Source organism: Arthrobacter sulfonylureivorans, from assembly GCF_022637435.1.
Lineage (GTDB): Bacteria > Actinomycetota > Actinomycetes > Actinomycetales > Micrococcaceae > Crystallibacter > Crystallibacter sulfonylureivorans.
This window is the reverse complement of sequence record NZ_CP093326.1, coordinates 2,103,895-2,161,565: the sequence shown is the minus strand read 5'-3', so window position 1 is coordinate 2,161,565 and position 57,671 is coordinate 2,103,895. Positions and strand designations below refer to the sequence as shown.

At 67.7% G+C, this 57,671-nt stretch carries 51 protein-coding genes (2 of these 51 only partly in view); 9 read left to right on the top strand and 42 right to left on the bottom strand.

Translation table 11 applies throughout. The features are described from left to right. Both leuS and glpK read right to left on the bottom strand, forming a co-directional pair. Positions 1-446, bottom strand: the 5' end (the start) of a protein-coding gene (leuS, locus tag MNQ99_RS10085; protein WP_277883535.1) for a leucine--tRNA ligase. Its footprint begins 2,044 nt before the window's first position; the window shows 446 of its 2,490 coding nt (coding positions 1-446); it begins with the start codon at positions 444-446; its stop codon lies beyond the left edge, outside the window. Between the two features lie 165 nt (positions 447-611). Continuing rightward, a complete protein-coding gene (glpK, locus tag MNQ99_RS10080) occupies positions 612-2,126 on the bottom strand; it encodes a glycerol kinase GlpK (protein ID WP_241912866.1) in 1,515 nt (504 codons plus the stop codon). A gap of 210 nt (positions 2,127-2,336) precedes the next feature. Between glpK and MNQ99_RS10075 the strand changes: the two genes are divergently transcribed. Together MNQ99_RS10075 and MNQ99_RS10070 are read left to right on the top strand one after the other, a co-directional pair. Then, the gene (locus MNQ99_RS10075) at positions 2,337-3,215 is read left to right on the top strand and encodes an alpha/beta fold hydrolase (protein ID WP_241912865.1); all 879 of its coding nucleotides are present in this window, start codon (positions 2,337-2,339) and stop codon (positions 3,213-3,215) included. Continuing rightward, positions 3,212-4,294, top strand: a complete 1,083-nt coding sequence (locus MNQ99_RS10070) for a glycosyltransferase family 4 protein (protein WP_241912864.1) — start codon at positions 3,212-3,214, stop codon at positions 4,292-4,294. Before MNQ99_RS10075 ends, MNQ99_RS10070 begins: the two co-directional genes overlap by 4 nt. Positions 4,295-4,406: 112 nt before the next feature. Here MNQ99_RS10070 and MNQ99_RS10065 read toward each other — a convergent pair whose 3' ends face one another. The 26 genes from MNQ99_RS10065 to rpsD all read right to left on the bottom strand — a co-directional run bounded on the left by MNQ99_RS10065 (position 4,407) and on the right by rpsD (position 34,071). Beyond that, positions 4,407-6,344, bottom strand: coding sequence for an HNH endonuclease signature motif containing protein (locus MNQ99_RS10065; protein ID WP_241912863.1), 1,938 nt, complete (start codon positions 6,342-6,344; stop codon positions 4,407-4,409). 171 nt (positions 6,345-6,515) lie between these two features. Then, positions 6,516-8,606: a primosomal protein N' gene (locus MNQ99_RS10060; protein ID WP_241912862.1), complete on the bottom strand. Its 2,091-nt coding sequence runs from the start codon at positions 8,604-8,606 to the stop codon at positions 6,516-6,518. Positions 8,607-8,611: 5 nt separating this feature from the next. Then, positions 8,612-9,817: a methionine adenosyltransferase gene (gene metK, locus MNQ99_RS10055; protein ID WP_422387444.1), complete on the bottom strand. Its 1,206-nt coding sequence runs from the start codon at positions 9,815-9,817 to the stop codon at positions 8,612-8,614. A 231-nt stretch (positions 9,818-10,048) separates the two neighbouring features. Further along, positions 10,049-11,446, bottom strand: coding sequence for a bifunctional phosphopantothenoylcysteine decarboxylase/phosphopantothenate synthase (locus MNQ99_RS10050; RefSeq protein WP_241912860.1), 1,398 nt, complete (start codon positions 11,444-11,446; stop codon positions 10,049-10,051). A 26-nt stretch (positions 11,447-11,472) separates the two neighbouring features. After that, entirely contained in the window at positions 11,473-11,736 is a 264-nt protein-coding gene (gene rpoZ / locus MNQ99_RS10045) for a DNA-directed RNA polymerase subunit omega (protein ID WP_127512652.1), read from the bottom strand. Between the two features lie 43 nt (positions 11,737-11,779). After that, positions 11,780-12,352, bottom strand: coding sequence for a guanylate kinase (gene gmk, locus MNQ99_RS10040; RefSeq protein ID WP_127512653.1), 573 nt, complete (start codon positions 12,350-12,352; stop codon positions 11,780-11,782). Between the two features lie 12 nt (positions 12,353-12,364). Beyond that, entirely contained in the window at positions 12,365-12,682 is a 318-nt protein-coding gene (gene mihF, locus MNQ99_RS10035; protein ID WP_127512654.1) for an integration host factor, actinobacterial type, read from the bottom strand. 218 nt (positions 12,683-12,900) lie between these two features. Next, entirely contained in the window at positions 12,901-13,776 is an 876-nt protein-coding gene (gene pyrF / locus MNQ99_RS10030; protein WP_241912859.1) for an orotidine-5'-phosphate decarboxylase, read from the bottom strand. Continuing rightward, positions 13,769-17,068 (bottom strand): carbamoyl-phosphate synthase large subunit, encoded by a 3,300-nt coding sequence (gene carB, locus MNQ99_RS10025; protein WP_241912858.1) that lies wholly within the window; start codon positions 17,066-17,068, stop codon positions 13,769-13,771. The genes pyrF and carB overlap by 8 nt, the downstream gene beginning before the upstream one ends. Continuing rightward, on the bottom strand, positions 17,068-18,321 hold the full coding sequence (carA, locus tag MNQ99_RS10020; protein WP_241912857.1) for a glutamine-hydrolyzing carbamoyl-phosphate synthase small subunit: 1,254 nt from the start codon (positions 18,319-18,321) through the stop codon (positions 17,068-17,070). Before carA ends, carB begins: the two co-directional genes overlap by 1 nt. A gap of 8 nt (positions 18,322-18,329) precedes the next feature. Further along, positions 18,330-18,830 carry a PH-like domain-containing protein gene (locus MNQ99_RS10015; protein WP_241912856.1) on the bottom strand — a complete coding sequence of 167 codons (501 nt, stop codon included), beginning with the start codon at positions 18,828-18,830 and terminating at the stop codon, positions 18,330-18,332. Position 18,831: 1 nt separating this feature from the next. Next, a complete protein-coding gene (locus MNQ99_RS10010) occupies positions 18,832-20,199 on the bottom strand; it encodes a dihydroorotase (protein WP_241912855.1) in 1,368 nt (455 codons plus the stop codon). Further along, complete coding sequence (locus tag MNQ99_RS10005) at positions 20,196-21,200, bottom strand: aspartate carbamoyltransferase catalytic subunit (RefSeq protein WP_241912854.1); 1,005 nt, start codon at positions 21,198-21,200, stop codon at positions 20,196-20,198. The genes MNQ99_RS10010 and MNQ99_RS10005 overlap by 4 nt, the downstream gene beginning before the upstream one ends. After that, the gene (pyrR, locus tag MNQ99_RS10000; protein ID WP_241912853.1) at positions 21,197-21,793 is read right to left on the bottom strand and encodes a bifunctional pyr operon transcriptional regulator/uracil phosphoribosyltransferase PyrR; all 597 of its coding nucleotides are present in this window, start codon (positions 21,791-21,793) and stop codon (positions 21,197-21,199) included. The genes MNQ99_RS10005 and pyrR overlap by 4 nt, the downstream gene beginning before the upstream one ends. Before the next feature lie 409 nt (positions 21,794-22,202). Continuing rightward, entirely contained in the window at positions 22,203-22,622 is a 420-nt protein-coding gene (gene nusB / locus MNQ99_RS09995; RefSeq protein ID WP_127512662.1) for a transcription antitermination factor NusB, read from the bottom strand. Then, entirely contained in the window at positions 22,622-23,185 is a 564-nt protein-coding gene (gene efp / locus MNQ99_RS09990; protein ID WP_127512663.1) for an elongation factor P, read from the bottom strand. Before efp ends, nusB begins: the two co-directional genes overlap by 1 nt. Before the next feature lie 673 nt (positions 23,186-23,858). Then, the gene (aroB, locus tag MNQ99_RS09985) at positions 23,859-24,956 is read right to left on the bottom strand and encodes a 3-dehydroquinate synthase (protein ID WP_241912852.1); all 1,098 of its coding nucleotides are present in this window, start codon (positions 24,954-24,956) and stop codon (positions 23,859-23,861) included. Beyond that, entirely contained in the window at positions 24,953-25,495 is a 543-nt protein-coding gene (locus MNQ99_RS09980) for a shikimate kinase (RefSeq protein WP_241912851.1), read from the bottom strand. Before MNQ99_RS09980 ends, aroB begins: the two co-directional genes overlap by 4 nt. Beyond that, the gene (aroC, locus tag MNQ99_RS09975; protein WP_127512665.1) at positions 25,495-26,694 is read right to left on the bottom strand and encodes a chorismate synthase; all 1,200 of its coding nucleotides are present in this window, start codon (positions 26,692-26,694) and stop codon (positions 25,495-25,497) included. The genes MNQ99_RS09980 and aroC overlap by 1 nt, the downstream gene beginning before the upstream one ends. A 32-nt stretch (positions 26,695-26,726) precedes the next feature. Continuing rightward, positions 26,727-27,602, bottom strand: coding sequence for a shikimate dehydrogenase (locus MNQ99_RS09970; RefSeq protein WP_422387531.1), 876 nt, complete (start codon positions 27,600-27,602; stop codon positions 26,727-26,729). A 47-nt stretch (positions 27,603-27,649) separates the two neighbouring features. Then, positions 27,650-29,221, bottom strand: coding sequence for an endolytic transglycosylase MltG (gene mltG / locus MNQ99_RS09965; RefSeq protein WP_241912850.1), 1,572 nt, complete (start codon positions 29,219-29,221; stop codon positions 27,650-27,652). Next, complete coding sequence (gene ruvX, locus MNQ99_RS09960) at positions 29,218-29,793, bottom strand: Holliday junction resolvase RuvX (RefSeq protein WP_422387530.1); 576 nt, start codon at positions 29,791-29,793, stop codon at positions 29,218-29,220. The genes mltG and ruvX overlap by 4 nt, the downstream gene beginning before the upstream one ends. Before the next feature lie 9 nt (positions 29,794-29,802). Beyond that, positions 29,803-32,481 carry an alanine--tRNA ligase gene (alaS, locus tag MNQ99_RS09955; protein WP_241912848.1) on the bottom strand — a complete coding sequence of 893 codons (2,679 nt, stop codon included), beginning with the start codon at positions 32,479-32,481 and terminating at the stop codon, positions 29,803-29,805. 76 nt (positions 32,482-32,557) lie between these two features. Further along, complete coding sequence (locus MNQ99_RS09950; protein WP_241912847.1) at positions 32,558-32,791, bottom strand: DUF6167 family protein; 234 nt, start codon at positions 32,789-32,791, stop codon at positions 32,558-32,560. 18 nt (positions 32,792-32,809) lie between these two features. Beyond that, positions 32,810-33,193, bottom strand: a complete 384-nt coding sequence (locus MNQ99_RS09945; RefSeq protein WP_127512668.1) for a DUF948 domain-containing protein — start codon at positions 33,191-33,193, stop codon at positions 32,810-32,812. Positions 33,194-33,444: 251 nt separating this feature from the next. Beyond that, the gene (gene rpsD / locus MNQ99_RS09940) at positions 33,445-34,071 is read right to left on the bottom strand and encodes a 30S ribosomal protein S4 (RefSeq protein ID WP_127512669.1); all 627 of its coding nucleotides are present in this window, start codon (positions 34,069-34,071) and stop codon (positions 33,445-33,447) included. Between the two features lie 216 nt (positions 34,072-34,287). Between rpsD and dtd the strand changes: the two genes are divergently transcribed. Continuing rightward, positions 34,288-34,740: a D-aminoacyl-tRNA deacylase gene (dtd, locus tag MNQ99_RS09935; RefSeq protein WP_241912846.1), complete on the top strand. Its 453-nt coding sequence runs from the start codon at positions 34,288-34,290 to the stop codon at positions 34,738-34,740. 80 nt (positions 34,741-34,820) lie between these two features. On the opposite strand, the gene MNQ99_RS09930 is transcribed toward dtd, so the two are convergent. The 3 genes from MNQ99_RS09930 to aspS all read right to left on the bottom strand — a co-directional run bounded on the left by MNQ99_RS09930 (position 34,821) and on the right by aspS (position 38,882). Further along, entirely contained in the window at positions 34,821-36,251 is a 1,431-nt protein-coding gene (locus MNQ99_RS09930; RefSeq protein ID WP_241912845.1) for a replication-associated recombination protein A, read from the bottom strand. A gap of 116 nt (positions 36,252-36,367) precedes the next feature. After that, positions 36,368-36,985 (bottom strand): GNAT family N-acetyltransferase, encoded by a 618-nt coding sequence (locus tag MNQ99_RS09925; RefSeq protein WP_241912844.1) that lies wholly within the window; start codon positions 36,983-36,985, stop codon positions 36,368-36,370. A 94-nt stretch (positions 36,986-37,079) separates the two neighbouring features. Next, a complete protein-coding gene (gene aspS / locus MNQ99_RS09920) occupies positions 37,080-38,882 on the bottom strand; it encodes an aspartate--tRNA ligase (RefSeq protein ID WP_241912843.1) in 1,803 nt (600 codons plus the stop codon). A gap of 209 nt (positions 38,883-39,091) precedes the next feature. On the opposite strand from aspS, the gene MNQ99_RS09915 reads away from it, so the two are divergent. Continuing rightward, entirely contained in the window at positions 39,092-40,342 is a 1,251-nt protein-coding gene (locus MNQ99_RS09915) for an APC family permease (protein WP_241912842.1), read from the top strand. Between the two features lie 49 nt (positions 40,343-40,391). Here the strand turns inward: MNQ99_RS09915 and hisS are convergent, their stop codons facing one another. Then, on the bottom strand, positions 40,392-41,741 hold the full coding sequence (gene hisS / locus MNQ99_RS09910; RefSeq protein ID WP_241912841.1) for a histidine--tRNA ligase: 1,350 nt from the start codon (positions 41,739-41,741) through the stop codon (positions 40,392-40,394). 193 nt (positions 41,742-41,934) lie between these two features. Between hisS and MNQ99_RS09905 the strand changes: the two genes are divergently transcribed. The 3 genes from MNQ99_RS09905 (at position 41,935) to MNQ99_RS09895 (ending at position 45,207) form a co-directional block, all read left to right on the top strand. Continuing rightward, positions 41,935-42,726, top strand: coding sequence for a peptidylprolyl isomerase (locus MNQ99_RS09905; RefSeq protein ID WP_241912840.1), 792 nt, complete (start codon positions 41,935-41,937; stop codon positions 42,724-42,726). 64 nt (positions 42,727-42,790) lie between these two features. After that, positions 42,791-44,494 carry a DUF349 domain-containing protein gene (locus MNQ99_RS09900; protein WP_241912839.1) on the top strand — a complete coding sequence of 568 codons (1,704 nt, stop codon included), beginning with the start codon at positions 42,791-42,793 and terminating at the stop codon, positions 44,492-44,494. A gap of 98 nt (positions 44,495-44,592) precedes the next feature. Further along, the gene (locus tag MNQ99_RS09895) at positions 44,593-45,207 is read left to right on the top strand and encodes a type IV toxin-antitoxin system AbiEi family antitoxin (RefSeq protein WP_241912838.1); all 615 of its coding nucleotides are present in this window, start codon (positions 44,593-44,595) and stop codon (positions 45,205-45,207) included. A gap of 83 nt (positions 45,208-45,290) precedes the next feature. Here the strand turns inward: MNQ99_RS09895 and MNQ99_RS09890 are convergent, their stop codons facing one another. The 9 genes from MNQ99_RS09890 to pdxT all read right to left on the bottom strand — a co-directional run bounded on the left by MNQ99_RS09890 (position 45,291) and on the right by pdxT (position 55,149). Further along, entirely contained in the window at positions 45,291-47,501 is a 2,211-nt protein-coding gene (locus tag MNQ99_RS09890; RefSeq protein ID WP_127512679.1) for a RelA/SpoT family protein, read from the bottom strand. A 307-nt stretch (positions 47,502-47,808) separates the two neighbouring features. Further along, entirely contained in the window at positions 47,809-48,801 is a 993-nt protein-coding gene (secF, locus tag MNQ99_RS09885; RefSeq protein ID WP_241912836.1) for a protein translocase subunit SecF, read from the bottom strand. After that, positions 48,801-50,528, bottom strand: coding sequence for a protein translocase subunit SecD (secD, locus tag MNQ99_RS09880; RefSeq protein ID WP_127512681.1), 1,728 nt, complete (start codon positions 50,526-50,528; stop codon positions 48,801-48,803). Before secD ends, secF begins: the two co-directional genes overlap by 1 nt. Before the next feature lie 112 nt (positions 50,529-50,640). Then, positions 50,641-51,087, bottom strand: a complete 447-nt coding sequence (gene yajC / locus MNQ99_RS09875) for a preprotein translocase subunit YajC (RefSeq protein ID WP_241912835.1) — start codon at positions 51,085-51,087, stop codon at positions 50,641-50,643. A gap of 140 nt (positions 51,088-51,227) precedes the next feature. Beyond that, complete coding sequence (gene ruvB / locus MNQ99_RS09870) at positions 51,228-52,286, bottom strand: Holliday junction branch migration DNA helicase RuvB (RefSeq protein WP_241915327.1); 1,059 nt, start codon at positions 52,284-52,286, stop codon at positions 51,228-51,230. 28 nt (positions 52,287-52,314) lie between these two features. After that, positions 52,315-52,950 carry a Holliday junction branch migration protein RuvA gene (ruvA, locus tag MNQ99_RS09865; protein WP_241912834.1) on the bottom strand — a complete coding sequence of 212 codons (636 nt, stop codon included), beginning with the start codon at positions 52,948-52,950 and terminating at the stop codon, positions 52,315-52,317. Between the two features lie 170 nt (positions 52,951-53,120). Then, positions 53,121-53,672: a crossover junction endodeoxyribonuclease RuvC gene (gene ruvC / locus MNQ99_RS09860; RefSeq protein WP_422387529.1), complete on the bottom strand. Its 552-nt coding sequence runs from the start codon at positions 53,670-53,672 to the stop codon at positions 53,121-53,123. Between the two features lie 35 nt (positions 53,673-53,707). Continuing rightward, entirely contained in the window at positions 53,708-54,463 is a 756-nt protein-coding gene (locus MNQ99_RS09855) for a YebC/PmpR family DNA-binding transcriptional regulator (RefSeq protein ID WP_241912832.1), read from the bottom strand. Between the two features lie 2 nt (positions 54,464-54,465). After that, positions 54,466-55,149, bottom strand: a complete 684-nt coding sequence (pdxT, locus tag MNQ99_RS09850; protein WP_241915326.1) for a pyridoxal 5'-phosphate synthase glutaminase subunit PdxT — start codon at positions 55,147-55,149, stop codon at positions 54,466-54,468. A gap of 155 nt (positions 55,150-55,304) precedes the next feature. On the opposite strand from pdxT, the gene MNQ99_RS09845 reads away from it, so the two are divergent. Both MNQ99_RS09845 and MNQ99_RS09840 read left to right on the top strand, forming a co-directional pair. Then, a complete protein-coding gene (locus tag MNQ99_RS09845; RefSeq protein WP_241912831.1) occupies positions 55,305-56,615 on the top strand; it encodes a Mur ligase family protein in 1,311 nt (436 codons plus the stop codon). Continuing rightward, positions 56,615-57,337 (top strand): type 1 glutamine amidotransferase, encoded by a 723-nt coding sequence (locus MNQ99_RS09840; RefSeq protein WP_241912830.1) that lies wholly within the window; start codon positions 56,615-56,617, stop codon positions 57,335-57,337. Before MNQ99_RS09845 ends, MNQ99_RS09840 begins: the two co-directional genes overlap by 1 nt. 61 nt (positions 57,338-57,398) lie before the next feature. Here MNQ99_RS09840 and MNQ99_RS09835 read toward each other — a convergent pair whose 3' ends face one another. After that, positions 57,399-57,671: the 3' portion of a CapA family protein gene (locus MNQ99_RS09835; protein WP_241912829.1), read on the bottom strand. Its footprint extends 756 nt past the window's final position; only the last 273 of its 1,029 coding nucleotides appear in the window; its start codon lies beyond the right edge, outside the window — the gene reads right to left on this strand; it ends in the stop codon at positions 57,399-57,401.

Here is a 57,671-nt window from a genome sequence, read left to right as displayed (position 1 = left end):
CGCAGGAACAGCCACTGGGTCCAGCGGTAGTACCCGGGATCCGAGGTGTGCAGCCGGCGGGACCAGTCCGCACTGATGGCGTAGCGCTTGAAGGAGGCCGCCTGGGTATCGATATTGGCGTAGGTCCACTCGCTGGGGTGAGCGTTGCGCTTGATCGCGGCGTTCTCGGCCGGCAGGCCGAAGGAGTCCCAGCCGATCGGATGCAGGACGTCGTAGCCCTTCAGCCGCCAGTAACGGGCCACTACGTCGCCCATGGCGAAGGCCTCGGCGTGGCCCATGTGCAGGTCGCCCGAGGGGTACGGGAACATGTCCAGCACGTAGCGGCGCTCGCGCGACCCGTCGTCGGCGGGTGCGAAGACATCAAGTTCCTCCCACACGGCCGGCCATTTGGCCTCCATGGTGGAGAAACTGTACTCGTGCTGTTCCGTACCCGGCTGCGTACTCACTGTGCTTGCCTCGTCCTCTTGTCTGTACTGCGCACTGGCCTGACTCCCCTAGACACACAAAAGCCCCTCATCATCGGAGGGGCGGGCCGCTGAAGCAGGGCTTGGGACCCCGCGGCAGCGGCTAGCTAAGGAGCAGTGCGAACATGGCACCACTTTACCGTACGTTCAGCGCACATCGTCGTCGATCCAGTCGAAGGTCCGGGTGACCGCCTTCTTCCACAAACGCAGCCTGCGCTCCCGCTCTTCCGCGGGCATCTGCGGCTCCCACACCCTGTCCTGCGCCCAGTTCCCGGCCAATTGTTCCGTTCCTTCCCAGAATCCGACGGCGAGGCCCGCGGCATACGCCGCGCCCAGGGCCGTGGTCTCGGTGACGCGCGGCCGCATCACCGGCACGCCGAGGATGTCCGCCTGGAACTGCATCAGCGCGTCATTGGCGACCATCCCGCCGTCGACCTTGAGGCTTGTCAGCGGCACAGCGGCATCGGCGTTGATGGCATCCAGCACCTCCCGGGTCTGGAACGCCGTGGCTTCCAGCGCCGCGCGGGCTATGTGCGCCTTGGTGACAAACCGGGTCAGGCCCACCAGTGCGCCGCGGGCATCCTGCCGCCAGTAAGGCGCGAAAAGTCCGGAGAACGCGGGCACAAAGTAGCAGCCGCCGGTGTCCTTCACGGTGCCCGCCAGCTGCTCGGCCTCCTGCGCGGACGAGACCAGGCCGAGGTTGTCGCGCAGCCACTGGATCAGGGAGCCGGCGACGGCGATGGACCCCTCCAGCACATATTGCGGCGCTGATGTTCCCAGCTGGTACCCGACGCTGGTCAGCAGTCCGTGCGAGGACCGGACAATCTCCCCGCCCGTGTTGACCAGCACGAAGCACCCGGTGCCGTACGTGTTCTTCGCCTCGCCGGGCTTGAACGCGGCCTGCCCGAACGTGGCGGCCTGCTGATCGCCGAGGATGCCCGCCACCGGCACGTGGCGCAGCAACTGTGACCCGTGGACCTCCGCATAGACCTCCGAGGAGGAGCGGATCTGCGGCAGCATTGCGGGCGGGATGCCGAAGACGTCCAGGATCTCCTCGTCCCACTGCAGGGTGCGGAGGTCCATGAACAAGGTGCGGGACGCGTTGGTGACGTCGGTCGCGTGCGTGCCGCCGTCCGGCCCGCCGGTCAGGTTCCAGAGCACCCAGCTGTCCGTGGTGCCGAACAGCAGCTCGCCCGCCTCGGCCCGTTCGCGGGCGCCGTCGACATTGCGCAGGATCCACGCCAGCTTGGTGCCGGCGAAGTAGGGCGAGAGCGGCAGGCCGGTCTGCTCGCGGAAGCGGTCGGCCCCGCCGTCGGCCGCCAGTTCATCGCAGATCTGCTGCGTCCGCACGTCCTGCCAGACAATCGCGTTGTACACCGGCTTGCCCGTGCTCTTCTCCCACACCACCGTGGTTTCGCGCTGGTTGGTGATGCCGACGGCGGCGACGTCGTGCCGGGTCAGACTGGCCCGGGAAAGCGCCGTGCCCACTACTTCGCGGGTGTTGTCCCAGATCTCCAGAGGGTCGTGTTCTACCCAGCCCGGCTGCGGGAGAATCTGCCGGTGCTCCCGCTGGCCGGTGGAGACCGGCGTACCGCTGTGGTCGAAAATGATCGCGCGCGTAGAGGTGGTGCCCTGGTCGATCGCCAGCACGAACTCGGCCATGTGAGCCCCTCCACGGTTTGTCCGGGCAACTGTGCCCGGCTGCTGTTGAACCTAACCGGCGGCACGCGGCAGCGTCAATTGCGCATGGCCGCGTCAGTTGCGCATCGCCGCGCCCGCGGGGCGGCCCCACGCGCCGACATGGCCGGGCTGCGCATGGCCGCACCGTCGTATCGGTAAAGTCGAAGGCATGGAATCTGCAGGAAGCCGGACGTGACCACGGTGGCTGGACGCGCACTCCGGCGCGACATGCTGCTCGATGGCGCCCGCGTGCGTTATTGGGAGTATCCCGGGTACGACGACGGCGCTCCCACCCTGGTGATGATCCACGGCTTCCGCGGTGATCACCATGGGCTGGAACTGGTGGTTGACCAACTGCCCGGATACCGCGTGATCGCCCCGGATCTGCCCGGCTTCGGCGAGTCCGAACCGCTGGCTTCCGGCAGCCACGACATGGCGGGCTACACCCGGTTCCTGCACAGCTTGGCCGGTGCACTGGAACTGGGCCCGCAGACCTACATCCTGGGGCACTCCTTCGGGTCCATCGTGGTCAGCCACTATCTGGCGGCGCACCCGGGCAGCTTCCGTGCCGCCATCCTGGTCAACCCGATCAGCGAACCCGCGCTGCAGGGACCCAAGGCGATCGCCTCCCGGCTCGCCGGCTTCTACTACTTGGCCGGCGCCAAGCTGCCCGAGCGGCTGGGCCTAGGGCTGCTGCGCAACCGGGTGATTGTCCGGGCGATGAGCATCATGATGGCCAAGACCCGGGATCCGCAGCTGCGCACCTACATCCATGCCCAGCACGATGCCTACTTCAGCGCTTTCGCGAACCGGGGCGTGGTGTTGGAAGCGTTCCGCGCGTCCATCTCCACCGACGTCGCTCAGGTGGCCGGCCGGCTGGACCTGCCGGTGCTCCTGATCGCCGGGGAACGCGACGACATCGGTTCCGTGCCCAGCCAGCACAGACTCGCCGCGGCAATCCCGGGTGCGAGGCTGGAAGTGATCCCCGCCGTCGGGCATTTGATCCACTACGAAACCCCGGCCCCGGCCGCCGCGCACATCCGGGACTTCATCGACGGAATGAGTGCATGAAACTCCTGATTGACGCCCGGTTCACCCGCACCGACCAGCTGGACGGCATCAGCCGCTACGGCGCGAGCCTGATCGAAGCCACCGCCCGGCTGGCCGATGTGGGCATGCTGATTAACGACGAACGTCAGTTGCAGTTTTTGCCGGACGTGCCGTGGACCAAGATCAACAGTCCGCTCTCCCCCGCCGAGCTCTTCGTGGCACGGAGCGTGAACAAGCTGGGCGCCGACGTCGTGGTCTGTCCCATGCAGACGATGGGCAGCTTTGGCCGCGACTACGGGCTCATCCTGACCCTGCACGACCTGATCTACTACTCGCACCCCAAGCCTCCCGGCTTCCTGCCCAAACCGGTGCAGTTGCTCTGGCGGCTCTACCACAAGGCCTACTGGCCGCAGCGTCTGCTGCTGAACCGTGCGGACACCGTGGCCACGATCAGCCACACCACGCAGTCACTGATGGAGCGGCACCGGCTCACCCGCAAGCCCATCCGGATTGTCTCTAACGCCGCCCAGCCCCACGGCGCGCCGCGGGATCCCGCCAGTGGTCGCGACAAGACCCTGCTCTACATGGGCTCGTTCATGCCGTATAAGAACGTGGAAACCATCATCGACGGCATGGCTTTGCTGCCGGACTACCAGCTCCACCTGCTCAGCCCCATCCGCCCGGAGCGGCAGGCCGAACTGGAGTCCCGCGCAGCCGATGCGCGCCACCTGGTCTTCCACAACGGAATTTCCGACGCCGGCTATCAGCAACTGCTGCAGCGCACCACCGCACTGGTCACCCTCTCCCGCGACGAAGGTTTCGGCCTGCCACTGATCGAGGCGATGGCTGCCGGGACGCCGGTGATCGCCAGCGACATCCCCATCTTCCGCGAGGTTGGCGGCGGCGCGGTCACGCTGGTTGATCCCGACCAACCGGCCGACTTTGCTGCCGCCGTGGCAGCATTGGACCAGCCCGGCGCCTTCCGCGCCGCCTCCGAAGCCAGCATCGCGCGGGCCGCCGCCTACGACTGGGACGAATCCGCCCGGCAGCTGGTGGCCGCCGCCGAGGAAGTCATGGAGCGCCGACGCCGGGAGCGTTAGAAATGGAGCGCCGACGGCGGGAGCGTTAGCCGTAGCGTGACCCGGTGTCCTGCGCCGCGGTTCTGTCGCTCGCGGGATCTCCGACCAGGGAAAGAACCCAGCGCTTCCACCCTTAGAAGGGTGGCGGTGTGAGGTCGGTGGCGATTCCGTTGTGGGTGGCATGCGGTGTGGGCGGGTGCGCGGCTTGGCGCTTGCGCCACGCAACTTTGAGCTTGGTGTTGAGTTCGCTGATTTCCTGCCGTTCGAGGATATCGGCGAGCTCCCCCGGCGGTGTGACCGCCAATGGTTCCGCGGTGGTGGAGTAGGTGATCCCCGCGGCGGTGGTCCAGTCTATGGTGCCCGGGACCGGCTGGCCCACCTTCGCGTAGCCGGCTGTCTTCAACGCATGGTGAACCTTGCAGAAGCAACACATGCAGTCGACATCAGTCTTCCCACCCTTCGAATAGGCGTGGACATGATCGATTTCGCAGTGTTCGGCCGCCCGGTTGCAGCCTCCTCGGCACGTCCGATCCCTGGTGCGCAGGAACCGGCGCTGCGCCTTGGTGGGTCGGTACTGTTTGCGGTCGAGCGCGAGCACTGCACCGTTGATCGGATCGGTCAGGATTCGCGTGAAGGACGTCCCGTCGCCGACCAGCCGGCGGGCCACGTCGGGGGCGATGGGACCGTACCCGTCGAGTTCGGCTGGCTCCTGACCCAGTCCCAGAAGGGTCAGCGCCGGGACGGTGAGGCTGGCCTGCGCTGCGATCCTCGGCCCTGACTTACCCATCCGCGGCCCCGGTGAAATGCCGGTCAGCAGCAGGTCCGACAGAACGTCCGCGCGCAACTGGGTCAGCGTGCGTGACTCCTCGGCGCCCTGTAACGCTATGGCGGCGGACTGGATCCGGTTGAACGCCGCGACCGCTTCCTCGGCCGGCAGGTACGCGTTCAGCCACGCCATCCCGTCCTGGTCCGGATGCAGTTCAACCCGCCGGTCCCGGCGCGCCTTGGCATGGCGGACGGCGATCGATTCGGGGTGTTCGCGTTCGCGCCGGGTCCGTGCCCGGGCGGCGAACTTGGGCCGGTTCATCGAGTCCTCAGTCGCGGCAGGCAACATCACAGCCTCGAACCCGGCGCGGGCGTCTTCGGGCAGCGAATCGGCCTGGTTCACAAGAGCCTCGGCGATCACGGCACTGGTATCACCGGCTTCCAGCGCTGCCAGCGTGTTCCGGAAGGTTCCGTTGAGCTTGAGCGCCAGAGCGATCTTTTCCTGCGCCGTCCTCCGTGCCAACCCGAGCGCGCGGGCGGCTTCGTCCACCACCGAGGATTCCGCGTCATGGCCGTTTGGGCGGCGCCCCTCCGGTTCGTACGGCGTGGCCCAAGCCTCTTCCTGTCCGTCCAACGCCTGCTGGTACAGGGCATTGAGCAGGCTGAACTTGTGCGCTTCCAGCCACGCCAGCACCCGCCCGGTCTGGACCAGCGCGCACGCGGCCTCTTCATAAATCATCAAGGCAGGCTCCTGCCGGCCCACTACTTCCAACAGTTCCCGTCCGGACAACCGCAACCCGGCACCCGTCCCGGCCGTGCCGGCGTCGGCCGCGGCACCGGAGGGAAGGCCGGCGCCGCCGGCCGAAACAGGCAAGCCAGCCGAATCGCGGAAGCCAGCACGTTCAGGAAGGTCCGAATCGGCGGGCCTGTCACAGGATTCGTCGTCGAAAAACTCCCTCGGCAGCAACCCGTTCAGCGGATCCACGCATGGCCCATCCAACGAGGCACCCAATGACGCCTCCAGTTCCGCCCAGTACGTCTCCGCTTCGGGGGATTCATCCCACCTACCCGACACCCAGCCTGGATCCGGATCAACAGGGATCCCGTCCCCATCGAACTCCTGCACGGTGGTAAAACGGCGCGCCTGCCCCACCAATTGCGCCCCGCCTGCGGCCCCGCCGAGAGGTTCAGCCTGCGACTGATCAGCCAGCGGCTGGCCGGAGGCGTCCAGCGATTGCGGCCCGAACGGCATGCCACCCTGGCCGGAGGGGTCCGGCTCGTCGGGTTCCACTGGTGCAGATGCCATTCTCCTATTTTACTAGCATGTGAGTTCGAACACAATAGGTATAAGGTAGATCATAAATACGACTACGGACGGAGGTGAAGCTTCGCAGCCAGTACGTAGCCAGATGAAGACGGGATCGACTAGCCCTCGAGCTTCACAGCCCTTAGAGCTAGCCCTCGAACTTCACAGCCCTTAGAGCAGGTCAATACCGTCGCAACGGACCTGCACCGGGTCCGGGACGCGCTTGGCGGCCAGTGCCGCCTTACGGTGGCGCAGCGCAGCAGTAACTTTAGGCCCGTCCTGGTAGCTGAAGAACAGGAGGAGCCGATGCTCACTGCTCTCCCCCGGCCGCTCCTGAACCTCACGCGACGGAAGCTCCACCGGGCCGACGCTGCGCAGGCTGCCGCCGAGTTCGAAGTCGGCCATGAAGGCTTCAATCCCCGATGCCTTCCCGGTCAGGGCCGCAATCCGCACCGCGGGCGGCAACTGGAGCTCGCGCCGCAGCTGCATTTCTCTGGCTGCCGCGCCCGCGGGGTCCCAGCGGACCAGCGGGGCAACCACTGCCTCTTGGTCGGCGGTGACCACCACCAGTCCGCCTTCGGAAGAAGGTTTCACCAGGGAGGCAGCACGAAACCATTTGCGCAGCACATCTTCCGGCGTCCGTAGGGACTCTCTGCTGAGCATGGCGTTTCCGTCCAGCAGCAGGGCCGCTGCATAGCCTTCGGGCGCCACCGGCTCGGCGCCCGGAGTTGCAACCACCAGGGCGTTCTTAGACTCAACCACGGACTTGATGTGGTCCCCCGAGGAGGAGACAACCGTGGCACCGGGGAAAGCGCGCCCCAGTTCCTCGGCCGTCCGCAGGGCACCCGCCACCGAGGCGCGAAGCCGGTGGGACCCGCATTCGGGGCAGGCGTAGTTCGTGGCGAGCCGACCGCACCAACGGCAGGCAGGGGTCGCGGTGCGGCCCGATTGCGCCAATGGACCGTTGCAGTCGGTGCATCTGGCCGGTGTGCGGCAGTCTTGGCAGGACAGCGCCGGCGAGAATCCCGTCCGCGCCACCTGCACCAGCACGGGCCCGCGTTCCAGTCCTTCTTGAGCCGCCCGCCACGCGGCGTGCGGCAACCGTGCATGCCGCAGCATTGGGTCGCGTTCCTGTTGGAACGAGTCAGCGGTATTGAGGATGCGTGGCGTCGCTTTCCGCAGGAATGGCCGCGAGGGCGTGAGCGCCGATGCCCAGCCGCTCCCGACCAGCCGCTCAACCTCGCCGCTGCGCGAGACACCGGCGAACAGCGCCGCGCAGCCGCTCTGCGCCGACCGCAACAGCAGCACTTCGCGGGCATGCTGGTAAGGCGAACGCTGCTCGAGGAGGAGGTCATCGCCGTCGTCCCACAGGGCGACCAGGCCGAGATCCTGCACCGGTGCATAGGCCGCCGACCGCGTCCCGACTGCCACGGTAACTTCGCCGTGCAGCAGCCGCAGGTAGTTCCGGTAGCGCGGCGTGGGACCGTCCTCGGCGGTCAACCGCACGTACTGGTCCGCGCCCAGCACCTGCTGCAGTTCCGCTTCCAGACTGGCCAGATCCTTCGCATCGGGAACAACGACGACGGCGCCGCGCCCGCTCTGCCGAACGCTGGCGACGGCGTGGGCTACTTGGGCGGCCCAGGAAGCCCGGCCGTACGACTTGTGGCTGGCCAGGACCGCCCGCGGCGCGGCACCCGCGGCCAGTTGGGCCAGGAAATCCCCGGCGCCCTCGTAACCGGCATAGGCTTCAGCGGCACCCGCTGACGGCTCGGGATATCCGGCGCCGTCGGCTGACGTCGCATCCGGTGCAACGGGCTGCTCTGGCCGGGCGGCGAACTCCTTGTCCACTTTCGCGACGCGGGCAGGGATGGCTGCGCGCAGCACGTCGGAGACGTTTCCGGCGTAGCGCTCCGCCACCGCGGTGGCCAGCCGGAGCAACTCGTCGGTCAGCACCGGTTGGGCGGACACCACTTTGGCCAAGGGGGCCAGCTTGACGCCTTCCGGCGCGTTGGAGGTCCGGCGGGTGATGAAGCCGCTCATCTCCTGGCCGCCGAATCGGGCCTTGACCCGGGCACCGGGAACGGCCTCAGCGTCAAGGGCCTCGGGCACCACATAGTCGAAAATGCGGTCGAGATGCGGCAGCGACGTTTCGATCAGCACCTGGGCCACCGGGTTGGTGGCGGCCGCCGGCGAGGTGCCGGGAGCATTCTTCGGAGTGCCGAAGCCCTGCAGCAGGCTCAGCTGGTGCGGATCAGAGCCCATCGGGCTCAGGCGTTGAAGTAGCTGCGTAGTGCGTCGGCGCGGTCGGTCCGCTCCCAGGTGAAGTCCGGAATTTCGCGGCCGAAGTGGCCGTGCGCTGCGGTCTGCTTATAGATGGGCCGCTTGAGCTGCAGGTCGCTGATGATACCCAGCGGGCGCAGGTCGAACACCTCGTTGATGGCCTGCCCGATACGCGCCGGGTCCACCGTCTCGGTGCCGAATGTCTCCACGTAGATACCCACCGGCCGGGCCATGCCAATGGCATAGGCGATCTGGATCTCGGCCCGACGCGCCAAGCCGGCGGCCACCACGTTCTTCGCCACCCAGCGCATGGCGTAGGCCGCCGAGCGGTCCACCTTGGACGGGTCCTTACCCGAGAAGGCGCCGCCGCCGTGGCGGGCCATGCCGCCATAGGTGTCCACAATGATCTTGCGTCCGGTCAGTCCGGCGTCGCCCACCGGTCCGCCGATCACAAAGTCGCCGCCCGGGTTGAGAATGTGGCGAACGTCCGTGGCGTCCAACGAACTGGCCGCGAGCACGGGCTCGATCACGTGCGAGGCCAGATCGGCACGCAGATGGCCAAGGTCCACGCCGGCTTCGTGCTGGCTGGAGATGACCACGGAGTTGACGGAGATGGGCTTGTCGCCGTCGTAGCCGACTGTCACCTGCGTCTTGCCGTCCGGGCGCAGGTACGGCAGGGTCCCGTCCTTGCGGACCTCGGTCAGCCGCTCGGACAGCCGGTGCGCCAGCCAGATCGGGGCGGGCATCAGCACATCCGTCTCGTCGCTGGCATAGCCGAACATGATGCCCTGGTCGCCGGCGCCCTGGGCGTCACGCTCGTCCAGTCCGGTGCCCTCGCGGACTTCGAAGGAATTGAAGACACCCGAGGCGATCTCCGGCGACTGTTGGCCGATGGAGACGGATACGCCACAGCGCGCGCCGTCGAACCCCTTGTCCGATGAGTTGTAACCGATCTCAAGGATGGTCTCCCGGACAATCTGCGGAATCTCCACGTAGCCCTGCGTGGTGACCTCACCGGCCACATGCACCAGGCCGGTCGTGGTCAGCGTCTCCACGGCCACCCGGGAGTCGGGATCCACGCGCAGCAGGGCGTCGAGAATAGCGTCGGAAATCTGGTCGCAGATCTTATCCGGATGGCCTTCAGTCACGGACTCGGACGTGAAGAGCCGCAGATTGCTGTCAGAAGAAGTCACAGACATACCTTACTTGCTGGCGGGGACCGCCACGGAACCGTCGACACGACGCCGCGGCGCCGGTCATGAAGCGAAACAGGGGGACATATGGGTCACGGAGGCCGGAGCTTCCGTGGGAAAGCATCGCCGCAAAAGGCAGCTTTGCGAGGTCAACTACCGCTGCGGCTGCCGGCGCTGCCCGGGATTGGCGCGGCCGGGCTTGGTACGGACGGCGCCGGCGCCAAAGACCGATCAGCCGGAGAGTTCGGCGACGATGCGTTCAATCACCGTGGCGGCCGCGCTGTCCTTGCTGCCGCGGTGCGACTGCGGTTCGGCTCCGCTGCGGGCCAGTACGGTAATCTCCGTTTCGTCTTGGCCGAATACCAGGTGGCGGCCCACGCGGTTGAGCACCAGAAGGTCGCAGCCCTTGCGTTCGAGCTTGCTGAGCGCGTAGTCCAGCACGTTCCCGCGGTCGTCGCCGGTCTCCGCCGCGAAACCGACTATCAGCGGCGTGCCGTCGGTGCCGCGCTGCTGCACGACCTCCACCAGAATGTCCGGATTCCGCACCAGCGTGATGACCGGGTCGGCGGCGTCGTCGCGCTTCTTGATCTTGCTGTCGGTCACCTCGGCAGGGCGGAAATCTGCCACTGCCGCGGCCATGATCACGACGTCGGAGCGCGCCGCTGCTTCGAGCGTCGCCTCGCGCAGGTCAAGGGCGGTTTCCACCGAGCTGGACTTGATCCCGTCGGGAATGGCAACTTCGATGTGCGCGGCGATCAGTTCGACTTCGGCACCGGCGGCCGCGGCGGCACGGGCCAGGGCGATGCCCTGTTTGCCGGACGACCGGTTGCCGAGGAAACGCACCGGGTCCAGCGGCTCGCGGGTGCCGCCGGCGGTGATCAGCACGCGCTTGCCGGCCAGCGGGCCCGGTTCCGATGCAATCTGCCCAGTCACGGCGGTTTCAGCCACAGAAAACCCAGGCACGGAGGTTCCCGGTGCAGACGTTTGCGGGACAGAGGCTTCCGGAGACGTTTCCGGCACAGCGGCTTCCAGCGACGTTTCCGGCACAGGGGTTCGCTGCGCCGCCGACCCAGGCTCCGCCGTCGGGCGCTGTTGCAGGGTTCCGTCGGCGAGGCTGCCGGTGATGAAATCGTAGATGTCCGCCGGTTCGGGCAGCCGGCCGGGGCCGGTGTCCTTGCCGGTCAGCCGGCCGACGGCCGGGTCCATAACGGTGCTGCCGCGGCTGCGCAGCGTGGCCACGTTCGCCACGGTGGCCGGGTGCATCCACATTTCGGTGTGCATGGCCGGCACGAAGACCACCGGTGCGGTTGCCACCAGCAGCGTGTTGGTCAGCAGGTCGCCGGCAAGACCGGCCGCGGCGCGCGCCAGCAGGTCCGCGGTGGCGGGGCAGACCACCACCAGGTCGGCCTCCTGGCCGAGCCGGACGTGATTCACCGATTCCACATCGTCGAAGACGCTGTTGCTGACCGGGTTGCCGGAGAGGGCCTCCCAGGTGGCGCGGCCAACAAACTTCTCGGCGGCGTCGGTGGGGATGACGGTGACGTGGTGACCGGCTTCCTTAAACAGCCGAAGCAGGGATGCCGATTTGTAGGCAGCGATGCCGCCGCCTACGCCCAGAATGATCCGCATGCCTGCCCCGGTGTTAGACGCTGTAGTTACTCTGCGACCGTTTCGACGGGCTTGCTGACCAGCAGGCCCTCGTTGATTTCGCGCAGTGCGATGGACAGCGGCTTCTCATTCAGCTTGGTGTCCACCAGCGGGCCAACGTACTCGAACAGACCTTCGTGCAACTGCGAGTAGTAGGCGTTGATCTGGCGGGCACGCTTGGCACCGTAAATCACCAGCGCGTATTTCGAATCCGCTGCTTCCAGCAGGGAGTCGATCGGCGGGTTGATGATGCCTTCGAGGTTGGTCGACACAAAATCTCCAATTTTGTTCCGGGACAATTCTTCCAAGACCTGCTCAGCGCGGGTGCGGAAGAAGTCCCATCAGTGAAACGAGCTCGTCTGCCGCCCGCTGGACATCGTCGTTAACGACGGTGAAATCGAACTCGGGCTCGGCAGCAAGTTCTAGTTTAGCGGTTTCCAGCCGTTGCTGCTGTTCCTCGGCTGTTTCGGTGCCGCGGCCCACCAGCCGGCGGACCATTTCGTCCCAGCTGGGCGGGGCCAAGAACACGAAGGTGGCCTCCGGCATGGACTCCTTGACCTGCCGGGCACCCTGCAGATCGATCTCCAGCAGCACGGATTTGCCGTCTGCCATGGCGCGCTCCACGGTGCGGCGCAGCGTGCCGTAGCGGTTCCGCCCGTGAACCACGGCCCACTCCAGCATGTCGCCGGTGGCCACCAGCCGGTCGAACTCCTCGGCGCCGACGAAGAAGTAGTGAACGCCGTCCTGTTCACCGGGGCGCGGCTCACGGGTGGTGGCGGAGACGGAGAGCCAGACTTCCGGGTAATTGTCACGGATATAGGTGGAAACGGTGCCCTTGCCGACGGCGGTGGGGCCGGCGAGAACGGTCAGGCGGGGTTTATCGGACATATCTTTCATCTGTTACTGGGACTCCAAGTGGTCAATCAGGGCACGCCGCTGGTGGATGCCGAGGCCGCGCAGCCGGCGGCTGCGCGCGATGCCGACCGTCTCCATAATGGCGGCGGCGCGGACCTGGCCGATGCCCGGCAACGATTCGAGCAGCTCGGCAACCCGCAGGCGGCCGATCGACTCCATCGACGCGGCGGCCTCGATCACCTCCGCGATGGTCATGGCACCGGACTTAACCTTGGCCTTGATTTCCGCGCGGTCAGCCCGGGCTGCCGTCGCCTTCAGACGGGCGGCAGTGCGTTCGCTCTCCGTGAGCGGTCGAAGACCCACAGCTCCTCCAGACAATCCGGCCCGTCGGACAAGCCGGCCCGGCGGGCACTTTTGGGCATGAACTGAACTTACCAGAACCGCACCGCTCCGGCCCCGGGCCGGCGGGGTGCACAGAGCCGCAGCCACGGCCGGCTCCGGTCCGGAACAGCGGCCGAAGCCGGAGCCAGCGGCGGGCTGCTCGGCGAGAGAAGGCGGCCGGGGCAGCCGCGGCCGGCTTCTCAGCCGGAGAATGCTGACAGGCCGGCCAGGGTGCGTTCTGTGGCCTCGCGCAGGGCGGCGGTGTCCGGACCGGCTTTGAGGATGTCCCGGCTGGAGGTGGCCAGGACATTCCCGACGGCGGCGCCAAAGGCGGCCGCAATATCGTCGCCGGTGGCCCCTTGGGCACCCAGGCCCGGCGCCAGCAGCGGCCCGTTGACGGCAGCCAGGTCCAGCCCCAGCCGTTCCATGACGTCGGCCCCCACCGTCGCGCCGACCACCAGGCCGACCGAGCCCAGCTCGCCAGCGCCGCGGGCCGCGGCGTTGTCAGCCGCGGCCGATTCCGCGATCCGGCGCGCCACCGACTCGGCGCCGCCCACGTGCTGCACGCTGGCGCCTTCCGGGTTGGAGGTCAGCGCCAGCACGAACACGCCGCGGCCGGTCGCTGCGGCCAGGTCCAGCGCCGGCCGCAGCGATCCGTAGCCCAGGTATGGGCTGAGCGTCACCGCGTCGGCCGCCAGCGGCGAACCGTCGCGCAGCCAGGCGTCGGCGTAGGCGGCCATGGTGGAGCCGATGTCACCGCGCTTGGCGTCCGCGATGGTCAGCACCCCTGCCTCGGCGGAGGCGGTCAGCAGCTTCTCCAGCACGGCCAGCCCGGCAGAACCGTGCCGCTCGTACAGTGCCACCTGCGGCTTGAGCGCGGCCGCCTGCTCCCCCACCGCGTCCAACACGGTGAGGGAGAAGCGTTCCAGCCCACCGGCGTCGTCGTTCAGGCCCCAGGCGGAGAGCAGCGAGGGGTGCGGGTCGATGCCCACGCACAGCGGCCCGCGGGCCGACATCGCCGCTCGCAGCCGCTGCCCGAAAGTGGCGGGCAGCGGCCGGACGTCAGGCTCAGGCATGGATCGCGGCCTTCAGCTTTGCCGCATGCTCCTGCAGGCTGGTCACGTCCCACTCGTATTGCCGCATCGCCTCGATGGCCTGGATGGCGGCACCGAACTCGGACACCGTGGTGATGATCGGCGTGCCCACCGAGGTGGCCGCGGCGCGGATCTCGTAGCCGTCGCCGCGGGCCTGGCCGCCGGAGGGGGTGTTGAGGACGAGTCCGATCTGGCCTTCGGTGATCAGGTCAACGATGGTGCCCTCGCCGTCGTCGGACCGCCCCTCGGCGATCTTCCGCACCGTGGTGGACTGGATGCCGTTGCGGCGCAGCACGTCGGCGGTGCCGCCGGTGGAGAGGATCTCGAAGCCCAGATCAACCAGCAGCTTCACCGGCATGATGATGGAGCGCTTGTCCCGGTTGGCCACCGATACAAAGACCTTGCCGGACGTCGGCAGTGCGCTGCCGGCCGCGGCCTGGCTCTTGGCGAAGGCGGTATCGAAGTACTTGTCGATGCCCATCACCTCGCCGGTGGAGCGCATCTCCGGGCCGAGCAGCGAGTCCACCACGGTGCCTTCGGGGGTGCGGAACCGGCTGAACGGGAGCACTGCTTCCTTGACTGCCACCGGAGCCTCCAGCGGCAGCCGGGAGCCGTCGCCGGTTTCCGGCAGCAGCTTGTAGACGCTGCGCAGCATGTCGATGTCCACGCCGGTGCCGATCAGCGCCGCGGCCTTGGCCAGCTGCACGCCGGTGGCCTTGGAGACGAACGGAACGGTGCGGGAAGCGCGCGGGTTGGCTTCAATCACGTAGAGCACGTCGGCGGCCAGCGCGAACTGGATGTTGATCAGGCCGCGCACGCCCACGCCCTCGGCAATGGCGGCGGTGGCGTTGCGCACGCGCTCCAGCACCTCGGCGCCCAGGGTGATCGGCGGCAGCACGCAGGCGGAGTCGCCGGAGTGGATGCCGGCCTCCTCGATGTGCTCCATGATGCCGCCGACGTAGAGGTCCTTGCCGTCGTAGAGCGCATCGACGTCGATCTCGATCGCGTCTTCCAGGAAGCGGTCCACCAGCACCGGGTGGTCCGGCGTGATCTCGGTGGCGTTGGCAATGTAGCGGGAGAGGTTGGCCTCGTCGTAGACGATCTCCATGCCGCGGCCGCCGAGCACGTACGACGGGCGGACCAGCACCGGGTAGCCGATCTCGTCGGCGATCTTCTTGGCCTCGTCGAAGGAGACGGCGGTGCCGTTCTTCGGTGCGATCAGGCCGGCCGCATCGAGCACCCGCTGGAACGCACCGCGGTGCTCGGCCAGGTCGATCGCCTCCGGCGAGGTGCCGAGGATCGGGATGCCGGCGTCGGCCAGGGCCTGCGCCAGCTTCAACGGGGTCTGGCCGCCCAGCTGCACGAATACGCCCAGCACGCCGCCGGTGCGTTCTTCGGCCGCGATGACCTCCAGCACGTCCTCGAGCGTGAGCGGCTCGAAGTACAGGCGGTTGGAAATGTCGTAGTCGGTGGAGACGGTCTCCGGGTTGCAGTTGATCATCACCGTCTCGTGGCCGGCCTTGCGCAGCGCCATGGTGGCGTGGACGCAGGAGTAGTCGAACTCGATGCCCTGGCCGATCCGGTTGGGACCGGAGCCGAGGATGATCACGGACGGCTTGGCGTGCAGCTCAACCTCGTCCTCCTCGTCGTAGGACGAGTAGTGGTACGGGGTGTAGGCGGCGAATTCCGCGGCGCAGGTGTCAACGGTCTTGAACACCGGGCGGATGCCCAGCGCGTGCCGGACGCCGCGGACCACCGCCTCGCTGGTGTGGGACAGCTTGCCGATCTGCTCATCGGAGAAGCCGTGCCGCTTGGCCAGCCGCAGGATCTCCTCGGTCAGCGCCGGGGCCTTGCGGATCTCGGTGGCCACTTCGTTGATCAGCTGCAGCTGGTCGAGGAACCACGGGTCGATCGCGGTGGCCTCGAAGACCTGTTCGACGGTGGCGCCGCCCAGCAGCGCGCGCTGCACCAGCGAGAGCCGCTCGGTGGAGCCGAACTTGGCCTTGGCCAGCAGCTCGGGGACGTCGTAGTCGTTGACCGGGGCGAACTCCAGCTGGGCGCCCTTCTGCTCCAGCGACCGCAGCGCCTTCTGCAGCGCTTCGGTGAAGTTGCGGCCGATGGCCATCGCCTCGCCCACGGACTTCATGGTGGTGGTCAGCGTCGGGTCGGCGGCCGGGAACTTCTCGAACGCGAAACGCGGCACCTTGACGACGACGTAGTCCAGGGTCGGTTCGAAGGCGGCAGGAGTCTGCTGCGTGATGTCGTTGGGGATCTCGTCCAGCGTGTAGCCGAGCGAGAGCTTGGTGGCGATCTTCGCGATGGCAAAGCCGGTGGCCTTGGACGCCAGCGCCGAGGACCGGGAGACGCGCGGGTTCATTTCGATCACCACTACGCGGCCGGTGTCCGGCTCGATGGCGAACTGGATGTTGCAGCCGCCGGTGTCGACGCCGACCTCGCGGATCACCGCGATGGAGATGTCGCGCAGCTTCTGGAACTCGCGGTCGGTCAGCGTCATGGCGGGCGCCACCGTGATGGAGTCGCCGGTGTGCACGCCCACCGGATCGAAGTTCTCGATCGAGCACACGACCACGACGTTGTCGTTCTTGTCGCGCATCATCTCGAGCTCGTATTCCTTCCAGCCCAGGATGCTCTCTTCGAGCAGCACCTCGCTGGTGGGGCTGTACTGGATGCCGGCTCCGGCGATCCGGCGCAGGTCATCCGGGTTGTAGGCCATGCCCGAGCCCAGGCCGCCCATGGTGAAGGACGGGCGTACCACCATCGGGTAGCCCAGTTCCTCGGCGGCGGCGAAGGCCTCGTCCATCGAGTGCACGATCACCGACTTGGCCGACTCGGCGCCGCAGCGTTCGACGACGCCCTTGAACTTCTCCCGGTCTTCACCGAGCTCGATGGCGGCGATGTTCGCGCCGATCAGCTCCACGTTGTACTTCTCCAGCACGCCGTTCTTGTCCAGCGCGATCGCGGTGTTCAAGGCGGTCTGGCCGCCCAGCGTGGGCAGCAGGGCGTCCGGGCGTTCCTTGGCGATGATCTTTTCGACCACCTCGGGCGTGATCGGCTCCACGTACGTGGCATCGGCGAACTCCGGGTCCGTCATGATGGTCGCCGGGTTGGAGTTGACCAGGATGACCCGCAGGCCTTCCTCCTTCAGCACGCGCAGCGCTTGGGTGCCGGAATAGTCGAATTCGGCCGCCTGGCCGATCACGATCGGACCGGAACCGATGACCAGGACGGATTTCAGATCTTCTCTCTTGGGCATTACTTGCTTTCCTTCGTGGTCTCGGAAGTCGTCGCGGAAGCGGGCTGGGAAGCTGTCTCGGCAGCGCCCTCAGCGGCGGTCCCGGTCTGGGTGCGGCGGGAATCCATCAGGTCGGAGAAACGGTCGAACAGGGTCGCCGCGTCGTGCGGGCCGGCCGCCGCTTCCGGGTGGAACTGGACGGAAAAGGCTGGGATGTCCAGGCAGGCGAGGCCCTCGACGACGTCGTCGTTCAGGCAGACGTGGCTGACTTCGACCCGGCCGAAGCGCTCCTCCGGGGCCAGCGTCGGCCCGTCCAGCGGGGCGTCGACGGCGAAGCCGTGGTTTTGCGAGGTGATTTCGACCTTGCCGGTGCGCCGGTCCATCACGGGCACGTTGATGCCGCGGTGGCCGTAGCGCAGTTTGTAGGTGCCGAAGCCCAGCGCGCGGCCGAGGATCTGGTTGCCGAAGCAGATGCCGAAGAACGGCAGGCCGGCGTCGAGCACCTTGCGCAGCAGCAGCACCTGGCGGTCGGCGGTGGCCGGGTCGCCCGGCCCGTTGGACATGAACATGCCGTCGGGCGAGACAGCCTGGACGTCCTCGAAGGTTGCGGTGGCCGGCAGCACGTGCACCCGGATGCCGCGCTCGGCGAACCGGATCGGCGTCATCGCCTTAATGCCCAGGTCCAGGGCGGCGACGGTGAACCGCGGCTCGCCCTCCCAGCCATGGTCTGCCGGTTCGACGACGTAGGCCTCGGTGACGCTGACCTCTTCGGCCAGCCGGGCGCCTTCCATCGACGGCTGCGCGGCGACCTCGGCCACCAGCTCCGTCGCCGGGCGTCCGGCCGCCTCGCCGGAGAAGATGCCGGCCTTCATTGCGCCGCGCTCGCGCAGGTGGCGGGTCAGCGCGCGGGTGTCTACTCCCTGGATGCCCACGATGCCCTGATTGACCAGTTCGTCGTCGAGGCTGCGCTCGGAGCGCCAGTTGGACGGCCGGCGGGCTGGATCGCGGACCACGTAGCCGGCCACCCAGATCTTGCGGGATTCCGCATCCTCGTCGTTCACCCCGGTGTTGCCGATGTGCGGTGCGGTCTGCACCACCAGCTGGCGCGCGTAGGACGGATCGGTGATGGTCTCCTGGTAGCCGGTCATCCCGGTGGCAAAGACCGCCTCGCCCAGTGCTGTTCCCTGGGCGCCGTAGCTGCGGCCGCGGAAGGTCCGGCCGTCTTCGAGCACCAGCAGCGCCGGTGCGGTTGCGGAGGTTGTTTCTGCGCTCACGATGTTTCCTAGTCTTCCTGTACAGCGGGTAGGTATGTCTGCAGCTGCGCCAGCAGCGGTTGTTTGTCGGCGGCCTGCCGGGTGCGGAAGGCGGTGTCGACGTCGCGCTCCCCCAGTTTCCACGTGATCACGGCGAGCCCTTCGGATTCCACGAACTTTCCCACCATGCCGCTCTCGGTGCGCACATCGGAGATGGTTGCGGCCGGAATGTAGAGGTCGGTGGAGCCGGGCCGCTCGATCAGCACGCCGTGCGGATAGGTCCGCAGCGCGGCCTTGGTCCGGACGCCCAGGCCGTGGACGGCCACGCGGTCCAGCCAGTCCCCCGCCGTGGTCGTGACCACATACATGCCTTCGTAGTAGCCCGTGGGGTTGGCGGTGTCCGCCGGAATCTGCGCCAGCGGCGCGATGTCCTGCTGGCGCTTGAGCCGGTTCCGCCAGCCCACCGCCACCAGCACAATGAGCACGACGGCGACGGCGAGCATCACCAGGCCGGCTTGGAGCTGGGTCATCTCAGCCCTCCCTTGCCGGGCGTGCGGGCGTGTTCAGGGCGCCGTCCAGCACGGTGGGGTGTCCGTTGAGGAAGGTGGCCACCACGCGGCCGGGCAGCTGCCGGCCGGCGAACGGCGAGTTCCGGCCCTTCGTGGCCATGGCCGACGGGTCCACCGTCCAGCGGGCCGCGGGGTCCACCAGCGTGATGTTGGCGGCCGCGCCGGCTGCCAGCGGCTGGCCCTGGCCGGCCAACCGGCCGATCCGCGCCGGCATGGCGGAGGTGATCCGGGCGAAGTCTGCCCAGCCGATCAGCCCGGATTCGATCATGGTGTGCTGCACCACGGACAGCGCGGTTTCCAGCCCGGTCATGCCCATCGCCGCCTGCGCCCACTCGCACTCCTTCGCCTCGGAGGGGTGCGGAGCGTGGTCGGTGCCGATCACGTCGATGGTGCCGTCGGCCAGGCCGGCGCGCAGCGCCTGCACGTCCTCGTCGGTGCGCAGCGGCGGGTTGACCTTGTAGACCGGGTCGTAGCTGCGGACCAGTTCGTCGGTCAGCCACAGGTGGTGCGGCGTGACCTCGGCGGTGACCTTGATGCCGCGGGCCTTGGCCCAGCGGATGATCTCCACCGATCCTGCCGTCGAGACGTGGCAGACGTGCAGGCGCGAGTCCACGTGCTGGGCCAGCAGCACGTCGCGGGCAATGATGCTTTCCTCGGCCACGGCCGGCCAGCCGGTCATTCCCAGCACCGCCGAAACCGTGCCCTCGTTCATCTGCGCGCCGTCGGTCAGCCGCGGCTCCTGCGCGTGCTGGGCGATCACGCCGTCGAACGCCTTGACGTATTCCAGCGCGCGGCGCATCAGCACCGGATCCGAGACGCAGATGCCGTCGTCGGAGAACACCCGGACCCGGGCGCGGGAATCGGCCATCGCGCCGAGCTCGGCCAGCCGCTCGCCGGCCAGCCCCACGGTCACCGCGCCCACCGGGCGGACGTCGGCCCAGCCGGCGCTGCGGCCCAGCGTGTACACCTGCTCGACCACGCCGGCGGTGTCGGCCACCGGCGACGAGTTAGCCATCGCATGCACCGCGGTGAAGCCGCCCAGGGCCGCCGCGCGGGTGCCGGTCTCCACCGTCTCCGCGTCCTCGCGTCCCGGCTCGCGCAGGTGCGTGTGCAGGTCCACCATGCCGGGCAACGCAATCAGACCGTCGGCGTCAATCACGACGGCGCCTGCCGCGCCGAGCGCGCTGCCGACCTCGGCGATCTTTCCGTCGCGGACCAGCAAATCAGCCCGGTCCCCGCCCGTGAGCGAGGCTCCGCGGATCAGGTAAGTGGTCCCGGAGTTGGACGCGGTGTTGGACGCGGTGTTGGTCTCGGTGTTGGACTCGGTCACTTGGCCTCCTGGGCGGCGGTCGGAGCGGGAGCGGCGGACGCGGTGCCGCCGGAAAGCAGAAGGTAGAGGGCGGCCATCCGTACGGCCACACCGTTGCGGACCTGGTCCAGCACGGTGGACCGCGGCGAGTCGGCGGCGGCCGAGGAGATTTCCAGCCCGCGGTTCATCGGGCCGGGGTGCATGATGATGGTGCCGTCGCGGCCGGAGGCGTCCAGCGCCGCCAGTCGGAGGTCGTTGAAGCCCCAGCGGCTGGAGTACTCCTGCGTGGACGGGAAGTAGGCGGCGTTCATCCGCTCGCCCTGGACGCGCAGCATCATCACGGCGTCCGTCCCGGCGGCCAGTGTGGCGTCCAGGTCGTAGCTGATGGTGCAGGGCCACTCGCGGCTGCCCACCGGCAGCAGCGTGGGCGGCGCCACCATGGTGACCTCGGCGCCCAGCGTGCGCAGCAGCCACAGGTTGGAGCGGGCCACCCGGGAGTGCAGGATGTCCCCGACGATGGCCACCTTCATGCCGGCCAGGTCCGTGCCGGTTGAGGCGGTGCCGTTGAGCTTGGCCCAGGTGCGCCGCAGCGTGAACGCGTCCAGCAGCGCCTGGGTGGGGTGCTCGTGCGTGCCGTCGCCGGCGTTGACCACGGTGGCGTCGATCCAGCCGGATCCGGCCAGCCGCGCCGGCGCCCCGGAGGCCCAGTGCCGGATCACGACGGCGTCGGCGCCCATCGCTTCCAGGGTCTGCGCGGTGTCCTTGAGCGATTCGCCTTTGGACACGGAGGATCCCTTGGCGGCGAAGTTGATCACGTCGGCCGAGAGCCGTTTGGCGGCGGCCTCGAAGGAGATCCGGGTGCGGGTGGAGTCCTCGAAGAAGAGGTTGACCACGGTACGGCCGCGCAGCACCGGGAGCTTCTTGACCTCGCGCAGGGACACGGCGGACATTTCCTCGGCGGTATCCAGGATCTGCACCGCGTCCGGCTTGGCCAGGTCCGCGGTGGACAGCAGGTGTTTCATGCGCTGAAGTCCTCGATAACTACCTCGTCGGCGGCCGGGCTGCCGTTGTTCGTATCAACTTCGGCCAGCCGGACCCGGACCTTCTCCACCGAGGAGGTGGGCAGGTTCTTGCCGACGTGGTCGGCCCGGATCGGGAGCTCGCGGTGCCCGCGGTCCACCAGGACGGCCAGCCTGACAATCCGCGGCCGGCCCAGGTCCACCAAGGCGTCCAGGGCTGCGCGGATGGTGCGGCCGGAGTAGAGCACGTCGTCCACCAGCACCACAACCTTGTCGTCGATGCCGGCTGCCGGCAGCTGGGTGGGCAGCGGGGTGCGGGTGGGGTGGCGGCGGAGGTCGTCGCGGAACATGGTTACGTCCAGCTGCCCGATGATGTCTTCGGCAGCGACGGAAGGATCGGCGGCGGCGATCTTGGCGGCCAGCCGGCGGGCCAGCGGATAACCGCGGCGCGGAATACCCAGCAGGACCAGATCTTGGGACCCCTTGTTCGCCTCGAGGATTTCGTGGGCGATACGGGTCAATGCGCGGTTGATGTCCGCTTCGGCAAGTACAACTCGCGACGATGCCGGCTGTTGCGCCGGCGATTCGGTGCTCATCTTTTGCCGCCTCCTTCCCCGCCTCACTGGACGGAATTTAAAGGTTGCTTGCGCCCTCAAAATTACCACGGTCGGCCCTGCCCGCCTGCTTCGTGACGGCTGCACGACGGCGATCTGCGGCCGATGTGCGCAAGCTCACCGGACGTCGGGCCGGCCGTGGCTGTTGCCCGGCATGTGGGCTGACCGGTGGCGGGTGCCCGGCACATGGGCTGACCGGTGCCCGGCACCTGGGCTGACCGGTGGCGGGTGCCCGGCACGGGCCGGGCCGGACCCAGCGGCCATCAGCGGTTCGGCGACCTCAGGGCAACCCCACCCCTCGTCCCCCACCCCGCCCGGACGCGGCGACGGCGGATGCCCGCAAAGGGGGGCACCCGCCGTCGTCCGTGGGGATGGTGGCTGAACAGGCGCCTTAGGCCAGCAGCGTGGGCTTGAGCTGCTGCAACCGGCCCAACAGGCCGTTGACGAAGGACGGCGACTCGTCCGTTGACAGAGTCTTGGCCAGCTCCACGGCTTCGCTCACCGCGACACCGTCGGGCACGTCGTCGTTGTAGAGCAGTTCCCACGAGCCGACGCGCAGGATGATCCGATCCACCGCGGGCATCCGGTCCAACGTCCAGCCCTGCGCGTACGTGGCGAGAAACTCGTCGATGGTGGGCTGCAGGGCGGCGACGCCCTCCACGATCTGCGCTGTGTAGGGATTGATCACCTGGTCGGTCTTGTCCCGCCCGGCCAGCGCCTCGGCAGCACTCACGCCGCGCTGCTCGGCTTCAAAAAGGACGTCGACGGCCCTGCGGCGGGCCTTGCCGCGGGCTGAAGTAGGGGCACTCACTAGTCGTTGACTCGTCCCAGGTAGTCGCCGCTGCGGGTGTCGACCTTGACCTTGGTGCCGGTCTCCAGGAACAGCGGAACCTGGATCTGGTAGCCGGTCTCCACGGTGGCGGGTTTGGTTCCGCCGGTGGAGCGGTCGCCCTGCAGTCCGGGCTCGGTGTAGGTGATCTCCATGACCACGGAGGCCGGCAGCTCGATGTAGAGCGGGGTGCCGTCGTGCATGGCGATGTTGACCTTGATGTTTTCCAGCAGGAAGTTCTCGTCATCGCCGACTACCGGACCGGGAACGGTGACCTGGTCGTAGTCCTGCACGTCCATGAAGACGAAGTCGTCGCCGTCCTTGTACAGGTAGGTGTAATCGCGGCGGTCCACCGTGGCGGTTTCGATCTTCAGGCCGGCGTTGAACGTCTTGTCCTGGATCTTGCCGCTGACGACATTCTTGATCTTAGTGCGCACGAACGCGCCGCCCTTGCCCGGCTTCACGTGCTGGAACTCAATGACGTTCCACAACTGGCCGTCCAGTTTCAGCACGGTGCCGTTCTTGATGTCGTTGGTTGTGGCCACAGTTTCACTTTCGTCGATGATGGCGGGCCGCCGGCGGAAGGTCCGCCCGGCCCGGAGCGAAGTCCAGCAGACATTCTACCTGCTGGCGGGTTGCCCGCCCGAAGCGTGCGGGGTTCCCGGGATCGATCCCGCCGTAGCCGGTGGGTCGCGACGTCTGGTGGAGCCGGCGTGTTCGGGGTGCGGGTGCCACGTGATTGGGGTGCGGGCGCCACGCGATCAGGGGTGCGGGTCCGTCCCACGTCTAGCCATAACTGCCCACGTTCTGGCAGCGAAAAGGGCCCTGACATGCGGCGATGTCCGGGCCGCCACCGAAACGTGGGAGCGAACCCGTCGGGGGCGGGGACCTCCGGCCCCATGGGCGCCCGGGACCTCCGCAACCCAACGGGCGTGCGGGGACCTCCGCAGCCCAACGCGTGCCCGGGCCCCTCGGCCCAACTCGTGCGTGCCGGGAAACCTCGGCCCAACCTGTCCACGTTCTGCAGGAATTGTCCAAGTCTTGGCGGCGCCCAAGCTCCTGACCTGCGGAAACATCCGGCACCCCGCCAAAACGTGGACAGCACAGGCGCCGAAACGCCCCGCTGCCACCCGGCGGAGAGCTATTCGGCGAAGTGCGCCCGGCGACGTCCTACTCGCCGATTTCCTGGCAGGCTTCGTACTCCCGTTACGCAGCGTGCTACGCGGCGATTTCCTGGTAGGCGGCGAACAGCAGCGAGGTGTCCGGTACGTCGAGGATGCCGGGCTTGGCCAGTCCGTCCAGCACCACGAACCGCAGCAGGTCTCCGCGGGCCTTCTTGTCCCGCTTCATTCCGTCCAGCAGGGCGGCCCAGCGGTCGCGACGGTAGGTCACGGGAAGCCCGAGGGAGGTCAGGATCGCCTGGTGCCGGTCGGCGGTAGCATCGTCCAGCCGGCCGACCATCCGGGACAGCTCGGCGGCGAAGGCCAGGCCGATCGAAACGGCGGCACCGTGGCGCATCTGGTAGCGCTCGGCCAGTTCGATCGCGTGGCCGAGCGTGTGCCCGTAGTTGAGGAACTCGCGGCGTCCGGACTCGCGCAGGTCGGCGGAAACCACCTCGGCCTTGACCCGGATGGCGCGCTCGATGATCTCCCGCAGTTGGGCAGTACCGGCGGTGCTGGCCGCTGTGGGGTCGGCCTCGATCAGGTCCAGAATGACCGGATCGGCGATGAAGCCGCACTTGACCGCCTCGGCCATTCCGGTGATCAACTCGTTCGGCGGCAGCGTCTGCAGCGCGTCCAGGTCGGCCAGCACGGCGGCCGGCGGATGGAAGGCTCCCACCAGGTTCTTGCCCTCGGCGGTGTTGATGCCGGTCTTCCCGCCGACTGCGGCATCGACCATGCCCAGCAGGCTGGTGGGGATGTGCACCACCTTGACGCCACGCAGCCAGGTTGCGGCCACGAAGCCGGCCACGTCGGTGACCGCTCCTCCGCCCACCGCCACAATCGCGTCCGAGCGGGTGAAGTCGTTCTTACCCAGCACTTCCCAGCAGAACGAAGCAACCTGGATGTGCTTGCCCTCCTCGGCGTCCGGGATTTCGGCGGTCAGCGCCTCCATCCCGTTCGAGGCCAGGTCCTCGCGCACGGCGTCGCCGGTGGCGCGCAGCGCTCGGGGATGGATCACCAGCACCTTGCGGACCCGCTCCCCCAGCACCTGCGGCAGCCGGCCCAGCAGCGCGTGGCCAACGACGACGTCGTACGCCTCCTGGGGGGTGTTCCCGGTGACGGGGATGACGGTTGCCTCGGGGGTGTTGCTCACGGTTCGTGCCTTTCCTCAAGCAGATTCTTCAGTTCGGCCAGCAGCTGCTGCTGGCTTTTGCCGCGGGTGTCCAGCACCAGGTCGGCCAGGCGCTCATAGACCGGCCGCCGCTGCCGGAGGGACTCGGTCCAGCGGCCCACGGGATCACCGGCGAGCAGCGGCCGCCCGGTGTCCTTGATGATGCGCGGACGCACCGTGTCCACATCAATATCCAGGAAGACCACGGTGCAGTTGGCCAGCAGTTGCTGCGTGCCGGTATCCAGGATGGCACCGCCGCCCAGCGAGACAACGGCGGGCGGTTTGCCTTCGGCGAGCAGCGCCGCCACTTCGCGGGCCTCGAGTTCGCGGAAGGCATGCTCGCCCAGCGAGGTGAAGATCGCCGGAATCGGCCCATGCCGTTCCACCAGCCGCTTGTCGCTGTCGGCGAACGCCAGTCCGTGCCGGTTCGCAAACTGGCTGCCCAGCGTCGACTTGCCCGACGCCATCGGTCCAATCAGCACCAGGTGGCGCCGCAGCAGCATCGGTTCCCCGGATGCCACTACTGGCCGATCGAATCCAGCGACTCCGGGATGGCCGCCAGATAGGACCGCAGGTTGCGTGCCGTCTCGGCCACGGAGTCGCCGCCGAACTTCTCCGTGATGGCCTCGGCCAGCACCAACGCCACCATGGCCTCGGCGACGACGCCGGACGCCGGCACGGCGCAGACATCAGAACGCTGGTGGTGGGCTTTGGCGGGCTCGCCGGTGCTGACATCAATGGTGGCCAGGGCGCGGGGCACCGTGGCAATCGGCTTCATGGCCGCCCGGACGCGCAGCGTCTCGCCGATGCTCATGCCGCCTTCGATGCCGCCGGCGCGGTTGGTGGCACGCACAATGGTGCCGGTCTCGTCGCGGACGATTTCGTCATGGGCGGCGGATCCACGGCGGGCGGCAGTGAGGAAGCCGTCCCCGACCTCCACGCCCTTGATCGCCTGGATGCCCATCAGCGCGGCGGCCAAGCGGGCGTCCAGCCGGCGGTCCCAGTGCACGTAGCTGCCCAGTCCCGGCGGCAGCCCGTAGGCCAACACCTCGACGACGCCGCCCAGGGTTTCGCCTTCCTTGTGCGCCTGGTCCACTTCCTGCACCATGGCCAGCGATGTTTCGGCGTCGAAGCAGCGCAGCGGATCTTCATCCAGGGCCAGCACGTCGTCCGGCCGCGGAAGCCGGCTACCTTCGGGAACCGAGACCCGGCCGACGGCGGTGGTGTGGCTGACCAGCCGGATGCCCAGTGCGGAGAGGAACTTGGCGGCTACCGTGCCCAGGGCTACCCGGGCGGCTGTCTCACGGGCGCTGGCGCGTTCCAGCACCGGACGGGCTTCGTGGAAGCCGTACTTCTGCATGCCGGTGAAGTCTGCGTGGCCGGGCCGGGGCCGGGTAAGCGGGGCGTTGCGGGCCAGATCCTCCAGCTGGGCAGGATCGACCGGATCAGCCGACATCACGGTTTCCCATTTGGGCCATTCGGTGTTGGCCACTTCGATGGCTACCGGGCCGCCCTGGGTCAGGCCGTGGCGGACGCCGCCCACCAGCGTGACCTCGTCCTTTTCGAATTTCATCCGGGCGCCGCGGCCATAGCCCAGGCGCCGGCGCGCCAGCGCATCCTGGACCTCGGCTGCGGTCAGTTCGACGCCGGCGGGGACGCCTTCGATAATTCCTACCAGGGCCGGACCATGGGATTCACCGGCGGTTAACCAACGCAACATGGATTCAATACTGCCATGCATCGGGGGGCGGTTTAGCGCCGCGGTGCACCCACCGCGTCACACATCACATTTATGACATCGGCGGTGTCGCTGAAGCGTTCGCCGGCGAATAGCCGCACCTGCTCGACCGCCTGGTAGATGAGCATTTCCAGGCCGTGCACCACCGAGCCGCCTTGGCGCTGCCAGACGGCTGCCAGCTCGCTGGGCCACGGATCATACGCCACGTCGAGCAGCACGCTCCCGCCGCGGTCCGTTCCTGCCTGGGCCACCAACTCGGCAGCCAGGGGGTCGGCAGATTGCGGCGGCAGGGTGCAAACCACCGTTCCGGCCCGCTGCACTGCGGCGGCTGCCCGGTCCCAGCCGGCTACCTGGAGCGGCAGTCCAAGGTGCCGCGCGATGGCCTGCACGTTGCCCGACTTTGCCGGATCCCGCAGGCACAGTGTCACGCCGGACGGTTTCAGCTCCGCCAGCGCGGCGGCAGCAGCGGCAGCGGTGCCGCCGCCGCCCAGAATGACTGCGGGCAGGCCCTCACGGGCCCCGCCGTGGCGCAGCGCCCCGACGATCCCCGCCACGTCGGTATTGTGGCCGGACAGCGTCACCTGCCCCTCGCCGTCGTACTGGGGAACCACGGTGTTGAGCACGCCCAGCAGATCCACCAGCGGGCTGGTGCGGTCCATCTGGCCGACCATCGCCGCCTTCAGCGGCATGGTCACCGACAGCCCCGCCCACCCTCGCTCGCTGCGCAGGGTTTGGACGAACTGCGGCAACTGGTCCACGGTGACGTCGATGGCCCGATAGCTGCAGTCGAAGCCGATCAGTTCATAGGCGGCCCGGTGCAGCGCGGGCGACCGGGAGTGGCCGATCGGGTGCCCGAGCACCGCAGCCTGGTAGTGGAGGGCAGCCGGCAGCGTGCCGCCGGACACGCCGTCGGCAGACACGCCGTCGGCACCGGCGATCAACTGCACCGGCCTTCCTTCTGCGTGCTGCACCACTGCTGGTATTCCTTGGTGTACGCGTTGTGCTGTTCCAGCGTCTTGGCGAACTTCGTCTCGCCGGTGTCCAGGTTGACCGTCACCCAGTAGTAGTAGGGCACGTCGGCGGGGCTGGCAGCCGCGTCAATGGCCGGCCCGCCGGGCGAGTTGATCGGCCCGGCAGGCAGCCCGGTGTGCGCGTAGGTGTTGTAGGGGTTGGACTTGTCCGCCTTTTCCTCCGGCGTGATGTCGTAACCCTTCCGGCCCAGGCCGTAGGTCACCGTGGCGTCCGACTGGATCAGGCCGTTCGTTTCGGTGTTGTCCGGCTTCAGCCGGTTCTGGATGGCGCCGGCAACCGTGGCATAGTCGGCCTCGCCGGCCTCGGCCTCGATGATGCTGGCGATGGTCAGCACCCGGAACTGCTCCTGCGGATCGGAAATCCCGTCCTTGGTCAGCCGGTCCACGGTGTTGCCCACCAGTTCGGTGAGAATGTCCTTGGCGCTGGTCCCCAGGGGCCAGCGGTACTCGCCCGGGAAGAGGTAGCCTTCGAGGTTGCGTGCGGAGTCCGGCAGCCCGAACTGCTGCGGGTTTTTGGCCAGTTCCGCGAACTCGGAGGCCGGGATCTGCGTGCCTTCGCTCAGGGCCGCGAAGACCTCTTCCTCGCGCCAGGTGCGGTTGATGGCGGTGTAGGAGACCTTCTCCCCCACGTCCTCCAGCAGGATGGCGGCGGCTTCGGCGGCCGGCAGCTTGTACTGCATCTGGTAGTCGCCCGGCTGCACCTCGCGGCCGTCCGCTTGGCTGGCCAGTTCGCCCAGGAAGGTCTCGCTGTTGGAGATGATGTCCTGCTCCACCAGGGAATCGGCGATCACCAGCGGACCGGCGCCCTGTTGAACCGTGAAGGTGACCTGCCCCTCCCCGGGGCCCGGATAGTCTTCGGGGCCGCCGCCCATGCCCAGCAGGTTCTGCAGGAACAGCACCACGCCGACCAGGCCTGCGGCGAAGACCGCGAAGACCACCAGCATGATGGTGTTGCGCCGCCGGCGGGCGCGCTTCTTGGTGCGGACCGGACGCTTCCGGCCGGAGGCAGGTTCATCCTCGAAAAAGTCCAGCCGGCCGTCGTGGTAGATCTGGCCGTCATCCTCGTAGCTCTGGCCCGCGTCCGTCGCTTCCCAGCCTCGCTCCGCGGCGTAAGGGGCGCTTTCCGCCTCGCCTGCCGCAGAGCCGGCGGCATATTCTGCCTCGGGCTCTGCCTCCGGCTGACGACGACGGGGCTCACCGCGGGTGGGTACGTGGTGCTGGATTACGGTGGCCGGCTCCGGGTCGTACCAGCCGGTAGACGGTTCGTCCGCTTCGGGTGCGTCCGGGGGCTCCGGCGCGGCCGGCTGGCCGGCCGGATCGGGCCATGCCTCGTCAGCGGGCGGCTCTTCCCATTCGGGAACCGCGTCGTCGTCCCAGTACGGCGGAACGGTGTCGTCAAAGCGCGGATCAGCGGCCTGGCGTCCGCGGGCGGCACGCCGGGACGGCAGGTTGGTCCAGTCGTCGGGGTGCTTGCTCACGATCCCGGATCCCCGCTTCGATCATGTCCGTGCTTAATCGTCGGCTCCTCATGGCTGGCGTCCGGCACGTCTCTGCCGGCGGGCGGTGCGACAGGTGTCCCCACGTCCTGTCCTTGGGCCCGTTGCATGTCAATGGCCTGCTGCAGGATACCTACCGCAGCTACCTGATCCACCACTTTACGATGTTGACGCGTATCCATGCCAGCATCGCGCAATCCACGGTGCGCCGCCACGGTGGTCAGGCGTTCATCAATCAGGCTGACGCTGGCCCCTGAACCCGCCGCGGCCAGCGCTGCGGCCAGCTTCCGGGCGTAGCTCCGGGCCATCTCGGTGGACGCAGATTCGCCGCCGGAAAGTGTCCGCGGAAGCCCCACGAAAACCTGGACGGCGCCCCGTTCGGCGGCCTCGCGCACCAGCACCCTAATGTCATAGTCCTTCTTGGCGTCGCGCTTCAGGGTGCGTACCGGCGTGGCCAGGATCCCGTCCGGATCGCAGCTGGCCACGCCCACGCGCACCGCACCGACGTCCACACCGAGTTTGGTGCCGCGCGGATAATCGGTCGAAGACACGATGCCGGGCCCCTAGCGGTTCGCGACCGCAGCCGTCACGGCGGCCAGTGCCTCGTCGATCTTGGCAGCGTCGGATCCGCCGCCCTGCGCAACGTCGTCCTTGCCGCCGCCGCCGCCACCCAGCACGCCGGCAGCGATCTTGACCAGCGCGCCGGCCTTCACCCCGGCGGCGCGTGCTGCCTCGTTGGTCGCCACCAGGATCAGCGGCCGGCCGTTGGCTACACCCGTCATCGCCACGGTGACCGGCTCGGAGCCCAGCCGGGCCCGCAGGTCCAGGGCCAGGTTGCGCAGGTCGTCAGCGCCGTTGAGGTCGCCGACGTTGTGCGCCAGCAAGCGGATGCCTGCCACGTCCTGCGCCTGGGAGACCAGCGAGGCGGCGGAAGCTGCCAGCTGTTCCTTGCGCAGCTTGTCCAGTTCCTTCTCCACGGACTTGAGCTTGGCCAGGGTGGCGGCAATCCGCTCGGGCAGCTGGGCGCCGGGGACCTTGAGCATCTCGGACAGCTCGGTCACCAGCGCGCGTTCGGCGGCCATGTGGCGGAAGGCCTCCATGCCCACGAACGCCTCCACCCGCCGGTTGCCGGAGCCCACGGAGGCCTCGCCCAGCAGCATCAGCGAGCCGATCTGCGAGGTGCCCTCCACGTGGGTGCCGCCGCAGAGTTCGCGGGACCAGGCGCCGTCGATCTCCACCACGCGCACGGTGTCCCCGTAGGCCTCGCCGAAGAGCGCCATGGCGCCCAGCTCGCGGGCCTGGGCCAGCGGCATCACGCGGGTCTGGACCTCGAAGTTGTTGCGGATAGCCAGGTTCGAGACCTCTTCGACCTCCGACTTGGCGGCGTCGGAGAGGCCCTCGCCCCAGGAGAAGTCGAAGCGGAGGTAGCCGGCCTTGTTGAAGGAACCGCGCTGCAGCGCCTCCGGGCCCAGGATCTGGTGCAGGGCGGCGTGGATGATGTGCGTGCCGGAGTGGGCCTGCTCGCCGGCATGGCGGCGCTGCGCGTCCACTGCGGCCTGGACCGTGGCGCCGGCGGGCAGTTCGCCTTCGCGGACCACCGCCTTGTGCACGCTCAGGCCCTTGACCGGCTTCTGCACGTCCAGCACCTCGACCACGAACCCGTCGCCGGTGATCAGCCCGACGTCGGCGGCCTGCCCGCCGGCCTCGGCGTAGAACGGGGTCGCGTCGAGCACCAGCTCGATTTCCTCGCCCTGCCCGGCGAAACCGCGCACTTCGCCGCCGCGGACAATGCCGCGCACCGTGGATTCGGTGTTCAGTTCGTCGTAGCCGGTGAAAACGGTCTCGCCCTCGGCCAGCATCTCGCGGAAGACGGTCACGTCGGCGTGGCCCAGCTTCTTGCCGCGGGCATCGGCCTGGGCACGCTGGCGCTGCTCGGCCATGAGCGTGCGGAAACCGGCCTCGTCCACCTGCAGGCCAGCTTCTTCGGCCATTTCCAGGGTGAGGTCGATCGGGAAGCCGTAGGTGTCGTGCAGGGTGAAGGCGTCCTCGCCGGAAATCGGCTTCGACGCGGCCTTCGATTCCTTCACGGCCTCTTCCAGCCGGGCGGTGCCGGAAGCGATGGTGCGCAGGAAGGCCTTCTCTTCGGCATAGGCGATCCGGCTGATCCGCTCAAAGTCGTCCGCCACCGCCGGGTAGGTGCCCTTCATGGCGTCGCGGGAGACCGGCAGCAGTTCCGGCAGGCAGGCGTTTTCCACGCCGAGCAGGCGCATGGCGCGCACGGCACGGCGGATCAAGCGGCGCAGCACATAGCCGCGGCCCTCGTTGGAGGGGGTCACGCCGTCGGAAATCAGCATCAGTGCCGAGCGGATGTGGTCGGCGACCACGCGCAGCCGCACGTCGTCGGTGTGGTGCGGATCGTCGTCGGACTCGGCGCTGGTGTATTCCCGGCCCGAAATTTCCGCGGCCTTGTCCAGCACGGGGCGGACCTGGTCCGTCTCGTACATGTTCTCCACGCCCTGCAGGATCATCGCAAGGCGTTCCATGCCCAGGCCGGTGTCGATGTTCTTCTGCGGCAGCTCGCCGAGGATCTCGAAGTCTTCCTTGCCGATGCCGGCGCCGCGCTGGTACTGCATGAAGACCAGGTTCCAGATCTCGATGTAGCGGGTCTCATCGGCGATCGGGCCGCCTTCGATCCCGTACTCCGGACCGCGGTCGTAGAAGATTTCCGAGCACGGGCCGGCGGGGCCGGGCTGGCCGGTGGACCAGTAGTTATCCTTCTTGCCGGACTTCTGGATCCGGTCGGCCGGGACACCCACCTGGTCGCGCCAGATCGCGAGGGCTTCCTCGTCTTCTTCGTAGACGGTGATCCAGAGCTTCTCCGGCGGCAGGCCGTAGCCGCCCTGCTCCACCGGGCTGGTCAGCAGTTCCCAGGCCATCGAGATGGCCTGCTCCTTGAAGTAGTCACCAAAGGAGAAGTTGCCGCACATCTGGAAGAAGGTGCCGTGCCGGACCGTCTTGCCGACCTCTTCGATGTCCGCGGTACGGATGCACTTCTGCACGCTGGTGGCGCGCGGGAACGGCGGCGTTTCGCGGGCGGTCAGGTACGGGATGAACGGCACCATGCCGGCCACCGTGAACAGCAGCGAAGGATCCGGCGACACCAAGGACGCCGACGGGACCACGGCATGGCCCTTTTTCTCGAAGAAGTCGAGCCAGCGGCGGACAATCTCGTGGGATTTCATGGTGCCTGTGTCTTACCTTCCAGGGTACAAACCGCCCGTGCGGGCCGGTGCGTGGCGTGAAGATGCCGTAAAAAATTTAGCGCGTGCGGACGTCGTCGGCTGAATCGATGCCCAGGGCCAGGCGCAGGTCTGTCTCGCGTTCCCGCATGCCGTCCCGGACCGCGTCGGCGAAGGTGGCCACCGAATCGGCCACCTGTCCCAGGGCGCGGTTCAGTCCGGCCGGTCCCAACGCGTCCCGCGTCTGGGAGAGCTTGCGGACCGCCAGCACGCCGATCGCCACACCTGCGGCCATCCAGATCATTCGCTTCATGTCGGTTCCTCTCGCGGATTAGCGGCCGCGGCGGCGCTTGCCCTCGGGCGCGCCCTTGCCGGCGGTATTGAAGGCGCTGCGCACGCCGTAGGAGAAGGCTGCCACCTTGATCAGCGGCGAGCCCAGCGTCGCGGAGAGCAGCGACGTCAGGGCGGAAACGTTGGCCGAGGCGTCCGACACGTTGTTGGAGATGCCGTCCACCTTCCGCAACTGTTCGTTGGTGGTGCTGACCGTGGTGGTGACTTCGCCAATCAACGGGGTGGTCCCGTCGCTGAGCTCGCGGATGGCCTGGCGCAGTTCATCAAACACCTTGCCGAGCTTCCATACCGGGATGGCCAGCAGGGCCACCAGCACCGCGAATACTCCCGCGGCGATCAGACCGGCGATATCTCCACCTGACATAGGTTCAAACGCTCCTCTTGTTGGTTGACGGCGTCATCCGATCCGCGCGCAGCGCAGGCATGCCTTGTGCTGCGGGGGTCCGGCTAACGACGGCGGGGCCTGCCTTGATCAGGCATCTTTCCCGCCACTCTCATCACCTTACCTACTGAACAGCCCGCGGCCGATGCCGCGGGCTGTTCTGCGCCGCCTCCGCGCACGGAGGCGGCATCTCGCAGGGGTGGTTCCGGGGTTCAGGCCCCGGAACTACTTATCTAGCGAGCGTAGTATTCGACCACCATCTGCTCTTCGCAGGTCACGGGGACCTCGGAGCGCTTGGGGCGGCGGACCAGGCGGGCCTGCAGCTTCTCCAAGGCGACATCCAGGTACGCCGGAACGTTGGGGAGCACGTCGCGGTGAGCGCCGGCAGCTGCCACCTGGAACGGGGGCATCTTTTCGGAGCGCTCGTGCACGTGGATCAGCTGGCCTTCGGAAACGCGGAAGGACGGGCGGTCCACGCGCTTGCCGTTGACCATGATGTGGCGGTGCACCACAAGCTGGCGGGCCTGGGCGATGGTGCGGGCGAAGCCGGCACGCAGCACCAGGGCGTCAAGACGCATTTCCAGCAGCTCGATCAGGTTTTCGCCGGTCAGACCGGCGGTGTTGCGGGCTTCCTCGAAGGCACGGGTCATCTGTGCTTCGCGGATGCCGTACTGGGCACGCAGACGCTGCTTCTCGCGCAGACGAACGGCGTAGTCACTGTCCTGCTTGCGGCGGGCACGTCCGTGCTGGCCGGGGCCGTACGGACGACGCTCCATGTACTTCTCAGCCTTGGGCGTCAGGGCAATGCCAAGGGCACGCGAAATGCGGACCTTGCGGCGGGCTCGTGTGTTGTTAGCCACGATGTCCTTCCAGTTATGTGCGGGTGCAATGGTTTGCTGGCCTCCAAGTCCCGGAGAGCGTTGGTCAACCGCTACCTTCAGCTACAGTCCGTCCCGGGCACGCTTCTCCCCTTCACTGAATTGCTCTAGGGATCGACGGCGCAAGAACGGCTTGCCAGTCAGCCAACCATTCTAGCATCAGCCGGCCGGTGGCCCTGCCACGTTTAGGCTGGCTGGATGCGAGCCATTCTGCAGCGCGCGAGCCGCGCCAGCGTCAGCGTCGACGGCACGGTGGTGGGGGCCCTGTCCGGCCCCGGCCTGGTGGTTCTGGTGGGCGCCACCCATACCGACACCGCCCAGGACGCCGCGGCGCTGGCGGAAAAGATCTGGCGGCTGCGCATCCTGGACGGCGAGCTCTCCTGCGCCGATGCGGACGCCCCGCTGCTGGTGGTCAGCCAGTTCACGCTGTACGCCGATACCCGGCGCGGCCGGCGGCCGTCCTGGTCCGCGGCCGCCCCCGGCGACGTCAGCGAACCGCTGCTGGATCACTTCGTCTCCGCGCTGCGCGGCCTGGGCGCCCAGGTGGCGACCGGTGTCTTCGGCGCCATGATGGAGGTGGAACTGGTGAACTCCGGTCCGTTCACCATCAGCCTGGATACCGAGGACTTCGCCAAGCCGCGCCGCGGCTGAGGCGGCTGGCGGACGAGACAAGCGGCGGACAGGGGGCACCGAGCCTCGCATCGCCGTCGTTACTTGCCGGCACTTGGTGTTTATCCGCCGCGGATGATCTTGCGCAGCCGGTCCACCCGGGCCGAGATCTCCCGTTCGGCGCCGTTGGTGGTGGGTTCGTAGTAGTCCCGGCCCACCAGGTCGTCCGGCGCGTACTGCTGGGTGGCGATCCCGTGCGGGGCGTCGTGCGAATACACGTAGCCCTTGCCGTGGCCCATCCCCTTGGCCCCCGCGTAGTGGGAGTCGCGCAGGTGGACCGGAACCCCTTGGCCGCGCCCCGCCCGGACGTCCGCCACGGCGGCGTTGATCGCGTCGTGGCAGGCCGGCGATTTCGGCGCGGTGGCGATGTGGACCACGGCCTGGGCCAGCACCAGCCGGGCTTCCGGCATGCCGATCAACTGGACGGCCTGGGCGGCGGCGACCGCCGTCTGCAACGCCGTGGGATCGGCCATCCCCACATCCTCGGAGGCGTGGACCATGATCCGGCGCGCCACGAAGCGCGGGTCCTCCCCCGCCTCCAGCATCCGCGCCATGTAGTGCAGCGCGGCATCCACGTCGGAGCCGCGCATGGACTTGATGAAGGCACTGGTGATGTCGTAGTGCTGGTCCCCTGCCTTGTCGTAGCGCAGGGCGGCACGGTCCGTGGCGCGCTCGGCGTGGCTGAGTTCCACCCGGACCGGGGCCCCGTCTTCGCCTTCCCCGCCGGTCTCGCCCCAGGCCACGCCCGCGGCGGCCTCCAGCGAGGTCAGGCCGCGGCGGGCGTCGCCGGCGGCCAGCCGGACCAGGTGTTCCAGCGCCTCCTCGCTCAGCTCCACCCGGCCGGCCAGCCCGCGCTCGTCCTGGACCGCGCGCATCAGCAGCTGCTCAACGTCATCGGCGGTCAGCGGCTTCAGGGTCAGCAATAGCGAACGGGACAGCAGCGGCGAGACCACCGAGAACGACGGGTTCTCCGTGGTGGCGGCGACCAGCACCACCCAGCGGTTTTCGACGCCCGGCAGCAGCGCGTCCTGCTGTGCCTTGTTGAACCGGTGGATCTCGTCCAGGAACAGCACCGTGGTGGTGCGGTGCAGGTCGCGGGCGGTCAGCGCCTCGTCCATCACGCGGCGCACATCCTTGACGCCGGCGGTGATCGCGGAGAGTTCCACAAACTTGCGGCCCGGGCCGCGGGCGATCACGTGCGCCAGCGTGGTCTTGCCGGTGCCGGGCGGACCCCAGAGCATGACCGACGACGGTCCCGCCGGCCCGGTGGCCGCTCCGCCGGCCGCCAGCATGCGCAGCGGCGACCCGGGCTGGAGCAGGTGCTGCTGGCCCACCACGTCATCGAGCGTGCGCGGCCGCATCCGGACCGCCAGCGGGCTGCGCGGACGGGTGGGTTCGCCGCCGTCGCCGGACGCCGCGTTGTGGCCGTGGCCGTCGCCCCCGCCGTCGTAGTCTTCGTCGTCGTCCGCGGCTGCACTGAACAAATCACTCACACCGTCAAGGCTATCCGTTCATCTGCCCTGCTCCGCCGGCACCTTCCGCGGCTCCATCCCCGGGCCGGTGCCGGTCAGCCTGCGGCGCCCTCCCCGCGTCAGGATGGCCGTCCGGTTTACTGCTCGAAGTCGATCCGCATCACGGCCCGGCGGGCGGTCGGGCGGCTGACTTCGCGGAAACCGGCTGCGGCGAAGATGCTGCGGCTCCCGACGTACAGTTCGCCCCAGGTCATTTCCTGCCCGGGCTTCGGGATCAGCGGATACCCTTCGATGGCGCGGGCACCGTTCTCCTCTGCCCAGCCCGGCACGGCCGCGGCCAGCGCCCGGCTGATACCGCGGCGCCGGAAACCCGCCCGGGTCACAAAGCAGACGGCGGCCCAGACGGTGCCGTCGTCCGGATCCTCGTCGCGGCCGGCCCACACCACCCGGCTGGTCCGCAGGCGCCGGTAAGCCGTCCGCGGTTCCACCGCGCACCAACCGGCCGGCTCACCGTCCAGATAGGCCACCAGGCCGCTGGAGGAAGCGGCCGCCGGATCACCACAGCCGGTCTCGGCCCGGAGCCGGTACGCCCGTTCCTCCACGTGCTCCTCCCGCCACTGGGCCGCCGGGGTCTGGAACCACTGGCACTGGCAGCGGGACGCCTCGCCGCGAACACCCAGAACCTTCTGCAGTTCCTCCCAGGACGTTTCATTCGCAGGCACGATCGCAACGTCGGCGCCGGTGTCCGTAGTCATGCCCCCAGCAGACAACACGGCGGGCGCGCACCACAATAGGTGCGCGCCCGCCGTCGTCCGTCAGTGCCGAAAGCGATGCCGGCTCGGTGCCGGGTTACTTGGCCTCGGGCTCCTTGACGGAGTCCTTGGCCGGGTCCTTGGGTTGCGGTATGGCGTCCACGCCCGCTTCCTTGCGCTGCTGCGGCGTGATCGCGGCCGGGGCCGCGGTCAGCGGATCGTAGCCGCCGCCGGTCTTCGGGAAGGCGATGACCTCACGGATCGAATCCTCGCCGGCCAGCAGCGCCACCACGCGGTCCCAGCCGAACGCGATGCCGCCGTGCGGCGGGGCGCCGTACTTGAAGCCCTCCAGCAGGAAGCCGAACTTGGTCTGCGCCGACTCCTTGTCCAGCCCCATCACCTTGAACACGCGCTCCTGCATGTCGCGCTTGTGGATACGGATGGAGCCGCCGCCGATCTCGTTGCCGTTGCAGACAATGTCGTAGGCATAGGACAGCGCCGACTCCGGATCGGTGTCGAAGGTGTCTATGAACTCCGGCTTGGGCGAGGTGAAGGCGTGGTGCACTGCCGTCCACTTGCCGGAGCCGACGGCCACGTCGCCGGAGGCCACGGCGGCTTCGGCCGGCTCGAACATCGGCGCGTCCACGATCCACACGAAGGCCCAGTCGCCGTCCTTGATCAGTCCGGTGCGGTGCCCGATTTCCACCCGGGCGGCGCCGAGCAGGGCGCGGGAGGCGGAGCGGTCGCCGGCGGCGAAGAAGATGCAGTCACCGGGCTTGGCGCCCACGGTGCCGGCCAGGTTCTCGCGTTCGAAGTCGGTCAGGTTCTTGGCCACCGGGCCGGTCAGCTCGCCGTCCTCCTGGACCAGCACATAGGCAAGGCCCTTGGCGCCGCGCTGCTTGGCCCATTCCTGCCAGGCGTCCAGTGTGCGGCGGGCCTGCGAGGCACCCCCGGGCATCACCACGGCGCCCACATAAGGGGCCTGGAAGACGCGGAAGGTGGTGTCCTTGAAGAAGTCGGTCAGCTCGGTCAGTTCCTGGCCGAACCGCAGATCCGGCTTGTCCGAGCCGTACTTGTCCATCGCCTCGGCGTAGGTCATGCGGGCGATCGGGGTGCTGATTTCGACGCCGATCAGCCGCCAGAGCGCCTGCACGATCCGCTCGCCCAGCGCGATGATGTCGTCCTGGTCCACGAAGCTGGCCTCGATGTCCAGCTGGGTGAATTCCGGCTGCCGGTCGGCGCGGAAGTCCTCGTCGCGGTAGCAGCGGGCAATCTGGTAGTACTTCTCGAAGCCGCCCACCTGCAGCAGCTGCTTGAACAGCTGCGGGGACTGCGGCAGCGCGTACCAGGAGCCGGGGGCCAGTCGTGCCGGCACCAGGAAGTCACGGGCGCCTTCCGGCGTCGAGCGGGTCAACGTCGGGGTTTCGATCTCCACGAATCCGTCCGCGTGCAGCAGTTCGCGTGCCGTCCGGTTGACCTCCGAACGCAACCGCAGTGCCTTCGACGGGCCGGGCCGGCGCAGGTCCAGGTAGCGGTGCTTGAGCCGGGCTTCCTCGCCCACTTCCACGTGCTCGTCCACCTGGAACGGCAGCGGGTCGGCGGTATTGAGGACGACGACGTCCTCCGCGATGACCTCTACCTCACCGCTGGCAAGGCCCGGGTTTTCGTTGCCCTCGGGGCGCTTCTCCACTGTGCCTTTGATCTGCAGCACGTACTCGTTGCGCAGCGCATGGAAGACGTCCTCTTCGCGGACCACCACCTGCGCCACACCGGAGGCATCGCGCAAATCCAGGAAGGCCACACCACCGTGGTCGCGGCGGCGGGCCACCCAGCCGGCGAGGGTAACGGTTTGTCCGATGTGCTCGGCCCTGAGGGTGCCGAGGTCGTGTGTGCGCAGCACAACAGTCCTTCCGGTAGAACGAATTGCTCAGCTGTCCGCCCGCTGTTGTTAACCTGATGCGGCGGCGGGGTACGGCTATGGTTAGTGGAGACGTACACGAGTTTACCGTTGATCACGCGGCGTCCCGGACCCGAACTCCGGCCATGCGGCCCCAGCGGCCCGGCGGGGCCGGGGACCCCGCGGGCCCGCAGCAAGGAGCTGTGGCATCTGTGAGTAGTGAATCATCGCTGGAACGCCGGCTGGGCGGGGTGGACGCCACCACCGTGGGCGTTGGCTCCATGATCGGTGCGGGCGTCTTCGTCGTCTTCACTCCGGCCGCCGCAGCCGCCGGGCCGTGGCTGCCGCTGGCGCTGGCCATCGCCGGCATTGTGGCCTACTGCAATGCCAGCGCGACGGCGCAACTGGCCACCCTCTACCCCACCAGCGGCGGCGCTTACATCTACGGCCGGAAGCGCCTGGGCGAATGGCCCGGTTTCCTGGCCGGGTGGAGCTTCGTTACCGGCAAAATTGCCTCCTGCGCGGCCATGGCACTGACCTTCGGCATCTACGTTTTCCCCGACTATGCCACCGCCGCCGCCGTGGCCGCGGTAGTGGTGCTGACGTCGGTCAACCTGCTGGGCATCACCAGGACCGCCTGGGTGACGCGCTGGATCGTGGCTTTCGTGGCCGCCATTCTGGTTTTCGTGGTCGTGGTGGCGTTCGACGCCGATCCCATCGGTGGCCCTGCAACGGCAACCGAATTTTCCCCCTACGGAGTCCTGCAGGCCGCCGGGCTGTTCTTCTTCGCGTTCGCCGGCTACGCACGGATTGCGACCATGGGCGAAGAAATCCGCGAACCAAAGAAGCTGATTCCGCTGGCCATCTTCTCCGCCCTGCTCATCACGTTCGTGCTCTACGTGCTGATCGGCCTGGGCCTGCTGCGCTATCTCGGACCGGATTTGCTGGCGATGACCGAGGCCCCTCTGCACGCGGTGATGGAGGAAGTCGGCGGCGGCGTGGGCACCACTGCGATCGCCATGGCCGCCGCCCTGGCGAGCCTGGGCGCGCTGCTGGCATTGATCGCCGGCATCGGCCGGACCACCTTTGCCATGGCCAGGGAAGGCGACCTGCCCCGGGTGTTCAGCAAGGTGGGCACGCGCTTTAAGGTTCCGTGGGCGGCGGAACTGGTGGTCTCCGTCGTCGTCATTTTCCTGCTGCTCACCCAGGACGTGCTGGCCGTGGTGGGCTTCTCCAGCTTCGGAGTGCTGATCTACTACAGCGTCGCCAATGCCGCGGCCCTGACTCTGGACGAGCGACCGTGGCATGCGCCCAAGCTGCTGAACGTTGCCGGGCTTCTCGGTTGCCTGCTGCTGGCGTTCACGCTGCCGGTTGGCTCGGTGGTGCTGATGGTGGTGGTCCTCGGCGCCGGCGTGATCGGCCGCGCCGCCCTGGCGCCGGTCCGCCGTCGGCCCGGAGCCTAAGCGGCGGACAGCAAGGCGGTCTGCTGCCCGGCGCCGGGGACGTCAGGAGTCAGTGGGCGGCAGGCGTGACCTGCGGAACCAAGTCCTCGGCCGGCGGCGCCCAGCTGGCTGGATCGGCAGCGTGCTGGTCGCCGGAACGGATGTCCTTCACTTCGTGGCTGTGACTGCCATCCTCGGCCACGGAGGTGAACCAGACGAACGGGATGCCGCGGCGGTCGGCGTACTTGATCTGTTTGCCGAATTTGTCCGCCTTGGCGGCCACTTCCACGCTGATGCCGCGTTCACGCAATTGGCCGGCCACGTCCTGGGCCTGCGACCAGCTGTCTTCATTCGCCAAGGTGACCAGCACCGCCGTCGGGACATGCCGCGACGCGGTGGCGAACTCCTGGCCCAGGATCCGCATCACCAGCCGGGTCACGCCGATGGACAGCCCGACGCCGGGGAAGGTGCGGTTGCCCTTGGTAGCCAGCGCGTCATACCGGCCACCGGAGCAGATGGAGCCGAGCTGCTCATGGCCCACGAGCACGGTTTCGTAGACGGTGCCGGTGTAGTAGTCCAGTCCGCGGGCGATGCTCAGGTCGGCCATCACCTTGCCGGGGGCTCGCCGGTGCGCCTCGCCGATGACTTCCTCCAGCTCGGCCAGGCCGGTCTCCAGCAGTTCGTGCTGGACGCCGAGGGCCCGCACCTGATCCACGAAGGACGTGTCCTCGGTGCGGATGGAGGCCAGCTTCAGCGCAGCCTGCGCCTGTTCGTCGGTGGCCCCGAGTTCTTCCTGCAGCAGCGCGGCAACCTTTTCGGGGCCGATCTTCTCCAGCTTGTCGATGCTGCGCAGGACCCCGGCGGTATCGGTCAGGCCGATGCCGCGGTAGAAGCCCTCGGCGAGCTTGCGGTTGTTCACGCGCAGCTTGAAGTCCGGGATGGGCAGCGCGCTGAGGGCCTCGACGATCACCAGCGCCAGTTCCACGTCGTAGCGGAACGGCAGCTCGCCGTCGCCCACCACGTCGATATCCGCCTGGGTGAACTCCCGGGCGCGGCCCTCCTGCGGACGCTCCCCGCGCCAGACCTTCTGGATCTGGTAGCGGCGGAACGGGAAGGCCAGGTGGCCGGCGTTCTCCACCACGTAGCGTGCGAACGGCACGGTGAGGTCGAAGTGCAGGGCCAGCTTGTCATCGCCCTTGCCCTCGGCTTCGTCGGCCTGCAGCCGGTGCAGGCCGTAGACCTCTTTATCGATCTCGCCCTTGCGCAGCAACTGGGCCACGGTTTCGACGGCGCGCGTCTCGATGGAGGAGAAACCGTGCAGCTCAAAAGTCCGGCGCAGGGAATCCAGCACATGAAGTTCCACGAGCCTCTCCTGCGGAAGCCATTCCGGGAAGCCTGACAGCGAGGCCTTGCGTGCCATACGGACGTATCTCCTAGTAGATGAGGGGTCAAGAAGGGCTGGTCGTTCTGAAGCCGGCGACCGCGCAGCGGACTGAATCGCTAAACTGGCTGCTGGACCATTTTAAGGCCTGCCACGGCAGCGGAACCAAACCGCCCTGCCGGTGCGGCCCCGCCGGCGGGGTGGACCCAGTCAGCGTAGACCAGGAGGAGCATTGGCACGGAACAGTCCGGACCGTGAGGCCCGGCGGCGTATTGCCCGGATGGAAGCCAAGCGCGACCTGCGCCGGCAGCAGCAGGCGCGGCGCAAGCGGGACAACATTGCCGCCGGCGTGGCCCTCGCGGCGTTGATAGCCGGTGCCGTGGCCGTCCAGCTCACCGTCTTCGCCGCAAACCCCACTCCGTCCCAAATGGAACAGGTCCGCCAAGGCCTCGAGGACCCCGCAGCCGCGCCCTCGCCGTCGTCCTCTACCAACGCAGCCCACATCCCCTCGCCGGAGGTCGCCGCGGGCAAGGTTTTCAGCGGCACCATCGCGACCAATGAAGGCGACATCGGCGTGGAACTGGACGGCAAGGCCGCTCCCCAGGCGACGGCGGTCTTCAGCACCTTGGCGAAGGACGGATTCTTCGAGGGCAAGACCTGCCACCGGCTCACCACGGCCACCAGCATGGGCGTGCTCCAATGCGGTTCAGTGGACGGCGCCGGCAGCGGCGATCCCGAATACCAGTGGGGTCCGGTAGAGAACACCCCCGAGGACGGCGTCTACCCGGCAGGCACTATTGCCGTGGCGCGCGGCGCGAACACCTACAGCAACGGGACGCAATTATTCATTGCGTGGAAGGATTCGACGATCCCGCAAGATACCGGCGGCTACACGATTATGGGTAAGGTAACCGAAGGGCTGGACGTGCTCAAGCAGATTGCGGCCGGCGGCGTCGAGGATGCCAATAGCCAGGACGGCCCGCCTAAAATACCGGTAACAATAAAGTCGTTCACCCTTCAGTGAGCCCAACACCACGACGGCGCCGCCACAACAGGCGGCTCCGGACACAAGCGAAAGAGTTCTAGCGGTGACACCTAGTCAACAATCCGACGAAACAGCCCCGACCACCGAGACCGAACAGGCCGCGGCCGCTCCGGCACCGGCGGAGCAGCCGCAGGCTGAGCAGGCCCCGTCCGAGCAGCCGCAGGCTGAGCAGGCCCCGTCCGAGCAGCCGCAGGCTGAGCAGGCCCCGTCCGAGCAGGCCCCGGCTGAGCAGCCGCAGGCTGAGCCGGCGCAGACCGACCAGGCTCAGGAAGCCGCTGAGGCTGTAGCGCCAGAGACCGCAACTGCCGAGCAGCAGGCATCCTCCGACGCGGCACAGGCTGTCCCCGACGCTTCCGCCGGCGCCCCGAGCCCGGCCGCCAAGCCGACACCGAGGCCCATGCCCGGACCGAAGCCGACGCCGGCCGCCATGCCCGGAAAGAGTGCTGGCGCTCCGGCACAGCAAGTCATCCCTGCCCCGACGGTCGCCTCCACGCCGTTGTCCGAGGCGTCCAAGTGGGCCCGGGTAACCGACGACGGGCACGTGTTCCTGCTGATCGACGGCCAGGAACACCCGGTCGGGCAGTATCCGGACACCAGCAAGGACGAGGCGCTGGCGTACTTTGTGCGCAAGTACGACGACGTCGCGGCCCAGGCAGCCCTGCTGGAGCAGCGTGTGGAAGCCAAGGCCCCGTCCACCGACATGCACAAGACGCTGGAGCATCTGAAGGCCCAGACAGCCGAGCGCCACATGGTGGGCGACGTGCCCGCGCTGGAGGCCCGGCTGGAGGCATTGGGGACTGCCATCAGCGAATTGCAGAAGGCCGAGAAGGCCGGCCAGGAGGCCCAGCGGGCCGCTGAGCTGGCTGCCCGGGAGGCCATCGTCGCCGAGGCCGAGGAGATTGCGGGCAAGGAACCGTCGTCGGTGCAGTGGAAGACCAGCAGCGCGCGCATGAACGAGCTCTTCGACGCTTGGAAGTCCGCCCAAAAGAACGGCGTCCGGTTGGGGCGCAGCACCGAGGACGCTCTCTGGAAGCGATTCCGCTCGGCCCGCACGGTCTTTGACCGGCACCGCCGCGCATTCTTCAGCCAACTGGACAGCGACAACGCCGCGGCCAAGGCTGCCAAGGAAGCCTTGATCACCCGTGCGGAAGAGCTGTCCAGCTCGACTGACTGGGGTCACACCGCCGCCGAGTACCGCAAACTGATGGACGACTGGAAGGCTTCCAAGCGCGCTAGCCGCAAGGATGATGACGCCCTGTGGACCAGGTTCCGTGCGGCCCAGGACAAGTTCTTCGCTGCACGCCAGTCCGCCAATGAGGCGATCGACCAGGAGTTCTCCGCCAACTTGGCGGTTAAGGAGGCGCTGGTAGCCGAGGCGCAGGCGCTGCTGCCCGTGACCGATCTGGCCGCGGCCAAGAAGTCCTTGCAGTCGATCCGCGATCGCTGGGAGGAAGCCGGGAAGGTTCCCCGCGGCGACATGCAGCGGATCGACGCCGGCCTGCGCAAGGTCGAGGATGCCGTCAAGTCTGCCGAGGACGACCACTGGCGACGGACGAACCCGGAAACCAAGGCACGTACCAACAGCGCACTGTCGCAGCTCGAGTCCGCCATTGCCGGGCTTGAGGATGATCTGGCCGAGGCCGAACGGGCCGGAGACCAGCGGCGGATCACCGCGGCACGCGAGGCCTTGGATGCGCGCCGCCAGTGGCTGGACACCCTTCAGCGCTCTGCTGAAGACTTCTCCTAGCAGCTAAGCCCTACACAACCCCCAGGGGCCGGGGACGCTTTCCACAAAGCGCTCCCGGTCCCTTCGGCTGTCGGGTGCCATTTGGCATGCTGGCTGGCATGGTCCTTCACCTATCCCCTGCCTCGCCGGCAGCATCTACGGCGCAGGCACCGTCGGCGGTACTGCGTCCCGGGCATCCATTCAGTCGCAGCGAACTCGAGTGCATGCGGCTGGACGGCCTCTTGGTCAACGTCTATGGCTCGGGGTTTGCGTTGCCATGGGACCAGATCACGCCCCGGCACCGCGCGGCTGCCGCCTTCTTCAGCCTGCCCGAGCAGGTCCGTCGGAAGGTGGTGCTGGGGAGGTTGACGGCTGCGTGGGTTTACGGCTGCGCCCCGGAACCCGAAAAGCTCTCGGTACTGCTGGACCACCGGCATCGGGCAATCTCGCAGGGCCGCTATCGCCCGGCCATGATCCATGAAGTGACGTTGGGCCCCTTGGATACGGTGACCATCGGCGGGGTCCCGGTCAGTACCCCGTTGAGGACCGCTCTGGACGTGGCACTGCACGCTCCGGAACAGGATGCGGTCCGCGTCTTGAGCGCGCTGGCCGGAAGCAAGGGACTCGATTGCCAGCTGGACGTCATTCGGCAGGCGATCGAGGCCAGGCCCAGATTGCCGGGCAAGGCCCGGGCGCTGCAGCGTATCGGCGCAGCGATGAGCGCGGGGCCGTAGCCGGACCTCACGCGCGGCGCTGCCTGCGGCGCCGTCGCCGGACGCCCCACCGCACACCGCCCGGGGACAGCTTCAGCATTCAATCAGCGGCGCTGTGACCCCGAGGTGCGGTAGACGTCGTATACGCCGTCGATGCGCCGGACGGCACTAAGCACGTGGCTCAGGTACTTCGGGTCGCCCATCTCGAAGGAGAACCGCGAGATGGCCAGCCTGTCGCTTGAGGTGTGCACCGTCGCGGAGAGGATGTTGACGTGGTTCTCGGCCAGCACGCGGGTGACGTCGGAGAGCAGGCTCTTGCGGTCCAGCGCCTCCACCTGGATCTCCACCAGGAAGACGCTGGACTGGGTGGGCGCCCAGGCGACGTCGACCATGCGGTCAGGGCTTTCCCGCAGCTCCGCCACGTTGCGGCAATCGGAACGGTGCACGGAGACACCCGAACCGCGGGTGACGAATCCGACGATCGGATCCGGCGGAACCGGCGTGCAGCACCGGGCCAGCTTGACCCAGACATCGCCCACGCCTACTACGGTGACCCCGGAGTCCGGATGCTTGGGCCGCTTGACCACGGTCGAAATGGACGGCTCGGTGTCCTCGACAGCTTCCTGTCCGCCGAGCAGGCCCACCAAGTGCTCGATGACGTTCTGCGCGGAGGTATGGCCGTCGCCCACCGCGGCATACAGCGCAGACACATCGGCGTGATGCAGTTCTTGGGCAACCGACATCAACGCGTCATGCGTCATCATCTTCTGCAGCGGCAGGTTCTGCTTCCGCATGGCCCGGGTGAGATGTTCCTTGCCCTTTTCGATCGCCTCTTCGCGGCGCTCCTTGGTGAACCACTGGCGGATCTTGTTCCGCGCCCGCGGGCTCTTGACGAAGCCCTGCCAGTCCTGGCTCGGGCCGGCGCCCTCCGCCTTGGAGGTGAAAATCTCCACCCAGTCGCCGTGGTTGAGCTCGCTGTTGAGCGGCACCAATTTGCCGTTGACCCGGGCGCCGATCGTGCGGTGGCCTACCTCGGTATGCACCGCGTAGGCAAAGTCCACCGGCGTCGATCCCGCCGGCAGGGCCATGACTTCGCCCTTGGGTGTGAAGACGAAGACTTCCTTGGCGTTAATCTCAAACCGGAGGGAGTCCAGGAACTCGGCCGGATCACTGGTCTCCTGCTGCCAATCGATCAGGCTCCGGAGCCACCCCATGTCACCGCCGTCGGCCGTGCCGCCGCGGGCAATGTCCTTGTACTTCCAGTGCGCAGCAACGCCGTACTCGGCGCGGCGGTGCATCTCGTGGGTACGGATCTGGATTTCCACCGGCTTGCCGCCCGGGCCGATCACCGTGGTGTGCAGCGACTGGTACATATTGAACTTGGGCATGGCGATGTAGTCTTTGAACCGGCCGGGCAGCGGGTTCCACCGCGAATGCAGGGCGCCCAACGCCGCGTAGCAGTCGCGGACGGTGTCCACCAGCACGCGGATGCCCATCAGGTCGTGGATGTCGTCGAAGTCTTTACCCCGCACAATCATCTTCTGATAGATGGAGTAGTAGTGCTTCGGCCGGCCCGTGATCGTGGCTTTGATCTTGACCGCGCGCAGATCATCGCCGATCTTGGTGCGGAGGGTGGTCAGGTACTTCTCGCGTTCGGGGGTGCGCTCCCCCACCATCCGTACGATCTCCTCATAGACCTTGGGATGCAGGGCAGCGAACGAGAGGTCTTCCAGCTCCCATTTGATGGTGTTCATGCCCAGCCGGTGGGCCAGCGGCGCGAAGATCTCCAGCGTCTCGCGGGCCTTCTTGGCGGAAGACTCCGGGGACACGAAGCGCCAGGTCCGGGCATTGTGCAGCCGGTCGGCCAGTTTGATCACCAGAACGCGGATGTCCTTGGCCATCGCCACGACCATTTTGCGCACGGTCTCCGACTGGGCCGCATCACCGAACTGCACCTTGTCCAGCTTGGTGACGCCGTCCACCAGCATTGCGACCTCTGGGCCGAACTCTTTCTTCAGAGTGTCGAGGGTATATTCCGTGTCCTCGACGGTGTCGTGGAGCAGCGCAGCGGCCAGCGTCGTCCCGGTCATACCGAGTTCGGCCAGGATGGTGGCCACGGCCACCGGGTGCGTGATGTACGGATCGCCACTCTTGCGCTTCTGGCCGCGGTGGCTGCGCTCGGCCACCACGAAGGCCCGCTGGATCAGATCGAAGTCCTCGCGCGGATTGTTCGCCCGCACGGTGCGCAACAGCGGCTCGAGGATCGGCGAATAGCCGGATCCGCCCCTGCCGGCCAACCGGGCCAGCCGGGACATGGTGCGTTCCCGGCGGCCGGGGAACGCATGTCGGACCGGTGCAGTAGCCGGAGCATCCTTGGCCGCAGGCACCATAGCAGAACCAGGATCCGGCTTCGCGCCGCTATCACTGGCCTGCTCTGTCGACCTGAGGTTCTCGGCCAATCCTGCCCGCCTTCCGACTTGTCCTGGCACTACCGCTGGCGCCGATTATTCCGCCCGCCAGCCGAAGCACCCACTCAACGTTGTTCCGCAACGTCCAGTCTATGCCCGCTGGTGCTACCCGGCACTCGGAGCGGCGCCAGACGGCGACCGCGGCAGAGCCGGGTCAGACGGTGACGGCCTCGTTGCGGCGTCGTTCTTCCACCCGCTGGGCCTGCTTGACCAGCGCCGGTTCCTTCGCCCGGATCCGCGCGTACATTGGCGCGGCGATGAAGATGGTGGTGGCGGCGCCGATGATGATGCCGATGAACAGCGCCAGCGACAGGTCCTTCAGCGTTCCGGCACCCAAGACGAACGCGCCGATGAACAGAATGGCGGCAACCGGCAGGACCGCCACCACGGAGGTGTTGATGGACCGGACCAGGGTCTGGTTCACGGCGAGGTTGACCTCCTCCGCGAACGTCCGCCTGGTGGACTTGTCCAAGTCCTTCGTGTTCTCACGGATCTTGTCGAAGACCACCACGGTGTCGTAGAGCGAGTACCCCAGAATGGTCAGGAAGCCGATAATCGCCGACGGCGTTACCTCAAAATCGCTGAGCGAGTAGATGCCGGCGGTCAGCAGCAGCACCACCACCAGCCCGCTGAGCGCGGAGATGGACATCTTCCAGGTCCGGAAGTACAGCGCCATCATGAAGGCCGCCAGCACAACGAACACCACCAGGCCCCAGAGCGCCTGTCGGGTCACGTCTGCGCCCCAGGTGGGACCGACGTACGAGGAGGTCACTTCGTTGGCTTGCACGCCATAGGCGCCAACCAGCCCATCGCGCAGTTGCAGCGTCTGTTCGTCGTCCAGCCGCTCGGTCTGGATCCGCATGGTGCCCGGCGCGATGTTGGTCACCCGGGGGTCGGCCTCCGCGGCAACCTTGGCCACGGCAGCTTCGCCGGGTCCGGCGTCGGTGTTCTGAACGTTGGACACCGTGAACTCGGAACCGCCGCGGAAATCGATGCCCAGGTTAAAGCCGCCCTTGACGAACGGCACCACGATGGACAGGAGAATGCCGACGACGGCGATGGCGAACCAGACCTTGTACTTGCCGACAAAATCATAGGAGCGCTTGCCGGTGTAGAGGTCGTTACCCCATTTAGCAAAGTTGGCCATTAGTTGCTCTCCTTGTTGGCGCCGCGGCCTGCGCCGCTGGTCGCCTGCTGCTTCTCGGCCGCACGGCGTTCGGCGATGGTCTGGCGGCGGCCCGCTTCGGCAGCTGCCGCGGTGTTCTTGGCACGGACCGGCGCTGTGCGTTCGCCCGGCTGGCGGACGCGTCCAGCCCCTCGGTACAACGGCACCGCACCCAGCAAGCGCGGATCCAGGCCGGAGAACCGGTGGCCCTCGCCGAAGAACTTCGTCTTTGCCAGCAGCACCATGGTCGGGTGGGTGAAGAGGAAGACCACCAGAAGGTCGGCCACCGCAGTCAGGCCCAGCGTAAAGGCGAACCCTCGCACGTTGCCCACGGCCACGAAGTACAGCACGACGGCGGCCAGCAGGTTCACTGCCTTGGAGGCCAACACGGTCTGCCGGGCACGTTTCCAGCCGTTGTCCACCGCGGACACCAGGCCCCTGCCCTCACGCAATTCATCGCGGATACGTTCGAAGTAGACGATGAACGAGTCGGCCGTCTGGCCGATGGCCACGATCAGGCCGGCGACACCGGCCAGCGAAAGCCTATAGTTTTCGGTCCAACCCAAAATCGCAATCGCCAGATAGGTGATCAGGCCCGCCACCACCAGCGACGCGATCGTGACGAAGCCGAGCGCCCGGTACTGGAAGATTGAATAGCCTGCGACCAGCACCAAGCCAATGACGCCGGCGATCAGGCCCATCCGCAACTGGTCGGCGCCGAGTGTCGCGGAAATCTGCTGCTCGCTTTGGATCTCGAAGCTGATCGGCAGCGCGCCGTACTTGAGCTGTTCGGAAAGGCCGCGCGCGGACTCTTCGGTGAAGTTGCCGGTGATCTGCGGCTTGCCGTCCGGGATGACGGCGTTGGTCGTCGGAGCTGAGATGACCTTGCCGTCCAGCACAATAGCGAACTGGTTGCGTGCACCGGAGAGCCCGAACAGCCGTTCGGTGACGGCCTTAAAGGTCCGGGTGCCTTCGCCGTTGAACTCGATGTTGACTGCCCACTGGTTCAGGGTCTGGCCCTGCTGTCCGCGGGTCTGGCCGAAGCTCGAATCGGAGATGTCGGTGCCAGGTACTTCCACCGGGCCCAGAATGTACTTCATCCCGGTATCCGGTTCGCAGGCCACCATCGGCTTGGCCGGGTCAGCAGGCTGGGTTTCGTCTGCCGCAGCGGCCGGGTCAAGGCACTCGAGCGCCTCGAATTCCTGATAGAGCTCGGGCGTGATCCAATTCGGGTCGCTGAAGTCCTCAGGCTTGGCCGTCGGCTTCGGAATATCCTTCGCCGGTGTCCGCTCTGCTTCGGGAACAGCCGCACCCGACGCTGAGGTCAGGACCGGTCGGAATTCCATGTCGGCTGACGCCTGGATCAGTTCGCGGGTGCGCTGGTCCGGAATGCCGGGCAGGCTGACCACCACATTGCGGCCGGACTGCGTGGTGATCTCCGCTTCTGCCACACCGGAGCCGTCAACGCGCTGGCGGATGATCTCCACGGCCTGGTTCAGTTGCTCGCCGGTGATCTCGCCTCCGGCGCCCTGGACCTTCGGGGCCAGGATCATCTGGGTGCCGCCCTCAAGGTCGAGCGCCAGCTTTGGCGCCCAGCTCGCTTGGTTGGTGAAGACACCACTGCCGAGGATGACGGTACCGGCGGCAAGCAGCACGCCGAGCCAAATAAGTGTCCGCCGAGCAATGCTGGTGGAACCGGTTCGTGCCATGGAAGATCTTTCTCTCATCGACTCAGGCGGCCGGCGGAACCGGCCGGTACACGGCGAAGTGGCGGGGGCATGCCCCGCCACTGCACGCCGATGCGGCTAAGCCGTCGCTGGCCTACTTGGTGTCTTTGTTCTGCTCTTCATTGAGGCGCTTCAGGGTCTCCTCGGCGGTTTCCTCCGACCGGTCGGCCCGCTCAGCGGTCAGCGAGGAGGCATCGTCCGGCACCTCGGGGGTCTCCGGGGTCACCACTTCGTTCACTGCCTGCGTGTGCACCGTGGCCGTGTTGCCAGGAGACAGCTCGAGGACCACCTTGTTGTTGTCGGCGTCGACGGAAACGACGGTGCCAAAGAGACCGAACTGGGTCATGACCTCGGTGCCGGGAACCATCTGTTCCTTGAGACGCTCAGTCTTTTCGCGCATCTGGGCCTGGACCTTCTTCTGCTTGCGGAACATGAAGAAGATCAGCAGCGCAAAAACAGCGAACAGGCCGATGGTCATCACATCGATGCCACCGCCGGACTGCTGCTGGGTATTGGTAGCAGCGAAGAGATTTACGAACACAGGAAATTTCCGTCCTAGAAGTCTGGGGCGGACCGGCAGGAGATTCCGGACCGTATACGCAGCCTGCCGGGTTCCTCACGGAACGGGGCACTCCGCACGTTCCTACCATTCTACGCGGTGACGGCGCTTACACGGCCACTTCAGTTATCGGCGAAATCCGTGTCCGGCTCCAGCAGTTCCGCGAGCAGGTCACCGGCCTGCCCTGCGGCCAGATGGTCCGGCACCGCCAGCCCCAGATGCTGCCAGGCGGCGGCAGTGGCGATCCGCCCGCGGGGCGTCCGGCCCAGCAGCCCTTCCCGGACCAAATACGGTTCGGCTACGGTCTCCACCGTCTCGGTTTCCTCACCGACAGCAATGGCCAGCGTGGACAGTCCAACCGGCCCGCCACCGAACTTGGTGATCAGTGCCGTCAGCACCGAACGGTCCAGCCGGTCCAGGCCACGCTCGTCGACCTCGTACATGTCCAGTGCAGCCGCTGCGGCACTGGAATCAATTTCGTCAATCTTGTGCACCAAGGCCCAGTCCCGGACCCGGCGGAGCAAACGGTTGGCGATGCGGGGCGTGCCGCGGGAGCGGCCGGCGATCTCGGCAAACCCTGCGGAACTCACCTTGAGGTCCAGAAGCATCGCCGAGCGGCGAAGCACCAGTTCCAACTCTTCGACAGCGTAGAACTCCAAGTGCCCGGTGAACCCGAACCGGTCGCGCAGCGGACCCGGGAGCAGTCCGGCCCGCGTGGTGGCTCCGACGAGCGTGAACGGCGGCAGATCAAGCGGGATGGCCGTAGCGCCTGCCCCCTTGCCCACCACGATGTCCACCCGGAAGTCTTCCATGGCTATGTACAGCATTTCCTCCGCCGGACGCGACATCCGGTGGATCTCATCGAGGAAGAGGATTTCCCCTTCGGTCAACGAGGACAGAATCGCCGCCAAATCACCCGCGTGCTGGATCGCCGGACCGGAGCTGATCCGGAGCGGCGCGTTCATTTCCGCGGCGATGATCATGGCCAGCGTGGTCTTGCCCAGCCCGGGCGGACCGGACAGCAGGACATGGTCGGCCGTCCGCTCGCGGATCCGGGAGGCTTCCAGCACCAGCGACAGCTGCTGCCGGACTCTCGCCTGGCCGACGAAATCATCCAGGTTCTTGGGCCGCAGCGCCGATTCGACGGCCCGCTCTTCGGCCTCCGACGCGGTGGAGACCAGCCGGCTCTCCCCGGCATCCTCGGGCACGCTACTTCACTCCCGCGGTGCGCCGGGCCGAGCCGGTCCGGGCACCGTCCTGGCCCAGCCGCCGCAGCGTCAGCCTCAGCAAGTCGCCCACATGCCCGGCCGCAGCTGCCTCCGGATTCTCGTCGGCGGTGGTGTCCACGGCCGCCGCGGCGTCCTTGTCCGACCAGCCCAGGCCGGAAAGGGCCTGCTGCACCTGGCCTTTCCAGCCGGCCGCCTGCTGCGGAGCCACCTCGCCGGTAGGCACCAGCTTTCCGGCCAGTTCCAGCACGATCCTGCCGGCGAGCTTCGGCCCAATGCCGGGCACCTTGCTGAACGCCTTGTTGTCGCCGTCGGCAGCGGCGATCCGCAGGGCTTCGGGCGAGTGCACCGACAGTGCCGCCAGGCCCAGCCTCGGACCGACGCCGCTGACCGAGATGAGGGTTTCGAAGACTTCGCGCTGCGCCGCATCCTCGAACCCGTACAGAGTCATGGAGTCTTCGCGCACAATCATGGTGGTGGCCAGTTGGGCTTCCCGCCCGATGAACAGCGTGCCAAGGGTCTGCGGCGTCGCCTGGACGAGCATGCCGAATCCGTTGACGTCGATCACGGCCGAGTTCAACCCCACATGGGCGACGACGCCGCGCAACGAGCTAATCATGATCCAACTCCCAATTCCGGCACTGGCTGCTGCCCGGAGTCCGCCTCCCGGACCGGAGCACGGGAGGGATTGTCCGAACATATTTACGAATAGCTTACGTGGCGGCGCCGACATTACCGGCAACCGCCACACCCCTTGGCACCCTTCGCGCCGGGCCGTTCCGGGGCAGCTCAGCGGTGGTTGCGCTTGGCCTTTGCTTCGGCTTCCGCCCAGAGCTTCTGGGCAGCCGTCATGCCGCCGCCCGCGGCCGGCTTCGCCGCACCGCCGCGCCACGCGTGAGTGATCGCCAACGCCAACGCATCCGCGGCATCGGCCGGACGCGGCGGGGTGTCCAGCCGGAGAATCCGGGTCACCATTTTGGTCACGGCTGCCTTGTCCGCTTGGCCGTTGCCGGTGACCGCGGCTTTCACCTCGGTGGGCGTGTGCAGCGCGACGGCGATCCCCCGCCGCGCTGCTGCAGTCATCACCACACCGGAGGCCTGCGCCGTGCCCATCACAGTGCTGACATTGGTCTGGCTGAAGACGCGTTCGACGGCGAGCACGTCCGGTGCGTGGGCATCAAGCCATTCGTCGATGGTCTCGGCGATCTTCAGCAGGCGCAGTTCCAGCGGCATGTCCGGAGTGGTCCCGACGACGCCCACTTCCACCAGGGTGGAGCGGCGGTTCGGCTCGACGTCGACCACGCCCAGGCCGCACCGGGTCAGGCCGGGGTCCACGCCCAGCACCCGCAAGGCGGTTGCCGACCCGCTGACCGGTGTCAGTCGTTCTCGAGTTCAGCGAGGACGTCCTGGCCGATATCGGTGTTGGAGTAGACGTTCTGCACGTCGTCCAGATCCTCTAGGGCGTCGACCAGCTTCAGGAACTTCCGCGCGGCGTCGGCGTCGAGCTCTACGGCCATTGAGGAGACGAACTCGATTTCATCCGTTTCGTACTCGATACCGGCTTCTTCCAAGCCGGCCACCACGGCGCGCAGGTCGGTGGGGTCGGAGTGGACCTCGAAGTTCTCGCCGTGTTCCTTGACTTCCTCCGCGCCGGCATCCAGCACCGCCATCAGGAGGTCGTCCTCCGTGAGCTCGTTTTTGGGCAGGGAGACCACGCCCTTGCGGGCGAACATGTAGGAGACCGACCCGGGGTCTGCCACGGTGCCACCGTTGCGGGTGATGGCCAGGCGGACCTCGGAAGCGGCACGGTTCTTGTTGTCCGTGAGGCACTCGATCAGTACGGCGGAGCCCTGCGGGCCACGGGCTTCGTAGATGATCTCGGTGTAGTCGATGGTCTCGCCGGTGAGGCCGGCGCCGCGCTTGACGGCGCGATCGATGTTGTCGTTGGGCACCGACGTCTTCTTGGCCTTCTGGACGGCCAGTTCCAGAGCCGGGTTGCCCGACACGTCGGCACCGCCGTTGCGGGCTGCAACTTCAATGTTCTTGATCAGTTTGGCGAACGACTTGGCACGTCGGGCATCGATGACTGCCTTCTTGTGCTTGGTCGTGGCCCACTTGGAGTGTCCGGCCATTCCTACGCTTCTCCTCTGACGATGCGGATGAATAGTTCGTGGATCCGGCGCTCCCCCGTAACTTCCGGGTGGAAAGAGGTCGCCAGCAAATGCCGCGAACGCACTGCCACAATTCTAGCTGTACCGCGCAAAGTCGCCGTGCGGGAGGCTTCCGAGGGTTCCACCGTGGCGAGGACTTCCACGCCCTCGCCCACCCGTTCCACCCAGGGCGCGCGGATGAAGACGGCGTGCACGGGCGCCGGATTCTGGTCCGGGGACGGTGCACTGAACTCCAGCCCGCGGAAGTCCAGATCCGTTTCAAACGATTCACGTTGCCGGCCGAAGGCGTTACGCCGCACCGTAATGTCCAGGCCGCCCAGCGTCTGCTGGGGCTCGCCCTTGAGGTCGGTGGCGGGATCCGCGATCTCCTGGGCCAGCATGATCATGCCGGCGCAGGAACCGTAGACGGGCATGCCGGCCTCGATCCGCTTCTTCAGCGGATCGGCCAGCTCGAAAATCCGGGTGAGCTTGTCGATCGTTGTGGACTCCCCGCCGGGAATAACCAGTCCATCCACGGCATCCAGTTCGCCCGGCCGGCGCACCGGCATTGCTGTGGCGCCGCTGTGTTCCAGGGCGGATATGTGTTCGCGGACATCGCCCTGCAGGGCGAGCACACCAATCGTGACCACGGTGAAGGTTCCTCGGATTCGGCATCGGGCCGCACGCGTGGCGGCCGTACGGAAAAACAGTAATACCAACCGGTCCTGCGGTGTTAAACCGCGCCGGCCGCTGCTGTGCGGCACGCCACAGCCCGCCGGGGACGTCGGTGGGCCGGTGCCGGCGGCTTGTATAGTCTCTACTCATGCGACACCTCCTTGCGACCGTTGCCGGAAAGGCCGTGAAGGCGGTAGCCAGGCTCCGCGGCGGCGGCTCCGCGCTGCCTGGCCTGGTGGCCGAGAAAATCGATCCGCAGTTCCTGCCCCGCACGCTCGGCAAGCTGCCGCGCGGCGTCGTCGTGATCAGCGGGACCAACGGCAAGACCACCACCACCAAAATGGTGGTGGAACTGCTGCAGGGCCAGGGCCTGAAGGTGTTCACCAACCGCACCGGCAGCAACTTCACCCGCGGTGTAGTGGCTTCGGTATTGGGCGATTCGGACGCCCGCGGCCGGCTGGATGCGGACATCGCGGTGCTGGAGCTGGACGAGGCCCACGCCGTGCACTTCGTCAAACTGGTTCGGCCGCGCTACAGCCTGCTGCTCAACGTGATGCGGGACCAACTGGACCGTTTTGGCGAGATCGAGACGACGGCGGGATTCCTCCGGCAGATCGCCGCAGCCACCACCGACGCCGTGGTGCTCAACCGCGAAGACCCGCGCATCCTGGCCCTGGCCAACGCCGTGACCGCGCCCCGGATCGACTACTTCGGCCTGGCCCCGCAGCTGCGCCACATGTTCCCGCACGACGATGAGATGCGGAACGCCGTTGCCGCCGGGGTTCCCGGCGCCGAGGCCGCCGGAACCGGTGGCGGCCAGCCCGAGGGGCCGCGCGCCGAGGTCGTGCTGTCCGCCTGCGAAGGTTCCGCCGCCACCTTCCAGGTGGATGGACGCGGGATCGAGGTGGAGCTGAAGCTGACCGGCGTCTACAACGTGTTCAACGCCGCCGCGGCGCTGGTGCTGGCGCGCACGGTGCTCGGTCCCGCCGTGGACGAACCGGCGCTGCTGGCCTCGCTGGAGAACGTCACCCCGGCGTTCGGGCGCGGTGAATCGCTCACCGTCAACGGCCAGCCGCTGGATCTGGTCCTGGTGAAGAACCCGGCCGGCTTCCGGCTCGCGCTGAAGTCGTTCCCGGCTGCGGGCTCCCGGACCATGATTGCGATCAACGACAATTACGCCGATGGCCGGGACATGTCCTGGCTCTGGGACGTGGACTTCGATTCGCTGCGCGAGACGGGCGTGGCCGAGGTCAGCGGTGTCCGGGCCCAGGACATGGGGCTGCGCCTTTTTTACGAGGACGTTCCCGTGGGGGGCGTTGACACCGACCTGAATGCCTCGCTGCACCGGTTCATCGCCGACGGTCCCGATACGCCCAAGCGCATCTACTGCACCTACACCGCCATGCTGGCGCTGCGGCGCGAGCTGGGCAAACTGACCGAAGTGGAAGTGGTCTCCTGATGGACGCACCCGTGATCGACCTGCTCCAGCTGTACCCGCGGGACATGAACATTTACGGCGACTGGGGCAACGTCCTGGTCCTGCGCAAGCGGCTGGCCCTGCGCGGCTATGATGTCCGGTTGCATGAGTACAACCCTGGCGACACATTTCCTGGTCAGGTTGACCTGATTGTGGGCGGCGGCGGCCAGGATTCGGGCCAGAACAAGATCCAGGCCGACCTGCTCGCCCAGGGCGGCAGGCTCCGCGACCTGGCCGACGACGGCCTGCCTATGCTCGCCGTGTGCGGCCTCTACCAACTGTTCGGCCACCGGTTCACCACCCACACCGGCGAGGTCATCACCGGCATCGGGCTGCTGGATGTCGAAACCGTTGGCGGACCCACCCGGCTGATCGGCAACACCGTGCTGGACAGCGACGAGTTCGGCACCATCATCGGGTATGAGAACCACAGCGGCCTGACCACACTCGGCGCCGAGGTCCAGCCGTTTGGCCGGGTCACCAAGGGCGACGGCAACAACGGCACGGACGGCACCGAGGGCGCCCGTTACCGCAACGTCATTGCCACTTACCTGCACGGATCCTTGCTGCCCAAGAACCCGGCCGTGGCGGATTTTTTGATCCGGCACGCGGCAGAACGGCGCTATGGCAGCTTCAACGATGTGCCGCTGGACATTCCCCACGAGTCAGAGGCCCGGACCGACGCGGCGGCGCGGCCCCGCTAAGGTGCTCGGGCGGCTACGTTGCGCCCGATCGATAACGGGCCCCCGTCCCGCCCTCAGGTCCTTACTCGTCGCCCAGCAGCCATTCATGGGCGACGTCGCCGGCGGCGCCCATCGACTCGACGGTCGCCCTGGTCCGTTCCCGGCTGGCCGCATCCTCCTGTTTGGAGATGCACCACTCCCCCGACTCCGCCGCTGCCTCCAGGGCATCGGGCGAGACCGGACACCAGCGATGCTCCGGTCCGGCAAACGTGGCAGGCAGCCAGTCCAGCCTTGCCACCTCCCATGTGCCGCCCACGTCATGCTGGGCAAATTGCGCGCGGACCATCAGGCCCTC

Excerpts from the sequence above, each read along its gene's own strand:
- glpK (WP_241912866.1), bottom strand. The coding sequence starts at position 2,126 with ATGGCCGAGTTCGTGCTGGCGATCGACCAGGGCACCACCTCTACGCGC.
- MNQ99_RS10070 (WP_241912864.1), top strand. The coding sequence starts at position 3,212 with ATGAAACTCCTGATTGACGCCCGGTTCACCCGCACCGACCAGCTGGAC.
- MNQ99_RS10065 (WP_241912863.1), bottom strand. The coding sequence starts at position 6,344 with ATGGCATCTGCACCAGTGGAACCCGACGAGCCGGACCCCTCCGGCCAG.
- MNQ99_RS10060 (WP_241912862.1), bottom strand. The coding sequence starts at position 8,606 with ATGGGCTCTGATCCGCACCAGCTGAGCCTGCTGCAGGGCTTCGGCACT.
- MNQ99_RS10050 (WP_241912860.1), bottom strand. The coding sequence starts at position 11,446 with ATGCGGATCATTCTGGGCGTAGGCGGCGGCATCGCTGCCTACAAATCG.
- gmk (WP_127512653.1), bottom strand. The coding sequence starts at position 12,352 with ATGTCCGATAAACCCCGCCTGACCGTTCTCGCCGGCCCCACCGCCGTC.
- pyrF (WP_241912859.1), bottom strand. The coding sequence starts at position 13,776 with ATGCCTGAGCCTGACGTCCGGCCGCTGCCCGCCACTTTCGGGCAGCGG.
- carB (WP_241912858.1), bottom strand. The coding sequence starts at position 17,068 with ATGCCCAAGAGAGAAGATCTGAAATCCGTCCTGGTCATCGGTTCCGGT.
- MNQ99_RS10015 (WP_241912856.1), bottom strand. The coding sequence starts at position 18,830 with ATGACCCAGCTCCAAGCCGGCCTGGTGATGCTCGCCGTCGCCGTCGTG.
- MNQ99_RS10005 (WP_241912854.1), bottom strand. The coding sequence starts at position 21,200 with ATGAAACACCTGCTGTCCACCGCGGACCTGGCCAAGCCGGACGCGGTG.
- pyrR (WP_241912853.1), bottom strand. The coding sequence starts at position 21,793 with ATGAGCACCGAATCGCCGGCGCAACAGCCGGCATCGTCGCGAGTTGTA.
- aroC (WP_127512665.1), bottom strand. The coding sequence starts at position 26,694 with ATGTTGCGTTGGTTAACCGCCGGTGAATCCCATGGTCCGGCCCTGGTA.
- alaS (WP_241912848.1), bottom strand. The coding sequence starts at position 32,481 with ATGAAATCCCACGAGATTGTCCGCCGCTGGCTCGACTTCTTCGAGAAA.
- MNQ99_RS09950 (WP_241912847.1), bottom strand. The coding sequence starts at position 32,791 with ATGAAGCGAATGATCTGGATGGCCGCAGGTGTGGCGATCGGCGTGCTG.
- MNQ99_RS09945 (WP_127512668.1), bottom strand. The coding sequence starts at position 33,193 with ATGTCAGGTGGAGATATCGCCGGTCTGATCGCCGCGGGAGTATTCGCG.
- dtd (WP_241912846.1), top strand. The coding sequence starts at position 34,288 with ATGCGAGCCATTCTGCAGCGCGCGAGCCGCGCCAGCGTCAGCGTCGAC.
- MNQ99_RS09925 (WP_241912844.1), bottom strand. The coding sequence starts at position 36,985 with ATGACTACGGACACCGGCGCCGACGTTGCGATCGTGCCTGCGAATGAA.
- hisS (WP_241912841.1), bottom strand. The coding sequence starts at position 41,741 with ATGGCACGCAAGGCCTCGCTGTCAGGCTTCCCGGAATGGCTTCCGCAG.
- MNQ99_RS09895 (WP_241912838.1), top strand. The coding sequence starts at position 44,593 with ATGGTCCTTCACCTATCCCCTGCCTCGCCGGCAGCATCTACGGCGCAG.
- MNQ99_RS09890 (WP_127512679.1), bottom strand. The coding sequence starts at position 47,501 with ATGTCCCGGCTGGCCCGGTTGGCCGGCAGGGGCGGATCCGGCTATTCG.
- secF (WP_241912836.1), bottom strand. The coding sequence starts at position 48,801 with ATGGCCAACTTTGCTAAATGGGGTAACGACCTCTACACCGGCAAGCGC.
- secD (WP_127512681.1), bottom strand. The coding sequence starts at position 50,528 with ATGGCACGAACCGGTTCCACCAGCATTGCTCGGCGGACACTTATTTGG.
- ruvA (WP_241912834.1), bottom strand. The coding sequence starts at position 52,950 with ATGATTAGCTCGTTGCGCGGCGTCGTCGCCCATGTGGGGTTGAACTCG.
- MNQ99_RS09855 (WP_241912832.1), bottom strand. The coding sequence starts at position 54,463 with ATGGCCGGACACTCCAAGTGGGCCACGACCAAGCACAAGAAGGCAGTC.
- MNQ99_RS09845 (WP_241912831.1), top strand. The coding sequence starts at position 55,305 with ATGCGACACCTCCTTGCGACCGTTGCCGGAAAGGCCGTGAAGGCGGTA.
- MNQ99_RS09840 (WP_241912830.1), top strand. The coding sequence starts at position 56,615 with ATGGACGCACCCGTGATCGACCTGCTCCAGCTGTACCCGCGGGACATG.